Annotated in this window: 60 protein-coding genes (2 of these 60 running past the window's edge); 24 read left to right on the top strand and 36 right to left on the bottom strand. The window is 51.8% G+C overall.

From position 1 onward, the window contains the following. The 11 genes from traN to GSVR_RS00595 form a co-directional block, all read left to right on the top strand. Positions 1 to 955, top strand: partial view of a conjugal transfer protein TraN gene (gene traN, locus GSVR_RS00545; protein ID WP_173201752.1) — the 3' portion only. It extends 2,420 nt beyond the left edge of the window; only the last 955 of its 3,375 coding nucleotides appear in the window; the start codon falls outside the window, past its left edge; the stop codon is at positions 953 to 955. Then, positions 952 to 1,608, top strand: coding sequence for a hypothetical protein (locus tag GSVR_RS00550; protein ID WP_173201751.1), 657 nt, complete (start codon positions 952 to 954; stop codon positions 1,606 to 1,608). The genes traN and GSVR_RS00550 overlap by 4 nt, the downstream gene beginning before the upstream one ends. Beyond that, positions 1,605 to 2,075, top strand: a complete 471-nt coding sequence (locus GSVR_RS00555) for a hypothetical protein (protein ID WP_173201750.1) — start codon at positions 1,605 to 1,607, stop codon at positions 2,073 to 2,075. Before GSVR_RS00550 ends, GSVR_RS00555 begins: the two co-directional genes overlap by 4 nt. Next, entirely contained in the window at positions 2,059 to 3,081 is a 1,023-nt protein-coding gene (locus GSVR_RS00560) for a TraU family protein (protein ID WP_173201749.1), read from the top strand. Before GSVR_RS00555 ends, GSVR_RS00560 begins: the two co-directional genes overlap by 17 nt. A 224-nt stretch (positions 3,082 to 3,305) precedes the next feature. Next, entirely contained in the window at positions 3,306 to 4,043 is a 738-nt protein-coding gene (locus GSVR_RS00565) for a type-F conjugative transfer system pilin assembly protein TrbC (RefSeq protein ID WP_239077420.1), read from the top strand. 23 nt (positions 4,044 to 4,066) lie between these two features. Further along, entirely contained in the window at positions 4,067 to 4,459 is a 393-nt protein-coding gene (locus GSVR_RS00570; RefSeq protein ID WP_173201747.1) for a hypothetical protein, read from the top strand. Further along, positions 4,437 to 4,931 carry a S26 family signal peptidase gene (locus tag GSVR_RS00575; protein WP_173201746.1) on the top strand — a complete coding sequence of 165 codons (495 nt, stop codon included), beginning with the start codon at positions 4,437 to 4,439 and terminating at the stop codon, positions 4,929 to 4,931. Before GSVR_RS00570 ends, GSVR_RS00575 begins: the two co-directional genes overlap by 23 nt. A gap of 10 nt (positions 4,932 to 4,941) precedes the next feature. Further along, positions 4,942 to 5,193: a hypothetical protein gene (locus GSVR_RS00580; protein ID WP_012468392.1), complete on the top strand. Its 252-nt coding sequence runs from the start codon at positions 4,942 to 4,944 to the stop codon at positions 5,191 to 5,193. Between the two features lie 8 nt (positions 5,194 to 5,201). After that, a complete protein-coding gene (locus GSVR_RS00585; protein WP_173201745.1) occupies positions 5,202 to 5,942 on the top strand; it encodes a hypothetical protein in 741 nt (246 codons plus the stop codon). Beyond that, the gene (locus GSVR_RS00590; protein WP_173201744.1) at positions 5,920 to 9,528 is read left to right on the top strand and encodes a conjugal transfer protein TraG N-terminal domain-containing protein; all 3,609 of its coding nucleotides are present in this window, start codon (positions 5,920 to 5,922) and stop codon (positions 9,526 to 9,528) included. The genes GSVR_RS00585 and GSVR_RS00590 overlap by 23 nt, the downstream gene beginning before the upstream one ends. A gap of 3 nt (positions 9,529 to 9,531) precedes the next feature. Beyond that, positions 9,532 to 9,846, top strand: a complete 315-nt coding sequence (locus tag GSVR_RS00595) for a hypothetical protein (RefSeq protein WP_173201743.1) — start codon at positions 9,532 to 9,534, stop codon at positions 9,844 to 9,846. Here the strand turns inward: GSVR_RS00595 and GSVR_RS00600 are convergent. Next, positions 9,837 to 10,202 (bottom strand): hypothetical protein, encoded by a 366-nt coding sequence (locus GSVR_RS00600; protein ID WP_173201742.1) that lies wholly within the window; start codon positions 10,200 to 10,202, stop codon positions 9,837 to 9,839. The genes GSVR_RS00595 and GSVR_RS00600 overlap by 10 nt on opposite strands. Positions 10,203 to 10,454: 252 nt before the next feature. Between GSVR_RS00600 and GSVR_RS21980 the strand changes: the two genes are divergently transcribed. From GSVR_RS21980 to GSVR_RS00615, 3 genes are read left to right on the top strand one after another with little or no spacing between them, the layout of a single operon-like run. After that, entirely contained in the window at positions 10,455 to 13,922 is a 3,468-nt protein-coding gene (locus GSVR_RS21980) for a class I SAM-dependent DNA methyltransferase (protein WP_173201741.1), read from the top strand. Positions 13,923 to 13,955: 33 nt separating this feature from the next. Further along, positions 13,956 to 14,897, top strand: a complete 942-nt coding sequence (locus tag GSVR_RS00610) for a toll/interleukin-1 receptor domain-containing protein (RefSeq protein ID WP_173201740.1) — start codon at positions 13,956 to 13,958, stop codon at positions 14,895 to 14,897. Positions 14,898 to 14,915: 18 nt separating this feature from the next. Next, complete coding sequence (locus tag GSVR_RS00615) at positions 14,916 to 15,770, top strand: restriction endonuclease (RefSeq protein WP_173201739.1); 855 nt, start codon at positions 14,916 to 14,918, stop codon at positions 15,768 to 15,770. A 132-nt stretch (positions 15,771 to 15,902) separates the two neighbouring features. Here GSVR_RS00615 and GSVR_RS00620 read toward each other — a convergent pair whose 3' ends face one another. The 4 genes from GSVR_RS00620 to GSVR_RS00635 are packed head-to-tail and all read right to left on the bottom strand — an operon-like array spanning position 15,903 to position 20,585. Continuing rightward, complete coding sequence (locus GSVR_RS00620) at positions 15,903 to 16,613, bottom strand: TatD family hydrolase (RefSeq protein ID WP_173201738.1); 711 nt, start codon at positions 16,611 to 16,613, stop codon at positions 15,903 to 15,905. Positions 16,614 to 16,618: 5 nt separating this feature from the next. Further along, positions 16,619 to 17,944: a Qat anti-phage system QueC-like protein QatC gene (qatC, locus tag GSVR_RS00625; RefSeq protein WP_173201737.1), complete on the bottom strand. Its 1,326-nt coding sequence runs from the start codon at positions 17,942 to 17,944 to the stop codon at positions 16,619 to 16,621. Then, on the bottom strand, positions 17,941 to 18,729 hold the full coding sequence (locus tag GSVR_RS00630; RefSeq protein WP_173201736.1) for a hypothetical protein: 789 nt from the start codon (positions 18,727 to 18,729) through the stop codon (positions 17,941 to 17,943). Before GSVR_RS00630 ends, qatC begins: the two co-directional genes overlap by 4 nt. Next, a complete protein-coding gene (locus GSVR_RS00635; protein ID WP_173201735.1) occupies positions 18,729 to 20,585 on the bottom strand; it encodes a P-loop NTPase fold protein in 1,857 nt (618 codons plus the stop codon). The genes GSVR_RS00630 and GSVR_RS00635 overlap by 1 nt, the downstream gene beginning before the upstream one ends. A 255-nt stretch (positions 20,586 to 20,840) precedes the next feature. Between GSVR_RS00635 and GSVR_RS00640 the strand changes: the two genes are divergently transcribed. The 3 genes from GSVR_RS00640 to GSVR_RS00650 all read left to right on the top strand — a co-directional run bounded on the left by GSVR_RS00640 (position 20,841) and on the right by GSVR_RS00650 (position 23,210). Continuing rightward, entirely contained in the window at positions 20,841 to 21,104 is a 264-nt protein-coding gene (locus tag GSVR_RS00640) for a WGR domain-containing protein (RefSeq protein ID WP_173201734.1), read from the top strand. Between the two features lie 538 nt (positions 21,105 to 21,642). Continuing rightward, positions 21,643 to 22,731, top strand: a complete 1,089-nt coding sequence (locus tag GSVR_RS00645) for a tyrosine-type recombinase/integrase (protein WP_173201733.1) — start codon at positions 21,643 to 21,645, stop codon at positions 22,729 to 22,731. After that, on the top strand, positions 22,728 to 23,210 hold the full coding sequence (locus GSVR_RS00650) for a hypothetical protein (RefSeq protein ID WP_173201732.1): 483 nt from the start codon (positions 22,728 to 22,730) through the stop codon (positions 23,208 to 23,210). The genes GSVR_RS00645 and GSVR_RS00650 overlap by 4 nt, the downstream gene beginning before the upstream one ends. Positions 23,211 to 23,358: 148 nt before the next feature. Here the strand turns inward: GSVR_RS00650 and GSVR_RS00655 are convergent, their stop codons facing one another. Then, complete coding sequence (locus tag GSVR_RS00655) at positions 23,359 to 24,918, bottom strand: hypothetical protein (RefSeq protein WP_173201731.1); 1,560 nt, start codon at positions 24,916 to 24,918, stop codon at positions 23,359 to 23,361. Between the two features lie 383 nt (positions 24,919 to 25,301). Further along, complete coding sequence (locus tag GSVR_RS00660; protein WP_173201730.1) at positions 25,302 to 25,646, bottom strand: helix-turn-helix domain-containing protein; 345 nt, start codon at positions 25,644 to 25,646, stop codon at positions 25,302 to 25,304. A 135-nt stretch (positions 25,647 to 25,781) separates the two neighbouring features. On the opposite strand from GSVR_RS00660, the gene GSVR_RS00665 reads away from it, so the two are divergent. From GSVR_RS00665 to GSVR_RS00675, 3 genes are all read left to right on the top strand, one after another. Next, positions 25,782 to 26,285, top strand: a complete 504-nt coding sequence (locus GSVR_RS00665) for a hypothetical protein (protein WP_173201729.1) — start codon at positions 25,782 to 25,784, stop codon at positions 26,283 to 26,285. Positions 26,286 to 26,721: 436 nt separating this feature from the next. Further along, entirely contained in the window at positions 26,722 to 27,243 is a 522-nt protein-coding gene (locus tag GSVR_RS00670) for a hypothetical protein (RefSeq protein ID WP_173201728.1), read from the top strand. Between the two features lie 4 nt (positions 27,244 to 27,247). Next, entirely contained in the window at positions 27,248 to 28,621 is a 1,374-nt protein-coding gene (locus GSVR_RS00675) for a hypothetical protein (protein ID WP_173201727.1), read from the top strand. Positions 28,622 to 28,670: 49 nt separating this feature from the next. Here GSVR_RS00675 and GSVR_RS00680 read toward each other — a convergent pair whose 3' ends face one another. The 29 genes from GSVR_RS00680 to GSVR_RS00820 all read right to left on the bottom strand — a co-directional run bounded on the left by GSVR_RS00680 (position 28,671) and on the right by GSVR_RS00820 (position 53,800). Beyond that, positions 28,671 to 30,200, bottom strand: coding sequence for a Fic family protein (locus GSVR_RS00680; RefSeq protein ID WP_173201788.1), 1,530 nt, complete (start codon positions 30,198 to 30,200; stop codon positions 28,671 to 28,673). Between the two features lie 451 nt (positions 30,201 to 30,651). Beyond that, complete coding sequence (gene radC, locus GSVR_RS00685) at positions 30,652 to 31,143, bottom strand: DNA repair protein RadC (protein ID WP_173201726.1); 492 nt, start codon at positions 31,141 to 31,143, stop codon at positions 30,652 to 30,654. 81 nt (positions 31,144 to 31,224) lie between these two features. Further along, entirely contained in the window at positions 31,225 to 31,737 is a 513-nt protein-coding gene (locus GSVR_RS00690) for a CHC2 zinc finger domain-containing protein (RefSeq protein WP_173201725.1), read from the bottom strand. Between the two features lie 35 nt (positions 31,738 to 31,772). Continuing rightward, positions 31,773 to 32,228 (bottom strand): hypothetical protein, encoded by a 456-nt coding sequence (locus GSVR_RS00695; protein WP_173201724.1) that lies wholly within the window; start codon positions 32,226 to 32,228, stop codon positions 31,773 to 31,775. Between the two features lie 85 nt (positions 32,229 to 32,313). Next, a complete protein-coding gene (locus tag GSVR_RS00700) occupies positions 32,314 to 32,835 on the bottom strand; it encodes a hypothetical protein (RefSeq protein WP_173201723.1) in 522 nt (173 codons plus the stop codon). Between the two features lies 1 nt (position 32,836). Next, a complete protein-coding gene (locus GSVR_RS00705; RefSeq protein WP_173201722.1) occupies positions 32,837 to 33,535 on the bottom strand; it encodes a hypothetical protein in 699 nt (232 codons plus the stop codon). An 84-nt stretch (positions 33,536 to 33,619) separates the two neighbouring features. Beyond that, positions 33,620 to 33,832: a hypothetical protein gene (locus tag GSVR_RS00710; protein ID WP_173201721.1), complete on the bottom strand. Its 213-nt coding sequence runs from the start codon at positions 33,830 to 33,832 to the stop codon at positions 33,620 to 33,622. After that, positions 33,829 to 34,263, bottom strand: coding sequence for a hypothetical protein (locus tag GSVR_RS00715; RefSeq protein WP_173201720.1), 435 nt, complete (start codon positions 34,261 to 34,263; stop codon positions 33,829 to 33,831). The genes GSVR_RS00710 and GSVR_RS00715 overlap by 4 nt, the downstream gene beginning before the upstream one ends. 76 nt (positions 34,264 to 34,339) lie before the next feature. Continuing rightward, positions 34,340 to 37,792 carry a DUF6094 domain-containing protein gene (locus GSVR_RS00720; RefSeq protein ID WP_370552069.1) on the bottom strand — a complete coding sequence of 1,151 codons (3,453 nt, stop codon included), beginning with the start codon at positions 37,790 to 37,792 and terminating at the stop codon, positions 34,340 to 34,342. Positions 37,793 to 37,804: 12 nt separating this feature from the next. Then, the gene (locus tag GSVR_RS22160) at positions 37,805 to 37,936 is read right to left on the bottom strand and encodes a hypothetical protein (RefSeq protein ID WP_255569640.1); all 132 of its coding nucleotides are present in this window, start codon (positions 37,934 to 37,936) and stop codon (positions 37,805 to 37,807) included. A gap of 130 nt (positions 37,937 to 38,066) precedes the next feature. Next, positions 38,067 to 38,621 (bottom strand): hypothetical protein, encoded by a 555-nt coding sequence (locus tag GSVR_RS00730; RefSeq protein WP_173201718.1) that lies wholly within the window; start codon positions 38,619 to 38,621, stop codon positions 38,067 to 38,069. 85 nt (positions 38,622 to 38,706) lie between these two features. Then, the gene (locus tag GSVR_RS00735) at positions 38,707 to 40,425 is read right to left on the bottom strand and encodes a VWA domain-containing protein (protein WP_173201717.1); all 1,719 of its coding nucleotides are present in this window, start codon (positions 40,423 to 40,425) and stop codon (positions 38,707 to 38,709) included. A 9-nt stretch (positions 40,426 to 40,434) separates the two neighbouring features. Continuing rightward, complete coding sequence (locus tag GSVR_RS00740; protein ID WP_173201716.1) at positions 40,435 to 41,319, bottom strand: DUF3150 domain-containing protein; 885 nt, start codon at positions 41,317 to 41,319, stop codon at positions 40,435 to 40,437. A 77-nt stretch (positions 41,320 to 41,396) separates the two neighbouring features. After that, the gene (locus GSVR_RS00745; RefSeq protein ID WP_173201715.1) at positions 41,397 to 41,729 is read right to left on the bottom strand and encodes a WGR domain-containing protein; all 333 of its coding nucleotides are present in this window, start codon (positions 41,727 to 41,729) and stop codon (positions 41,397 to 41,399) included. A gap of 10 nt (positions 41,730 to 41,739) precedes the next feature. Continuing rightward, a complete protein-coding gene (locus GSVR_RS00750; protein ID WP_012468348.1) occupies positions 41,740 to 42,663 on the bottom strand; it encodes a CbbQ/NirQ/NorQ/GpvN family protein in 924 nt (307 codons plus the stop codon). Continuing rightward, positions 42,653 to 43,066 carry a TSCPD domain-containing protein gene (locus GSVR_RS00755; RefSeq protein WP_173201714.1) on the bottom strand — a complete coding sequence of 138 codons (414 nt, stop codon included), beginning with the start codon at positions 43,064 to 43,066 and terminating at the stop codon, positions 42,653 to 42,655. Before GSVR_RS00755 ends, GSVR_RS00750 begins: the two co-directional genes overlap by 11 nt. Positions 43,067 to 43,165: 99 nt before the next feature. Continuing rightward, positions 43,166 to 43,435, bottom strand: coding sequence for a hypothetical protein (locus GSVR_RS00760; protein ID WP_173201713.1), 270 nt, complete (start codon positions 43,433 to 43,435; stop codon positions 43,166 to 43,168). Beyond that, positions 43,432 to 43,632 (bottom strand): hypothetical protein, encoded by a 201-nt coding sequence (locus tag GSVR_RS00765; RefSeq protein ID WP_173201712.1) that lies wholly within the window; start codon positions 43,630 to 43,632, stop codon positions 43,432 to 43,434. Before GSVR_RS00765 ends, GSVR_RS00760 begins: the two co-directional genes overlap by 4 nt. 84 nt (positions 43,633 to 43,716) lie before the next feature. Beyond that, positions 43,717 to 44,691 carry a PD-(D/E)XK nuclease family protein gene (locus GSVR_RS00770; protein WP_173201711.1) on the bottom strand — a complete coding sequence of 325 codons (975 nt, stop codon included), beginning with the start codon at positions 44,689 to 44,691 and terminating at the stop codon, positions 43,717 to 43,719. A 12-nt stretch (positions 44,692 to 44,703) separates the two neighbouring features. Beyond that, positions 44,704 to 44,868 carry a hypothetical protein gene (locus GSVR_RS00775; protein WP_173201710.1) on the bottom strand — a complete coding sequence of 55 codons (165 nt, stop codon included), beginning with the start codon at positions 44,866 to 44,868 and terminating at the stop codon, positions 44,704 to 44,706. Between the two features lie 124 nt (positions 44,869 to 44,992). Beyond that, positions 44,993 to 45,949: a hypothetical protein gene (locus tag GSVR_RS00780; RefSeq protein ID WP_173201709.1), complete on the bottom strand. Its 957-nt coding sequence runs from the start codon at positions 45,947 to 45,949 to the stop codon at positions 44,993 to 44,995. 113 nt (positions 45,950 to 46,062) lie between these two features. Next, the gene (locus tag GSVR_RS00785; RefSeq protein ID WP_173201708.1) at positions 46,063 to 46,482 is read right to left on the bottom strand and encodes a single-stranded DNA-binding protein; all 420 of its coding nucleotides are present in this window, start codon (positions 46,480 to 46,482) and stop codon (positions 46,063 to 46,065) included. Positions 46,483 to 47,001: 519 nt separating this feature from the next. Beyond that, positions 47,002 to 47,403 carry a hypothetical protein gene (locus tag GSVR_RS00790; protein ID WP_173201707.1) on the bottom strand — a complete coding sequence of 134 codons (402 nt, stop codon included), beginning with the start codon at positions 47,401 to 47,403 and terminating at the stop codon, positions 47,002 to 47,004. A gap of 21 nt (positions 47,404 to 47,424) precedes the next feature. Further along, entirely contained in the window at positions 47,425 to 48,909 is a 1,485-nt protein-coding gene (locus GSVR_RS00795) for a conjugal transfer protein TraH (protein ID WP_173201706.1), read from the bottom strand. A 40-nt stretch (positions 48,910 to 48,949) separates the two neighbouring features. Continuing rightward, complete coding sequence (locus tag GSVR_RS00800) at positions 48,950 to 49,789, bottom strand: conjugal transfer protein TraF (protein ID WP_173201705.1); 840 nt, start codon at positions 49,787 to 49,789, stop codon at positions 48,950 to 48,952. Next, positions 49,786 to 51,252, bottom strand: coding sequence for an HD domain-containing protein (locus GSVR_RS00805; RefSeq protein WP_173201704.1), 1,467 nt, complete (start codon positions 51,250 to 51,252; stop codon positions 49,786 to 49,788). The genes GSVR_RS00800 and GSVR_RS00805 overlap by 4 nt, the downstream gene beginning before the upstream one ends. Next, positions 51,249 to 52,622 (bottom strand): type IV secretory system conjugative DNA transfer family protein, encoded by a 1,374-nt coding sequence (locus GSVR_RS00810; protein WP_173201703.1) that lies wholly within the window; start codon positions 52,620 to 52,622, stop codon positions 51,249 to 51,251. The genes GSVR_RS00805 and GSVR_RS00810 overlap by 4 nt, the downstream gene beginning before the upstream one ends. After that, the gene (locus GSVR_RS00815; protein WP_173201702.1) at positions 52,597 to 53,307 is read right to left on the bottom strand and encodes a hypothetical protein; all 711 of its coding nucleotides are present in this window, start codon (positions 53,305 to 53,307) and stop codon (positions 52,597 to 52,599) included. The genes GSVR_RS00810 and GSVR_RS00815 overlap by 26 nt, the downstream gene beginning before the upstream one ends. Next, positions 53,294 to 53,800, bottom strand: a complete 507-nt coding sequence (locus GSVR_RS00820) for a lytic transglycosylase domain-containing protein (RefSeq protein ID WP_173201701.1) — start codon at positions 53,798 to 53,800, stop codon at positions 53,294 to 53,296. Before GSVR_RS00820 ends, GSVR_RS00815 begins: the two co-directional genes overlap by 14 nt. Positions 53,801 to 53,911: 111 nt before the next feature. Between GSVR_RS00820 and lexA the strand changes: the two genes are divergently transcribed. The 4 genes in view from lexA to GSVR_RS00840 are tightly spaced (at most 3 nt apart) and all read left to right on the top strand, a layout consistent with a single transcriptional unit that may run on beyond the window. Beyond that, a complete protein-coding gene (gene lexA, locus GSVR_RS00825) occupies positions 53,912 to 54,514 on the top strand; it encodes a transcriptional repressor LexA (RefSeq protein ID WP_173201700.1) in 603 nt (200 codons plus the stop codon). 3 nt (positions 54,515 to 54,517) lie between these two features. After that, positions 54,518 to 54,763 (top strand): hypothetical protein, encoded by a 246-nt coding sequence (locus GSVR_RS00830; protein WP_173201699.1) that lies wholly within the window; start codon positions 54,518 to 54,520, stop codon positions 54,761 to 54,763. Beyond that, on the top strand, positions 54,763 to 55,995 hold the full coding sequence (gene dinB / locus GSVR_RS00835; protein WP_173201698.1) for a DNA polymerase IV: 1,233 nt from the start codon (positions 54,763 to 54,765) through the stop codon (positions 55,993 to 55,995). The genes GSVR_RS00830 and dinB overlap by 1 nt, the downstream gene beginning before the upstream one ends. 3 nt (positions 55,996 to 55,998) lie before the next feature. Beyond that, a protein-coding gene (locus GSVR_RS00840; RefSeq protein WP_239077422.1) for an SOS response-associated peptidase crosses the window boundary here: on the top strand, positions 55,999 to 56,583 show its 5' portion. The gene runs 3 nt beyond the window's last position; only the first 585 of its 588 coding nucleotides appear in the window; the start codon lies at positions 55,999 to 56,001; its stop codon lies off the right edge, out of view.

Raw genomic sequence — 56,583 nt, forward strand, 5'->3', positions numbered from 1 at the left:
GAACCCCTGTTTCAATCCCGGAGCGCCCGGATCTGAGGTAACGACCACTCTTGACGAGTCCATGCTTCAGAATGACGGGCCGAAAGATGCGAACGGCAACTGCCTCGGCCAAATCTACATTTTCAACGGCAAGGCGTCGCGTTGCCGCCCCCCCGGCTTGACGGTCGGGTACCTCAACAACTGCTGCGAGAGCGACAAGGTGGCTTCGGAGGATACCGGCACCAGCATCTCGACAGCGGTTCAGGGTATCCAGATGGCCTATGAAATCGGTCAGGTAGCCTATTACGGCAACGCACTGGTGACCGGTGCTGCACAGATTTCGGCGATATCTACCACCGCTACCGGTGCAGTCACCTCCATGACAGTTGTTTCCGCTGCCGGAACTACGACAACACTTTCGGGAGCGGCGGCAACTGGAGCTTATGCAACCATGGCCAGTGGTGCTACAGGAGCATCGGCCATCGGCGCCGGATTACAGGCATATGCCGCTGCATTATTAAACCCGGCTACCATCATCATCGCGGTAGTCGTCCTGGTAGTGATGAAGGTGCTGATGGGGAGCGGATGCGATCAGGGTGACATTCAGACCGGGATGCAGAATGCCGCCAAGGATTGTCATTACGTGGGGGACTATTGTTACAAAAAATGGCCGCTGGTGGGATGTGTGCAGAAGGCTAAAAGCTTCTGCTGCTTCAACTCGAAAATGGCGAGGATCATACATGAACAGGGGAGACCGCAACTTCAATCGTTTCAGCCGAACGGCGGCTGGGGTGTACCCGAAGCACCCAACTGCCGCGGCTTTACTCCAGACGAATTTCAGGCACTGGACTTTTCGAGGATCGATCTTTCGGAATACTTTGAAGACGTACAGAAGGATCTTGCTACCAAGATTGATGGTTCACAGCAGACCATCATGCAAAACATCCAGAACAAGTACCAGGCGACGCCGAAATGATCAGGCGCACAGGATTGGCAGTGATAGCCCTGGTGCTTGGTGTTACGTCGGTGCAAGCCAAGGTGATTGGCACTTTCGGCACCACATACCGAATCACGGAACGGGATGCCCTGGCCGAGATCGAGGAGCGTGCCCGGCAGGTGGACTGGAACAAGGTGCTGGACAAACGCAAGGTCGAGAACTACCAGGGACCGCCGGACAAGGCGAGCCTGCCGCGAGCGAAGCGGAACCGGAACTTCCCGGTTGACATGACCTATACCACCGAGATCGATGTGCCTGACGGCAAGGGGGGGATTCTTTACCCCAAGGGTTACACCTTTAACCCGCTCGACTACGTGACCTACCCGAAAACGCTGGTGGTCATCGACGGCACCGACCCGGAGCAGGTGAAGTGGTTTGCCGCCTCCGAGTATGACAAGCGGCTCGATGTGACGCTTCTGCTTACGGAGGGGAATTTCGGAACCGTGTCGAAGCGGATCAGCCGTCCGTTGTTCTATGCCGACAGTAAGATGATCGAACGCCTCAAGCTGAAGGCCGTACCATCGGTCATCAAGCAGAAGGGTCGGTTGATGGAGGTAACTGAAGTGGCGCTGCCGGTTGGCAAGGCAAAAGCTGCGTCCAGATCTTTACAAGACAAGAAAGGAGCCCAATGAATTCACTTATTACTCAATCACTCTGCATGGCTGGCCTCCTGGCGCTTTGCGCCGGCTGCTCACACGAATCCTGGACAAACGTCGAAGAAACTACTCGGCTACCATCCATGGCAGCACCCATTCTGGCACCGGTTAACTGGGTGACCAAAGCAGGGAGGGCTGTCACCAGCAAGTCCTCGGAATCGTCAGATTCAGATAGAGGCAAGCAGTTTGTCCTGTCGCGCAGAGTTATGGATGACTTCAGCAGCGACGGTAAATTCATGGAAGAGGTGCTGGCAGTACAGAGCCGATTCCGTGCCCACGACTGGGGTTCTGTTACGCCAGAGCAACTACAGGCCAACAGCAGTTCCAATCGTGGCAAAGGATCTGTCGGTCGATATCCAACCGGAAGCAAGGGAGCGGCCATCATCATCACGGACGAAGGGTCCGAATTCAAGGTGCGGTATGAGGATGAACCTGAGCAATAACATAACTATCATCGCATTGGTCACGCTCTTTCTAACAGTACCGGTTGCCTACGGAGCCGGCGGTGCCTGCAAGGGTAAGGTGCTCAACCCAGTGACCGATATCTGCTGGCAGTGCATGTTCCCGGTGAAGATGGGGAGCGTCTCTTACGGCAATGGCGCCGAGCCGGCTCCAGGCAACATTACCTCGCCGGTCTGTGCCTGTCCGGACAGCAAAGGGATACTGATCCTTGGCGTGTCAACCGCGTTTTGGGAGCATGCCCGTCTGATCGAGACGGTCAAGGACCCGTTCTGTTTCCCGGTCATGGGCACTGGCATGACCAACCCGAAACCCGGCTTCTCTTCAGGCGAGATTCGTAGCAAGGAGTATGGCGATTCGGACTTTGCCTTCCAGCAGGCTCATTACTTCTACTTCCCGGCCTGGTCAATCCTGAAACTGTTCATGGATTTCCCCTGCGCCGAGAACCGGGCGTTCGACCTGGCCTACATGACGGAAGTGGACCCGATGTGGAACGATGACAGTCTGTCGTTCATCATCAACCCGGAGGCACTCCTGTTCGGCAATCCGGTGTCGCAGTTGGCGTGCGTTGCCGACAGCGTGGGAGCAACCATGTCGTACCCAATCGATCCCCTGTTCTGGTGCATGGGTAGCTGGGGATCGTTCTACCCCCTTTCGGGGAGCATGATCGAGAACAACCCCTTCAATGTGAATGCGGGCTTGGCGGCCCGGATGCTGTTCAAGCTCGGGCGAGAGACGCTCCTCTATGATACCGGCATCAACCAGTGCGCCAGTGCCGGGGTCGTGACACCGATTCTCGTTAAAAGCAATTACCGGCTCCAGATTGCAAGGCCGGTGCGTGGTAACGACTGCATCCCCATCGGCAGGCCGTCTCTCATCTGGGGGACGGCAAAGAACCCACCCTTTGGTACAACCAACACGTCTCCTGACAATTTTCTCTGGTCACTGACACGAAGGAGGGTCTGTTGCGTCGGCTATGCACTCAATTAATGTCCTGTTTATTTATCGCTGCGCCCTGGGTGGTATCTGCTTCCGGTAATCCTGGATACATCACTACCCCTGATACCTGCTGCATCGTCGACAAGATTGTCGAGGATACGGTGTATCTCAGTAAAGTGGGCACTTGTAGCGGCAAACCCGGCAGAGCCTTCATCCAGACAAAGCTTAAAAAGGTGAAGGTCGTTGTGAATGGAACCGTGTGGAAGGAGACTGATGTGGAAGGACTGAGTGTACCGGATCTTGCCAATACCCTGACCAAGGCCGACCATCTCGCAGAGCGATTGACAGTTCCCAAAAACCGCAATGACCGCGAAATGTCTGATTTGGCCGGAACGCTTGATTCCTACTACCACTCTGATGAATTTCAGTTGCGCGTATTGAGTGAGACAGAACGAATCAAGAAAGAAGTCTTTGGGGATAAGGTCACCGGCTACTACGCAGATAAGGCCAAAAAAGAAAGCAAAGGGAAACTCACCAACTCCGAGCGCATCTATGTTTTCGTTTCCTCAGCCATGCCGCTCCTGACGATCAGGAACTATGCCGCTTCTGTGTCCCGCCTGGGAGACCCGAACGTCACCCTGGTCATGCGCGGGTTCGTAGATGGGATGACGAAAATCCAGCCGACCATCAGCTTCATCGCCTCAGTACTGCAGCGTGACCAGTCGTGCCGCCCACAGGAAGGAGAATGCGAGATGATACCGGCAAGCCTTGCAGTAGATCCCCTGTTGTTCCGGCGGTACCAGATCGACCGGGTTCCCGCCGTGGTCTATGCCAGGGGGCTCAAAGCTGAGGATGCCGGCTTGAGTGAGGGAGATGCCAAGAACGCCACTATTGCGGATTACCATACGGCATACGGTGATGCCCGCCTGGAGTACCTGCTTGATCAGATCCAGAGGGAAACTGGATCGCAGTCCCTGGCCGCTTTGCTTTCCACTCCGGCAAACAAAAACTGAAAAAGGAAAGAGGAAACATTCGCATGAATGATGAAACCAGCATGGAGTCTAACATCTCTCAGGAATCGGAAAACAACAAGGATGCCGTTTCGGTACCCAAAGAGTATCCCAAAAAGCATCCCAAACAGCATCCAAGCCTTGTTTCCATGATAGCGATCTGTGTGGCGGTGTCTATTGGAGCATCTTTGGCAACCATAGTTGGCTATGACCGCTGGTTCGCCCAGAAGGTAGTTGCAGTCGATATCAAGGGGTACATCTCCCAGCAGCGGGACAACTATCTGGCCGGCAAACTGAATGATGACGAGTTGAAAAAGAGTTTCGACCGACTGGAAACCGTCATCACGGCAATTCCAAAGAACCGGGTGATCATCATGGGTGACGCGGTGGTGCGCAATGCCGAAACCGTTAAACCTTGATTTCCATAACTGGCGGCTCTGGATGGCTATCACCTGCCTGCTCGTTGCGGGAACTCTGATCCCTTACAAGTTCAGTGTTACTCTCACGCCTTCGCTCAAGCACAGGATCTACTGGCTCACGCGTAATCCGGACAAGGTGGTGAGAGGTGATTACGTCCTGTTTCACCATAAGGAACTTGCGGCCAAGGTTGGTATGAAAAAGTCGGAGGAGATGCTGAAGGTCATCGGCTGCAACGAAGGGGATCAGCTCACCGTCGATGCGGAGAAGAAGTTCTACTGCAACGGCGAGTATATGGTCCGGGCCAAAGACATCTCGCTGAAGGGGGAACCGCTGCAGCACTTCGTCTTCAATGGTCAAATCCCCAAGGGAGTCATGTTCGTCATGGGACAGCACAAAGACAGCTACGACTCCCGCTATTTCGGTTTCGTGGACAAGAACCGCATCCTGGCGAAAGCCTACCCGATCTATTGAGAGGAATTCCGTGCCCATTGAGAAACTCAATCCCCTGCATTACATGGGGCAGGCTGCATATACCGGCTTCTGGCAGAAACTCTTCGCGACACTGCTCTACGGTTTCTGGGGGCGTTTCTTCTTCGTTGCCCTCGTGGTCTCGGCCTTCTGGGTTGGAGTCCGACAGCGGAATCCGACCTTGGCTGCCATCTGCCTGCTGCTGGCGGCAATCGTCGCCTATGGCGGCGGGATCATGAACCTGATCAGATCGTTCACGGGATAGGAGAGAACGTGTCGAAGGATAGTAACAGCACACCGGATATCATGCCGGTACCGCCAAGCAATGAGATCCACCCGCGAGGACTCCTGGAGGCAATCTCGTACATCGATCAGAACTTCGCCAACGAACTGGGAGGCTGCATGATCAAGTCCCGCTTCCTGACCACCAAGCAGCGACTTGAATTCATGGAGGTGGGGTTCAGGAGCTCATTTGCTTCGGGGATAGTTTCGGCATTCCTGACTCCTGTTGCCATAGGGGTGATCGAACAGTACATCCCCATGTTCGGTGACCCGTCGCCGACCTTCTTCGACAAGTTCAGCGCCTTCCTGTTGGCGCTGGGGTTCTCCTTGGGCTACGCCATCTTCATGGCCAAGGCCTCCACGTGTTTCATCGGCGAGTACACACGTGCCATGGTGCTAAACCTCCTGGGCGGAATGATCTTCGGTGCCATTGTCAAGGCAGTTGTGGCCTTCATTGCCTTCCATTTTCTCTATTTCAAAATCTTCACAGACCATAACGTGGTGTGGGCAGTGACCAAGCTCTACTACACCAAGACATCTCAAGGCACCGTTAACTCGATATATAACTGGGTCCAGGGATTCAAAGGGATCTTCCTCATTTCCGCCTACTTTGTCCTGATTTCCACGGCGGTGTTCATCATCATTCCCATTATCGCCATGCTGGTCGCATGGAGGCGCAACCGTAAATTGATCGATGCAGGAGTAGTACATGTCGATACGGACAGTATCTAGGCTCATTCTTACGGCACTCTTGGTGCTCATCCCAACCATGGCTTTGGCTCTGGACATGGAGTTCTATGTCTGGGGTGGCCATGACGCCGTGGTGAATGCCTTCGGCAAGCTGGCGCTGATCTTCGGCGACAATGCTTACAAATCGCTCTATTTCGTGGTCATCACCGCCGGGCTCTTCTTTGGCGGGGTGACGGTCTTTGCCAAGTCGCTTGGAACTGCCAACGGCTCAGTCATGACCTGGATCGTGCCGACCCTGATCGGCGTCATGGTCTATCTTGCTCTGGTCGTCCCCAAGGGGACAATTCACGTGTACGATCCGGTCTTCAACAAGAACCAAGCGGTGGGCGGGATACCGGACGGTGTTGTGGCAGTGGCCGGTATCCTGAACAAGATCGAGCGGGGACTGGTGGATATCGTCACTACTGCCGGAGATCCCCTGAATTACCAGACGCAGGCCGGTGGAAAAGGATTCCTGGGTCTTGCCCAACTCACCAGCATTCCCCTGTCAGCAGTGGACAGCAATCTGGACGCTTCTATGCGGAGATACGTCAAGGATTGCGTTTCCTACGCACTGATGAATCCCAATGCCAACCTTACGGTGGATGAACTGAGGAAGACCACCACCAACTTTGTTGGCTCCCTGGATAAGGCGGTCAACCCGGCCATCTGGACGGTCTACTTCAATGCTGCCAACCCGCAGGGCCAAGCGCTTACCTGTACTGATTCCTGGACCAACATAAAGGCTGCTCTCACCCCGGCCAACCTGGGGAAGAATATCGAATCGGTTTGCGCCAATCTTGGTTACGACGTTACTGATGCCGCCGCTTTGACCCAGTGCAAGACGGTTTTGAATAACGTCAATGCTGGAACCGGCCTCGGAGCTGCGAGCATAGATGACTTTCTGAAGCAGGCCTACGTCTCCCAGCGGCTGGAGGAGATTTTCCGCAGCGGCAATGCTGCCGGTGCCACCAATTACCAATTCCTGCTTAGCGCTTCCGGTGCCATGAAGTCAGCCAACGAGTGGTTGCCGATTATGAAGGCGGCGCTTACAGCCATTGCAGTTGGTCTGCTGCCGTTCCTGGCGCTCTTCATACCCACGCCGCTGATCGGCAAGGCTGTGGGAATCATTGCCGGCTTTTTCATCTGGCTCACTGCCTGGGGTGTCACCGATGCTATCGTGCATCAGTTTGCCGTCGACTACGCCAATCAGGCATACGAGATGGTACGGCAGAACAAGCTCGGTATGGATGCGCTCTACTTCTTCCCCGATCAGACCGTAAAGATCCTCGGGATGTTCGGCACACTCCGGATGAGCGGGATGATGCTGGCTACAGTTATTACCGGGATGTTGATCCGGTTCGGCGGGCACGCCATGGCGATGATGGCCGGGGGAATGGTCAACCAGGTGCAATCGGCTGGCAGCCGGGCGGCACATGAGGTGGAAGATCCAGCCGGCAGGGCTTCAGCCATGCAACGCAATGTCACCGCTATGCCAACTCAAGCATGGAGCAACGAGCACAGCTTCCAGGCCAGACAGGCGCAATCGCTGGTCGGGATGTCGGCCAAGACCACGGCGTCGAGCGATATGATCCGGGACTTTGGGATGGAGTTTTCGAGCAGGATCTCTGCCGACAGCGAGATTGGCAGATCAATCGGTTTCGGTGGTAGCGGCAGGGCCATGCGTGAGGGGGGTCTGTCATCAGCCTACGAGTTGAAATCATTCGATGGCCGGCTGGGACTCGACAAGTCTGCTGCAACCAGGGATGTTGTTTCAGGCAGCTACGGAGGCGACACTCTGGCATTTGCCAAGATGGGAGTTGCCAATGACCGGGCCTTGGCAAATGTCTTTGGCTCCGGTGAAAACTACTCTGACTTCCTGACTGCCAACATGGACAAGAGTGTCGGGCAACTGCAGGGGGAGATGGGTGCTTATGCCGCAGCCAGGTCATTGGGTTTCTCCGGGAATTGGCGAGATTTCCATGCCATGCGTTCTGAGGTTTCGGCCCTTGGGGATTTTGCCAATGCCGATGCGGTGAACAGGATTGCCGATAACTACGGGATCTCTTCCGGGCAGCTCATGCAGATGAATGCACAGTTCCAGCAGAGCAAGCATGCTTCAGAGGTAACCGGGCTCTCGAATCAGCTTGGCGGCCCAATTGCAGCCGGTACGGAAGCTGGTCATGTCGTGGCAACGGAAACTGGTGGCAAGATCCAGGGAATTTATGCAGGTGGAGGTTACGATAATTACCAGCAGCTCACCAGCAATGATGTTTCAGGGAGGATTGCTCGCAACCAGCTTGTTCATGCTGCAGCAGACCAGATGGTTGGCCGGATTGCTCCTCAACTCAAGAACAATTCGGAGATGTACCAGAACGGTCACCTGACCGAACGGGGCTTTGCCGAGATGCAGAAGGCAATGGAGGGGCAGAACATCAACTTCACGACATCTGACGGCAAGAGCGCTGTCAATGTCGGCATGGATGGCGGGATTGTCAACTCGTCTGATTCCGGCACCGTTGCCAAAGGGGACAGGAATCAGGCGCTCGAACTGCAGAAGCAACTTCGTGCTTCAGGCTTCCAGAGTGCTGCCGTCCATGTCGCCAAGTTGTCTGGCCAGGCCTTCGACTACAAGGCAGATTACGACCGGAACGGCAATCTTGCGTCGTTTGCTATTGATCAGGGTGGCCGGGTACAGAAGTTCGATCTCGGTCAGAGCAAGACCGGAACTGATATCGAACGTCTGGACCGGAACGTGTCGACCACAGACAAGGGACTTCGTAAGACAGTTGGTGATTTTATCAAAACCGGATACGAGAACCAGTCACTGAATGTCTCCCGGAAGTCCGGCAGCTACATGATCCAGGCAGGAGGCAAGCAGATGATGGTCAATGGCGACTGGTATTACGCCAAGAATGAGAAAACCGGCAATATGGAGGTAGTCGGCGGTTCATTCTCCAATGGCCTTGACGGAAATGTTCTTATGTACGCCAAGGACAAGGATGGCAACCTTCATTACTCCCAGGTTCAGGGGAAGATGGACAAAAGCGGGAATCTCATAGCCGGACAGCGCTCCGAGATCACTGAGGATCAGTTTGTTCAGTCGTCACAGCAGGGGGCGGCTGTTGTCAGTACCAGATCAGGTGGTGGAATTACCGGGAGTGTGCGTGCTGATGGCGGGGTCAAGGCGGATTATTCGAGTTCGCAGGTGGTTGGAACGAGGGTTGAATCCAAGCAGAATCTGGCAGGCAGTGCGGCTTCGCAGGAGTTCAGGGATGGCCGTTCAATTGATGCAGGTACAGCCGCTACTACGATTGCCGTTGGTCAGGGTGCTCTACACGAGACAGCTGGACTAGTTGGGGATGTCGCGAAGACTGTTGGCCCTTATAAAGCTGCAGTTACAAAGCGAGAGGAAGCAGCTAACGCTGCTGCAAGAACTGCTGAGCGTGAGATAATACATACCGCTGAGCAGCAAGCTCGAAATGTTCAACAGCAGGTACAAAGAACCAGCAAAATACTACAGCACCAGAGCAAAACCTCATCACTCCCTAGAGGTGGTGGCCCACAGCCACGAGGCACAAGGAGGTAATGTGTGATTGAAAAGATACTATTCGTTTCTGATGGGATCATTGCAATTATGGGAAATGGGTACGTGCCGGCGGAACCAATGAATAACGTGGTTTTTGATCTAACAGAGTACGGTGTTGAACTTCGTGTTTCAGGTGTTCAAATACCGATACCAGCTGAGGCACTTGAACACCTTGAGCAAACTGAAGGAACAAATGTTCACTTTTTTGAATCAGACTCGTATGCTCTTGTTGCACCTTATCGTGGATATATTGAAATTAGCCGAGACGAAATCCTCAAATTGAAAGGAGCTTGGGAATATATTCGGTCTCACCAGTGATGAAAGGAGGAAGAATCGTTTCTTCTCCGACGATCTCGGAACAGTCGAAACGGCGTGCTATAGATTATCCAATTCATATACCACTCATATTCCGCAGCCGACATTGTTGGTCTCAATTCAGGGGCCGCATACCCATATTTGAGAAGCTGCCAAGTTGAAAGACCTTTCAACGATCCGATATATAGACGTAGGTGAACACGATCAAGGATTATATAACATAAAGCCAATACAGCAATACCAAGTGTCCAATACCAAAATGATGACATAAAGAACAAACCAACTATCGCCCCCACAAGAATACTGGGAAGAACTGTTCCAACAGCCGAAATAACAATTGCTTCGAATTTTCTTGCCATCACATCCTCCCTCCTTTCTCGACGGTCTGATCACGATAAGATTTCAATGGTAGTTTGACCAGCTTCATTTTGAATGTCAACGCTATTTTGCAAACATAAGGCAATTATATCAGTGCTTTGCAACACTCAGTCCGAGTTGAACAGAGTGCATGATCTTATATCATTTTCATAAGGTGAAAAGAAGACTGCAACCGCTAAATACGATACGTGAGCTTCTCGACATAATAGCAAGTTTGTTGTATTGTCCGGTTCATGCAACCTTCCGACGTCATTCAATCATTTATACAACGCTGGGAAGCCTCCGGCGCCGCCGAACGTGCCAATTACCAGCTGTTCCTCTCAGAGCTGTGCGAACTCCTTAATGTCATGCGACCAGAGCCGACACGCCCAGACGACCGGGATAACTCCTATGTCTTCGAGCGCAGCGTCACCTTTCGTCACGGAGATGGTACCACCAGCGCCGGCCGAATCGACCTGTACAAACAAGGGCACTTCGTCTGCGAGGCTAAGCAGGGAAGTGATCAACCTAGTGAGAAGTCGACTCTGGCTGTCAACGAGGAGGGTGTGCGATGGCAAACAACCAAGCGAGGCACCGCCGTACGCGGCACCAAGGGGTGGGATCTGGCAATGGTCAAGGCCAAGGGACAGGCCGAACAATACGCCCGCGCCCTACCGTTGGAAGAAGGCTGGCCACCCTTTCTGGTTGTAGTGGACGTTGGCCACGCCATCGAAATCTACAGTGAATTTTCCTGCACCGGTAAATCCTACCTTCCTTTTCCTGATCCCCGTTCACACCGCATTTTGCTCGCAGACCTGGAGAGCCCCGAAATACGCGAGCGATTGCGCCTGGTCTGGAACGATCCGCACTCACTTGACCCAGCCAAGCACAGTGCCAAGGTCACAAGGCAGGTGGCCGACCGTCTTGCTCTTCTGGCGAAGTCACTTGAACAGTCTGGACATTCCGCCGAGAAGGTCGGTAACTTCCTCAAACGCTGTCTGTTTACCATGTTTGCTGAAGACGTTGGACTGATCCCACACAAGAGCTTTACCGAACTGTTGGAGAGCCTGCGCGGCAAGTCCGAGACCTTCGCCCCCATGGCAGAGTCGCTCTGGAGCACCATGAAAACAGGCGGTTTCTCCCCGGTTCTGCGTGAAAAACTATTGCGCTTTAACGGCGGCCTGTTCGAGGATGCCGAAGCGCTACCTGTCGGAGAGGAGCAACTTGTATTACTGATTGCAGCCAGCAAGGCCGATTGGCGTGATGTTGAACCAGCCATCTTCGGTACTCTGCTGGAACGAGCCCTTGATCCGCACGAGCGCCACAACCTGGGAGCGCACTACACCCCCCGAGAGTACGTCGAACGCCTGGTACTCCCCACCGTGATCGAACCGTTACGAGCCGAGTGGGATTCTATCCTGGCCGCCTCCGTTACTCTGGACACACAAGGCGACAATCCCGGAGCCATCGCCCTAGTTAAGGGATTCCATCGCAAGCTGTGTCAGCTTAGAATTCTGGACCCGGCCTGCGGCAGCGGCAACTTCCTATACGTTACCTTTGAACACCTCAAACGCTTGGAGGGTGAGGTGTTGAACGCTCTGGAAGGTTTTGGTGACAAACAAGCTGATCTGGAGCTGGCCGGATTAACTGTTGACCCTCACCAGCTTCTGGGGATCGAAGTCAACCCTCGTGCCGCGGCTATCACGGATATGGTGTTATGGATAGGCTACCTTCAATGGCACTTTCGTACACGGGGCGAGGTTATGCCGCCGGAGCCGGTCATCAAGAAGTTCAGCAACGTTGAGTGCCGGGACGCCGTGCTTTCTTATGATGGTACAGAACCGGTTCGTGATGCCGACGGCAAACCGGTCACCAACTGGGACGGTCGCACGTTCAAGCCCCACCCGGTTACAGGAGAGCAGGTGCCCGACGAGGCTGCTCAGGAACCGGTATTGCGTTATCTCAACCCACGTCAGGCTGAGTGGCCGGAAGCCGATTATGTGGTGGGTAATCCGCCGTTCATTGGAGCATCCACAATGCGCCGTGCCTTGGGTGACGGCTACGTGGACGCCCTGCGCAAAGCCTGGAAGGATGTGCCTGACTCGACCGACTTCGTTATGTTCTGGTGGCAACATGCCGCTGAGTTAACTCGCAAAGGCAAACTGCTTCGCTTTGGTTTCATAACCACGAACAGTTTGCGTCAGGCGTTCAACCGACGAATTCTGCAACAGCAGCTGACAGCCAAACCAGCCCTGTCGCTATCCTTTGCCATTCCCGATCACCCTTGGGTGGACTCGGCGGATGGTGCTGCTGTCAGGATTGCTATGACCGTGGGTAAGCCCGCTATAGAAGGCGATGAAGGGACGCAAGCCACTGTTGTCGAAGAGCGAGAAGGGGCCGGCGAAGGACTTTCTGTGGAGCTGTTGACGCGGAAAGGTTTGCTACACGCTGACCTGTCGGTCGGGGCAAATGTAGCCGGGACCGCGCCACTGCTGGCTAACAGTGAACTTGCAAACCGGGGAGTCAGTCTGTTTGGTGCCGGTTTCATCGTTACAATAGATGAAGCTAGTAAATTGGGACTGGGGCGTGTAACTGGCTTGGAGAATCATTTTCGCCACTATCGCAATGGTCGCGATTTGACTGCCACTCCGCGTGGAGTAATGGTTATCGACCTGTTTGGTCTTACTGTCGACGAGGTTCGCAGCCGATTTCCCGAGGTCTACCAGTGGGTGCGCGAGCGGGTCAAGCCTGAACGGGACCAGAATAACCGTGAATCAAGAAGAAAGAACTGGTGGCTCTTTGGCGAACCAAATCCGAAACTGCGTAACCAACTTTTTGGATTACCCCGCTTTGTTGCGACTGTGGAGACCGCCAAGCATCGTATTTTCGTATTCCTCGACCAGACAATCTTGCCGGACAACAAGCTGGTGGCCATTGCAAGTGACGATGCCTTTGTGCTGGGGATACTCTCCAGCAGGCTGCATATGGCTTGGGCACTGGCAGCTGGCGGATGGCTGGGAGTTGGCAATGATCCGGTCTATGCTAAGACTCGCTGTTTCGAAACGTTCCCCTTTCCCACCGTAGTCGATGACAAAAAACAAAGGATTCGTAGCATCGCCGAAGAACTGGACTGCCACCGCAAGCGGCAACAGGAACTGCATCCCGGTCTGGGGCTGACCGACATGTACAACGTTCTGGCCAAGCTGCGCACCGGTGAGCCGCTGACTGCCAAGGAGAAGGCCATTCACGAGCAGGGACTGGTGTCTGTTCTGCGTCAACTGCATGACGATCTGGATGCCGCTGTGGCTGATGCTTACGGCTGGCCTGACAATCTGACTGACGAGGAAATCCTGGAGCGGATGGTTTCCTTGAATGCCGAACGAGCAAGGGAAGAGGCCCAAGGTTTGGTGCGGTGGCTGCGTCCCGAATACCAGAAACCCCAAGGGGAACAGCCTGCTGTTCAGACCGGTATGGAACTTGGAGAAGAGGAATCGGCGACGCTAGTCACCTCTTCCAAGGCCAAGACACCATGGCCGAAGACCCTGCCGGAACAAGTGCAGGGCGTCCGTGCAGCTCTGGCAGCAGCAGCAGGACCGGTGACCGCCGAAGCTCTAGCTCGAACCTTTCTGCGTGCCCGCACCGACAAGGTGGGGGAACTGCTGGCCACCCTTGCTGCAATAGGGCAGGCCCGAGAGGTCGATCCGGGCACTTACACAGCCTAAGCAAAAACAAGCACTGTTTGACAAGGAGTACCAATGAATCCAAAAGTCTTCATCAGCCATGCAAGCGAAGATAAAGAGAGGTTTGTTCTTGGATTTTCTCAGAAGCTTCGAGAAAAGGGAGTGGATGCTTGGCTAGATAGATGGGAGATGCTGCCTGGTGACAGCCTTGTAGACAAAATCTTTGAGGAAGGCATCAAGAACGCAAAGGCCGTCATTGTGGTACTCTCCAGCAACAGTGTCAGCAAAAAATGGGTACGAGAAGAACTCGATGCTGCAATGGTAAAGCGAGTCAACAAGGGTAGTTTGCTTATTCCTATTGTACTGGATGACTGCGAGATACCGGAATGCCTCCACTCGACTATTTGGCAGAAGGTCACGGATCTGGATAACTACGACGAACCCTTCAGCAGAGTTATAAACGCCATATTTGAACATCGAGAAAAACCTGCATTGGGGGAAGTGCCCGAGTTTGCAAAGACTACAATTAGTCTGGTCCCGGGACACACCAAAACAGACAGCATTGTTCTCAAGCTTGCCTGCGAGAAGGGGTTCGCACAGGATTCTATGTTTGCTGTAGACACACCATATATAATCGAAGAAACACAGAAGATAGACATCTCCGAAGAAACAACCTGGGAATCTATCGAAGTGCTGAATCAAGACGGTTTGGTGGAGCTCCAAAGGGTTTTGGGAGGACCTCCGCCATACATGAAAATAACGCCACTTGGGCTGGAGAGCTTTGCTAATGCGTATATTGCAGACTATGAGGAAATGAAATCCCAAATCGTTTCGTGCATTGTCAATAATGATATGGATGAGGCTTCATCTATTTCCGCAAAACTTGGAAAGCCGGTTTCTTTGGTGGAGCATGTATTCTTTTTGCTAGAATCAAATGGCTATGTAAAAATTATCCAAGAAATGGGTAGTCGTCAGCAGATATATAATGTTTCACCAAAGCTGAAGCGCCTACTTTAATCATAGAGAGGTTTTGCCATGGCACGTAAGAAATCCAGCCCAGTCGAAGACCTAGTCATTGTCATAAGCAAGCTCCCGTGGTGGATAGGAGTCGCCCTGGCCCTTGTGTCCTACGTGGTGCTGCACTCGATGGCCTCTCGCCCCATGCTACCGACCGCAGCAACCCCCGGACAGATGGGAGACGCTGCGGTGAGAAGCATCACGACTACGCTGGCGATGTTTGGCCAATACGTACTGCCGTTCGCCTTTGGCCTGGGTGCAGTTCTTTCGGCAGTCGCCGCTGCACGCCAGAAGAAGCTGTATGACACAACAGCGTCACGCCCTGGTGTCGGTGCCCTGAACGACATGAGCTGGCAGGAGTTCGAGATGCTAGTGAGCGAACACTACCGCCGCAAGGGTTTCCAGGTCATAAGGGAAGGTGGCAACGGTCCAGACGGAGGCATAGACTTGGTGCTGAGGCAGAAGGACGAGATCTACCTCGTGCAGTGCAAGCAGTGGAAGGCTTACAAGGTAGGAGTCCAGCCGGTGCGTGAGTTCTACGGAGTGATGGCCTCCCGTGGTGCAGCCGGTGGCTATTTCGTTACATCGGGAGAGTACACGGCAGATGCCAAGTCATTCGCACAAGGATGCAACGTCGAACTGATCGATGGACAAAAGCTCAGGTTGATGATCAACGCTGCCAGAACGAAAAGCGCAATTGCACCCCAGTCGATAACACCACCCCAAGCAGCGAGCACGCCAGCTTGTCCTAAGTGTGGCAAGGAAATGGTACGCCGAGTGGCACGACAAGGGAGCAATGCAGGCAAAGAGTTCTGGGGATGTAGTTCGTTCCCGAAATGTAAGGCCGTATTCCCGCTAGAAGGAACTCATTAGCCAACTAAGCCAACGTCAACGTCTGCCACGACTCCAAGGCAAATTTGGTCATATAAAGTAAAACTTCGTAACAGCCATAATTTATTTAGACACTTCTGCTGAAGAATATCTCACAATCAACTCGCAATATGCTCACAAATTTGTACGACATTTACTGAAATTGTCGGTTAGAAGTTTATCAACGTCGATTTTGTCAATCCGCCAGATGTTGCTCAACTCGTTATATACTTGGTTTATCATTGACCAAGGTTGCTTGGTCAGGAAGGGTCCATCAGACTCAACAAGAATACGATCGCGGGGTACAGCATCAATTAAGTTTCTGTGCTTGTTCTTTAACATAAGATGGTTTATTGAGAAATAATGTCCTTTAACCACCAACTTTTCGGCTTCTTGTGGACCACCGATGAAGTAGTGAAAACAAACAGGACCGATCTTAAAATAATCGAGGATATTTGATAATTCCGTATGAGCATTTCTGCTGTGAACAGTTACGAATTTGCCTTTTCCAATTGCGGGCAAAATACTCCGTAAAATCTCTACTTGCAGCTCCTTTGTACTATGCCCCTCGGCAGAAAGGTCTAAGCCTATCTCGCCGATATACTCCGCTGAAAGAGCGAGTGTTTTAAACATACTAATCTCTTTCTTGCCCTCGTTAGCTCGAAGCGGATGCATGCCCAGAGCTGGTCGAATTTCTTTGAATGGTTTCAAATGAGATAAAGCAACTTGATAGTGACTCGGCAACATTGTTGCCATGACGCATCCCATATGTGCATTTTCGTAAGCATGAGCTGTTGCGATCGGATCGTTAAACATGTCGATGTGGCAGTGTGAATCTATACGCATATAATTTAGATAATTCCCATATTTTGTGCCCAGGCACTCACTTCGCTACGAAGCCGTACTATCAATGAAGTGTATTGACCTTTTAACGAGGCATCTAAGCACCCGTTTGATCTAAGTACCCGCCAAACGGTATCGTCGTCATCGCCCCGTTTAATAAAATCGACAATTGATGAGAGATCGTGATTAGGGTGAGAAAGAATATTTTGTAACGAAGCTTGAGTTGCGAGACCATAGCCGTATTGTTCCATTGGAAAGCCAACAGAATGAACAGCCGCACGTCGGTAAATGCAAGGCACACAGGCCCCGCACTGACGAGTAAATTTATCTTCCCAATGCTCTTTGTGGCCGCGTTTTCCACACGATGCCGAGTTTGCATAGGACGATTGGAGCAGGGCAGAATTTCTACATTCTTGCATCATCTCGCCCTTTGTCTTCAGCATATACGGATTTACTAACGGGTAGTTAAATCCGAGTGAACCCAAAATGCTACCCAACTTTTCGATATAATTAGGGTGGACAGTCCGTGTACTTAGCGAACCCTTTCGTGCAGGAGTTAGCGGGTAGTTAAGGGCTATTGCACCGTTTTCAGGGATATAAATCGGAGTGCCGTCACCAAGGAAGCTAGCAGCCAAGATAGCGTTGCCAATAAAAGCCAACGACCGACTTCTGAAATTCGTATCTTCGCCACCGCTACACAGTCCTGTGCGTGCCACATAACGCTGTATTCGACCAGCATATGTGGCTCTTAGAGGTAACAGCAGGCGGTCTTGGTCTGATTTTGAGCTTTCAGCTTGTGCATCATAGGTTGATGCAAGAACAATCCTCTGTTCAGGGTTGTCCTCTAGCCAATTAATGACACCTATCAGGGAATCGAGTCCTCCAGAAAAAAGAGAAACGGCGGTCCCACGAATACGTGTGCATTTGCGAAAGTGTCTTCGTGCGGTTTTAAACTCTCGCCCGAATAATGGAACCGGTGTTGGAAGAAAATTCAAATGCCAGATGTCACCCGTAAGAAACTCAATTGCGGATTCAATTTGGCTTGATATTGTGTTCCATTTATCTGAATCTGCAACAGGAATTTGCACGGCAAACTCCCTAGTCCAGCGGTCACCATCAATACTCTCCCGGTTTATCGCCCTATCACAGGCGTATATCACTGAGGCAAAGTAAGCAAACTCAGCCGCTTTTTCGTTAATAGTGCCTTGAACCCGCACGTAATCCTCAATATTAAAACTCACTTGTAGCAGTCTGCCATCGTCAATAGCTAGAAAGACAGCTGCACCTGATTTGTAGGGGTTTCCTGCTCGAAGTTGTACCGTTATCTGATTCATGGGATCAATATATCCAATACGTCACGGTTGATTGCATCAGCAATAAGCTGACCATCTGCACTGTTCCAATCTATAGTTGCTAAATCTCTTTCCGCTGACAGTTCATCTCGCACTATCGACCGGATTATTTCACGTGCATGAGCAAAGAAGTCGTTAGTATTCTCACGCGAAACTTTTTCCCGAACCACGCTGTACTCTTTTTGCTCGAAGTTGGCCGCAAGGATATTGGCGAAGTAAACTTGAAGCACCTCTTCTATATTGATATTCCCGCTTGAAAGTAATATGTCGAGTGCCTCAACTGAATCCACAGTTTTGGCAAGTTCATTTATTGTTTCAGCCATAGCAAGGTTGAGTGCGTTATCGTCAAGCAGACCGCCATCAACGGAAAGACGCTCAGCAACCAGTTCAAGAAATTCATCGAGCGGCTTATCGCGTAAATCAGCTAAGTTAAATTCTCGAAGCGCTGTATCAAGACCCGACTTTCCGGCGATGCTGATAAAATGAGCGAGACTTGCGCCACTGGCAGCTGAGCGTGCTCTTGCTGCACCACCGCTGCCTCCACCCCGGGTTCCGCCGCCTGATGATCTCTGACCTGTTCCTGTGACGCTTCCACTACTCCCCGAAGTTCTTGTGCCCGATTTAAGATAGGTTTTGTAAGCACCGGCAAACGCGCCAACGGCAGCTGACACCTCCTGAATAGTTGGGTTTTCAGAAGATGCTGCATCACCAACCGCACGATTCACGCCTGGCCATTTTGGACTTTCATATACCTTTGAAGTACCCATTATTGTTTTCTCTTATTTAGTAATGCTCGCCCCACGTTAGTTTCTGACTTGGCGAGTTTGTCGCGAACTTGCCCCACCAACTCAGATGCACGATTTCCTGTCTCTGCTTTGAAAGCTCGCAGGGTGATGCCAAAACCGGGACTGAGCTTGGCTGCACCGATGCGATCAATGCATCTTGAAAATGCTTCTGCCCCGTTTAAATGATTATTCGCTGCAAGATCCAATAAAGATCGAAGGGCCGTATCATCCATTACATCCTGCATTGCATGCCGCATGACAACGCCCAAAACTCCGACTTGTTCATCTTCGGTGAGTGAATTGAACAGTGAAACACCACTACGTCTTTCGGGCTCTACCTTTGAAAGCAACTCCCCTGCACATGCTTTCATGGCCTGCGTCATAAGTCTCACGCCTGAAAGTGTGTCTGATAATGCACTTCTGGCAACCCAGAAATAGTCGCGTAGATCTTCGGATGCCAGTCTAGGCTCAGCCTTAATCCATCTCCATAAACGCGGCGTTCCCCAGTTTGCATATTTCTCTGGAATGTCCTCGGAACTTTCAGCATTCTCAAGTTCTAACAGCGGTTGTGCTGTACCATCATCAGATGTACGGTGCCATTGATACAGATCATCGAAGCGTTCGTTACTTATGTACTCCACAACCATCATTTTGATAAGAATATGATCTTTCAGATGAGGGATATGAGCAACACGTGCCAATTCCCTACGCAGCCAAAACGCATTCAGGAATCGCTTGATCTGTCGTGGATTACCTTTTAACCCATCTGTAATAGCTTCAGAACAGGCCTCTACTAAACGCATGCTTTCGGAAACTACGATACGTGTTGCTTCGTCCTCAATAGACGCGAGTTCGTTTCCCAGTTGGAAAGCTGCATAACGTTCAGTTGTCAGGAATGTCACGTATTTTTTTAAAACTTCTTGAAACACTTCCTCTTGCAAGTACTTTTTCAGGAACAGCATGCACAGATATGAACGGACTTCGTGAGGAGCAAGTTTTGGCAGGGTGTACGGAACTTGAATCAATTTCTCCAAGTAATCTGTAACGAGCGAATCACCGGTAGTTGCACCCTTCTCACCTGTAAAAAGTTCGGAATATCTGAGACGAATGGCGTTCTCGACTATTCTACGATCTGTAGCAACAATAAACGCGGTATGCTCAACGTTAAGAAAGAGTTTAATCGCCTCCAGATTTTGAATCAGGCGTTCCGGTGAACATCGGTCCAAATCGTCAATCAGTATAACAACTGACTTGAGTTTCGTCTTATTGATCAGTTTCTGAAAATCCGAACGAAAAGAACGTACGTTTTCGATTGAGTCTTGAGAAGCCTTCAGCAAATCAGATAGTTTATTTGGCGTGCTTTCTTCTGAGTCTGTAGCACCTTCATCATTTTTCTCAGTCTTGTCCGCGGATAGAGCCACGCTGGACATGAGGAGGGGGAGTGGATTACCAGTAAAATAGGCCATACCAGCCGAGGCGCCAAGTTTTAGAAGATCCATCACTTTAACACGCTTTAGCAGGGCTTTAGTCTCGTCGCCGATTATATTCTTGAGGTTTCGGTGATCCCGAAGCTCGTTAAGTAAAGTGGTCAGAATTGCGCTTTTTGCATCCTCATACCCTTCAAACACCCAACTATTGAAGTAAATAACGGCAACGTTCTCATCTTGCTCAAGTTCACGTTGAAGTATCTTGAGAATGCTTGATTTTCCGCCACCCCAGTCTCCGAAGAGGCCAACTGTAACAGGTAGCATCTTGGGGTCTGTAATGATTGAACGCAATAGTTCAGCATGTATAGAGAATCCGAGAAGGTCTTGATCGGTTTCGTTATCAGTCCACATGTTCTAATTCCCTCTTTTGTTTTATATCTAAACCCAGATCTATGTTCCCACTTATATACCACAAGATCATATATAAAATATTATTTTGGAGCCGGAAACGGAGCTCTAAGCCGCGACCTTCAGCTTTGGAAAGTTGTCACGGTTCGTCTGCAATTCAATCAGTCCCAGTTATTTCAAGAAAAAACCTGCCTCACCTTCCCCCCTGATAGATATACATAATAGAAGCATAAATTTCCCACTGCCATTGAGAATATAATGTCGGCCACTTCTAGGTTCACCAGTTACTGCCGGTGTCAGCTCGTCCTGATCAACCCGGCACTGAACCGACGACGGATTTACTTCCTAGAGATTTGCCAGGGACTCTTTCATGTCGTGCTGTTCAGAGCATGGGGAAGGATCGGGTATCGGGTGCGCTGTAAAGAGGAATGGTACCCCAAGATTGAGGATGCCGTTAAGGAAGCCAATCGCCTTTATCGCGAGAAGACACGCAAAGGATACCGAGAGACGAGCCACTACTGAGGAGCCTATATTTTGTGCATTTTGTTGAAGCCAGTGGAACCTCGGCAAGATGTTCCAGTCTCTCCACAGAATCATAGGAGGTTCTCAACGGGACCTGTGGAAAACCTTTGCTCGTTTATTGTCCTCCTTCGACAAACATCGGAGATCAGGAGAGCAACAGAAGATAACTATACATTTCCCCAATTATGTATAGGTATTCCGCCCAGAAAAACGACCAACTGACTGGCCGGAATTACGTCACACTTCGACAGGAAATTACAAGGGGGGGTCAGGTTGTCAAAGATCACGGAACGCGCTCTCAGCAAAGCGTGTATTTCAGCAAACAACAATCAGCTCAAATCCTGGGACTCGGGTCTGAAGGTTGAACGAACCGGGACCGGGTTCACCGTTAACCGTCTTTATCGACGCCCACGGCCAGACCGGGTGCCGAGTGTATCGCTCTACCATGGCCCCCCTCGGGAAGTCATGGCATTCATCAACGGTTTTGTCAGCGCCGTAGTGCACACATCACTGACCAGCATCGAATCGGAGCATCCGCATGAATAATAATATCATCCCGACCGGTGGCCCTCATTCGGCACTGATCTCCAGCCAGATTCCGGACAACCTGCCAGCGGATCTTGAAGCCGCAGTGCGCAACTGGCTGGAACGTGAAGTTGCCCTGGGTGATCCACGTGAAGACACGATCAAAACCTACACGTCCCACCTCAACCATTGGCTCCGCTGGTGTGACGCCCGCAGCATCACTCCGGCTGCAGTGACCCAGGCCGATGTGGAGAGCTTTCGCCACGAACTCATCCAGGCCGGCATGAAAGCATCGTCAATCGCGGTAAAGCTGACTGTGATCAGACGATTTTACCAGGTCGCCATGAACCGGGGGTTGATCGCCATTAATCCGGCGGCCAATGTTCGCCCCCCTGTCGCACGGGAAGCTAAATCTGAGCAAAAGCATCTTACTGCCGGACAGGCGGAACTGCTGATCATGCACCTTCCCGTACTTGGCAGCATCAAGGGGTTGCGCGACCGGGCCATCATAGCCCTTATGCTGCTCGAAGGGCTCCGTCGTGTCGAAATCAAACGGGCCAACGTCGAAGACATCGAAGACGTCGAGGGCGGTGTGCGCATTCTGGTCCACGGCAAGCGCAAAGATGGTTATATCTACCCTCGGGAAGATACAGTGGCCGCCATCCGGGCCTACCTTGCGGCCAGGGGTGAGGTTGCCGTCGAGGAAACCACGATCCATCACCGGCAAGCGTTCGTTACGCCAATGTTTCTCAGCGTGCGCAAGAATGGCCGAGGCAGGGGCCGGATATCGCGCATCGGCCTCAATAGTGTCATTGATGGTTACCTGAGCAAAGCCGGTCTGAAACGGAAACGGGTTTCCTGCCATGCTCTGCGGCACACCTGCGGGACAATGCTATACGATGTCACCAAGGATATCCGGGCCGTCCAGGATACGTTACGCCATGAGGACATCAGCACCAGCGCCATCTATGCCGCCAGTGGCCGGGAACATAAACGCTTCACCAGAAAAATTCCTTTGGCAATCACTACGGCGCCGACACCGCCGGTTGGTGATTCAAACATACCATCCGCTCCTGACCAGGAGACAGAGGAGTCGCCATGATTCTCTGGGACCACGAAGGCAAACCCGTAGTCTGTGATCATAAGGATCTCACCCCTGGGGTGCTGACCATGATTTCCGGAATAAGCGACCGCTTCGATCGCGGAGTCTGCCCTTTTTGTAACAGAAGCTATTCACAGGAATTGTCATGCCATCACCTGCGCAACATCCTGATTGTCGAAGGAGACGCCTATTGGCACCGCACCTTCATCAACATATCAGGCACTCGGTTCCTGTCAGCCAGCAATGATGACGGACTCGATGGGCCGGCGGTTCAACATTGTGAAACCTGCGCGTCGCTCCGACAGAAGGTCGACATGATTCATGTGAGGTTCACCGAAGAAGACGATCCGCGCATTCGGGTTGTATCATATTGCTCCGATACCTGTGCTGCCATTCAATGGCAGAGCAACCTGAAAGTTTATCGGCAGAGGCAAAACTTACAGAAATGGCTACGGGATTCAGATTCTTATACAGGCTGATTATTTTAATACCTACAGATGTGCCTTCGTATCAAAAATGATGGATTTAGAGCGTATTGAGAAAGCTGCACGATGTGTGTATGGGAAAATTGCAGGCAATATTGTGATGGATTCTATAAGATTTACGTTTCTATGACCCAGTTGCGTTTTACTGTTTTAATAACCATTCAAATACGGGAGAAGCCAGTCGCCCATAAGTTAATGATGTCACTGAGTACTGTTTAAGCAATTCAATAATGAAATTATAAAACACCTCATTATATTTTATCGCCCGTATAAAGATATTGCCTTGTTCAATATCTGTTGCATCAAATATTAATTCAAAGACAGGTTCATTTTCGAGTAAGCACTGAGATCTCCATACGAACCTTGGCAAATTTTCAGTGACAATTTCCATTCTATGCGATGGTTCGATGTTAACATTTTCATGCATGCTACATTTAAAGCTGTTAACATCAGATAGGAAAATATCCCACAATATTTCCTTACCAAGAAAATGAAGGGTGATCGGACCAATCAAGCTGTTAAAATCAACAATAACATCATGTATCAGCTCAAATGGAATCCTTATCTTATTATACAGAGGAACGATTACTGCTCTTGGTACTGCCCGTACATTTCCAATGGTATTTTTTTTATCAAGCCATGAAGTCGAGATGGATGGCTCTGTTTTGGTTTCGCCTCCCACAATATAATTTATGGGAACACCATCAAATTCCATTCTTGCAAACGGGCCAACCTGATCATCATGAGCATAAATTTTATTTATCGTGGATGCTCGCAATAGGAAATTTGTTTCCAAAAATGGCGATGGCATTATTTCTTCAACACAATAGCCTGTTACTGTAACTCCATGCCATCCGAGAAATTCATATTGCCCCTCAGATAGTTCTGCAAGTTCAACCACCAATATAACTGGCACCTTACCTCGTAGATATGAGTAAATTGTGCTTTTTAAAAAATATTGGCTTTCGATGTTGATTGAGAACGGCTCAAGTCCTACCGCTCGAATAGCTTGGGCCATTTGTTCGATCGTCAATCCCTTGTTGGGGAGATTTCTCTTTTCTGCGAGAAAATTGTTTGTGGCAGCCTTGGTTATCTCAATAGGGGTAGGGATTGTGTGGTGGAATAATACTCCAGTGCCGTGGAATGCCGACCAGAGAGCACTTGTTGCACAGGCGGCTACGACCTGATCCTGTTCTTGAAATGCTAGAGATTTAACAGAAAGTTTGATGCCATAGAGATTTACATCATATTTACGGGTTACCGGGAAATCTCTTTTCCCATCGGTGGGGTAAGTTTTTAGGCATGTTCTGCCAAGGATGGTTTTTGGGAGTGGTTTTACAACAATGAAGCCAAGATACGAATCACGCAACCGATCGACAAATTCTCTGTTGTTACCAGACAATGCACCAAAAAAATCATCTTCAGTGAAGACAATGTCGAAAAAATGTATCCTAGTGCATTTACGGTTGTAGTCGTGAAAGCATTTGACGTAATAGCTGGCATAGTCATCGAGATAGTCTCTGTCGATGTAGCTATACTCAACTATTATGGTGTAGGCTTGTATTTCTTTTAGGTAGGTCTCAAAATATATTGCGTGTAATTTGGCCTCAACAGTGCCAAATTTGGGGGTATATGTTTCTGATATTATATCTCTTAGCACTTCAATGTCATACTGAACAACCTTGAACGACGTCTGATCCATGTTATTCCAATTAAAGATTTAAGGGTTTACGAAGAATGTGTGGGTCAAGTATCCGCTCTCTTGCTAATTGCGACGTTGCTTCTTCAGCATGCTGTTTTGCCGTCTCAACGACCTTACGGCCCTCTCCTGATGCTACCCACTCTCCAGCCTTTCGTGCTAACTCTCGAACCTCATCAACGGAACAAGCACGCCAGTCAACCATCATAAACCTCCCCATTGGATTTTGTATACAGTATACAAAAAAAGACACAATACCTTAATCTAAAAGAACACCCCTGTCAATAGGGCAGAAAAAAGAAAACCACCGTCACATAAAGGAAACGGTGGAACAATCGAATTACGTTGTTTAGGAAATTATTGACAAATTGATACCGCTCTCTAAATCAAGTTTTCTTGAGGAGCTCTATCATTTCAAAAATGCGACTCTGGTCTTTTGCTGTCAATGAAGAAAAGCTACTAATGAGTTCCTTAGCTTTCCCGTAGCGAATTACATCTAGAAAGTCAGCTTCTGGCGTTTTCCCAAGCAAGTAATCAACAGAAACGCCAAGCGCATTCGCCAGTTTAACAAGAACTACGCTACTGGCCGTTCGCTCTTTACTAAGAATTTGGCTCAGTGCTGCGGGGCTAATACCTGCCATTTTAGACAGCTGGGTTTGGTTAATATCCAGTGACGTCATCTTTTCACGGATTTTATCTGAAAGAATGTCTTGATCAATTACATCGTGCATACAGACTTCTTACCAGAGTTTTTACAAAACCGCAAGAAAATATTCACAGGCGTGAAATTGTCCTTGACACCCATAGCAGGGGTGTTTATATTCACAACTGTGAAGTTAAATTTAACAGATGTAACGGAGCACGCCATGAAAAAAATCGAGTTGTTTATCCAGGGTGAAGGAATCAAGGGCATCGTACTTATCGAGGTGCTTCCAAGGAACACAATCAGTGAACTCCTGAAAAGAGTAAAGGATGATGGAATTATCAACAACGATTTTGAAAAGTTGATGGTTTACCTGGAAGACGAAGAGCAGCATATCGATTCAGGTATGTGTCTTGAAGAAGCTGGGGTTCACCACAGGAAACATGTTCATATTCACCGTTGCCAGCATATCGAGGTTACCGTGAATTTTAACGGTCAGGAAAAAACTATCTCGTTCGCACCATCCGCAACGATTAAACGTATATGGAAATGGTCAACAGGCCCACATTGCTTTGATCTTGCGGAAGTAGATGCCTCTGAGCACACACTTCAAATCTGTGGCACTAACAACCGACCCGATGAAGATACTCACGTTGGATCTCTTGTTACATGTCCGGATTGCGCTATCTGCTTTGACCTGGTTCCCAAAAAACGCGTGGAGGGGTGAATCATGCCAAATGAAGCGAACTTAGCGGAAAGCGTATTTCGTACGCATCTCTCCAATGGTCCTTTCCAGAATGGCGTCGCACGGAATCGCTGGCGGCTTTACGACGATTCCACCTGGCCAATCGTAATTATAGCAGTTACTGCATCTCGGCGAGAGAAGAGTCCCGACGAATTTCTCATCCGGTTCGATCTTACAAACTATCCCCAAGATGCCCCCACTGCAGACCTGTGGGATATTGAAAAAAACATGAAGCTTGATGCCTCAAAGAGACCACAAGGAGAGCGTAGAGTTGCCCTCGCCTTTAGAGCGGACAGGAACAGCTTATACCTTCCATGTGATCGACAGGAAATTCTTGGGCATCCGGATTGGCGAAACCTACACCCATCAATGCTATGGTCTCCTGATGGAGATATTACTCAGTATTTAAGGATTGTCTATGACCTTCTCAATTGCAGCGATTATACGGGAGTTGCTAGCTCCTAAGCACATACTATGCTGCTCAAGCAAACTGTGGACTACAGGATTACAGGAGTTAAAGAGACGCGGTAAAGGTTCACGTGAAAGTGGTGCATTTGTTCTTGGAACTGAACAAAATGGCCGCAGGAGAATTAGCCGATTCGTTTATTACGATGATCTTGAGCCTGACTGCCTTAATACCGGCGTGGTCGTAATGACTGGTGAAGGTTACGGATCATTGTGGCGACTCTGCAAGGAAACTGGCTTAAAAGTTGTTGCAGATATTCACACGCATCCTGGAGTGGCGCGTCAAAGTTATCTCGACAAAACAAACCCGATGGTTGCCACGCAGGGGCATATCGCTATTATCGTCCCAAACTTTGCAAACACGCCAGAGAATACTGGTTTGCTTGGGATGTACGAATATCTTGGTTCTCATAATTGGCATGATTTCAGCGGTAAAATGGTAAAGCAAAAATTCTACATCGGGATCTGGGGGTAGCTCTATGAGAGAGGAAAATGATTCTGAAAAGCTTCATCGTACAGCTAAGCTTTTTATGGATTCTGGAGATGCCACATCAGAAGAAGAGGCTGTCCGCAAACTTGAGGGCTTCATATTGTCAATAGAAGTTGGCCCAGACATCGCAACATCCCCAACTCGTCAGGCTATTTTGTTAACAACGGTGAACACGGCCAGACGCTGTTTTCTCGGTGGAGTTTACGTGTACGGAACTACTGATGTTGAATTGCTTGTGCCCTGGAAAAATTTTAAATCTCTTCAGGATGCCGTGATTGATCTCAGAGGCAAAATTGACGCTGCGGCAAAAATAACTTCACCCCAAATAATTATTGGTAATGTTCCCGAATCGAGAATTGAATCTGGGTTTTCTATTCGAGCAACTTTTGATGGCTGGTGTGGTGGAGTTACTCCTTCTGCAACAAAGCAACGTCTTTCGGAATATAAAGAGTTCACTCCATCAGGAGTACTTGCTGGGGGGTTGGCAGTGTCAGAAGCATTCCAACATGTTTGCGGTTATGTAATGGCCGGTCGACGCGATGTTGGGATGTCACTGTGGAATCCAAACTCCAACACTTCATGGATGAGCCAAAATACCGGCCCTGAGCTCAATTCTTTACCCGCCAACCTCTGGATAATTGGCCTTGGACATCTTGGCCAGGCATTCTTGTGGACTCTCGGACTGTTACCATACAAGACGCCTGATGAGTTACATCTTGTTATGCATGATCATGACATTATTGACTCTGCTAACGACAGCACCTCACCATTGACATTCCCTGAACTAATCGGAAAGAAAAAAACACGTGCAATGGCTGACTGGTGCGAGGAAAGAGGATTTAAGACAACACTGATAGAAAGACGATTTGATCAACACTATCGTCTTGGGGACGACGATCCGCGAGTTGCACTGTGCGGCGTCGATAATGCACAGGCTAGGTCAGTGTTAGAAAAAATCGGATTCCGGTATATTGTCGAAGCCGGACTAGGTAAAGGAATACGTGAATTCATGTCATTCCAGGTACACTCTTTTCCGAGTCAGCAAAAAGCGGATGCTGTATGGAAAGAATATGCGCCAAAGAATAATGATGATGAATTGGTTGCACAACCCGCATACTCTAACCTTGCAAAAAAAGGTGTGGATTCTTGTGGCATTGCTATGCTGGCGGGTCGAACTGTAGGCGCATCTTTTGTAGGCTCAACAGTAGCCAGTCTGGTTGTTTGTGACATATTGAGGATGATTCACGGTGGCGACCGATATGCATTGATTGACGGGACATTGTCCTCTCTTGCCAATCGAACAGCCATATACAATACTTCGGCAAATGTGCCATTCAATCCGGGTATTACGAAACCAAAATAAAAAAAGGCGACCGCTGGGGCCGCCTCTCAATCCTGCACAGACTCATACTTCATTGTGACAACATCGAATTGGCAATGAATTCCGCAAAATGCTTTATCTCACCCCGCGAACTCGCTGCTTCCAGAGCAGCCATGTAATCACTTCGTTGCTCAATGCGGATTACTGTCCACGGATACCCACCAGACGCCAGCATGGTATTCATCAGGAACCGGCCCAATCTACCATTGCCATCAAAATACGGATGGATGTACACGAAAAGAAAATGTCCAAGAACGGCACGTACGGCTGCGTTGGGCTCCGCCTCCAGCAAGTCGCACAGTTCCGGCATCATGTCACGGACCGCTTCCTGGGAAGGCGGGACATGGGATGCGTTCCGGATAAATACCTTGTCTGCCCGATAACCGGCTAGATCCGCCGGCTTGAGAAAGCCGGCATCGACGTTTGGCGTGAAAAGCTTGCGATACCATGAGCCGTGATCCAGGCGGAATGCAGCGCCCGGGTTTGCACCTGCAAGAATGCCTCTGATCGTTGCCTTAACCTCATTATGCGCAAGCCAGTACCCATGAGCAGCCATGGCATTTTTTGCTTCTGCGTCAGAAGCATTATCTTCGGGATTCCAGTTTCCGGTAGCAACCTTCTGAATAAGCTCGGCAGTTACACGGTACCCCTCAATCGACAGAGAGTGATAGGCATCGGTCTGGTAGGTTTCCTCAACAACCTCCATATATTTATCAATATCTGCTGGAGTGCCAGGTTCGAGTGGGAAACAGGCAATTACTGTTTCCCTCATAGCTTGCCACATCAAGCGCATACGAAGAACGTACGGTGATTGTGCTCTTGTGAATTGCAGGCTTGGTGGTGCAACGTTAAATGGATTTGTTTCGTTCACCACAAACCCTGCAGCCCGCATGGTTGCTAACACATCATCCGCCAATTCTTTACGGCCAGATGCCCGCAATGCACCGGCAAGACGCCCGGCAATTGTACTATGGCCCCCTTCAAGCAGTTCGCGATTGAGTTCTGATGCATCACGAAGTTGATGCAGGGCAATTTGTGCATCCTGTGCAAATGTGACGAAAAATGCTTCGGGCACACGGATGAGTGCTAAAGGCAGGATTAGAGCTCTGACTCCATCAACGGCTTGTATTTTTGCTGATGACGGGAAATCCTTGGCCTTATAATCAAGGATTGAACAATCGTCCGGTAGCTGCAACAGGCCGTTTTTCCCAAGCGGCGAGTGAATCACAACCTGCCGTGGCGAGATTGTTGTGCCGGCGTGTAAAAGCAATGAGTATTCTGCCGATACATGCCATTTATCGCCAAATCTCTCATCGCAGTAGCCATGAATAAAGTCACGCATTGCCGCATACCAGGGAGTGCTGTCACCGGTGTCCTCTCCCGGGCGTGATGGCATATACCATCCTTTGACAATCAGTCGCAGGAATCCGTTGCTGACAAGACTTTCCCGCTGTAATCGAGTCAGGTCACTCGATTTTACTGCAGTCTTCCCACCATCCTGCAGTTTTTTCAGGACATCGAGTGCATCTGCAAGTCTGCGTTGTGCTGGCGTTGTTGCCATATCCATACCTCTGTCTCGGCTAGGTTATTTTGTCTCATACTAGCTAGATTATTGTGAGTTGTCAACGCTAGACTATTGAGCATTGTTACGGGAAGACTATTATGTTCATCAACGAATAAAAGGCGACCACTAGGGCCGCCTCTATCCAGACCGGACGGGTATCCGGACTGAAGATGCTAGTAGGGTTTCACCCCCGAAAGAATGGCAAGAACCTCGAATTCGCCTCCTGCAAGATTGTTTCTCTGCAGAGCCTTCTCAAACTCCTCCCAACTCAGTGTGAACTCCCTACCGTTAATGCGTGCTCGAACTGACATGACTCTATCCCCCTTATCGTTGTGATGGTGGCCCAAAAGGGCTCCCTACAACCACCGCTGGAACGGTGGCTCTAAGGAACCCTTTTGGGCTGGGGGAAGAGCCGAGGGAGGGCGTTTGAGCGCCGCTCCCTCATTATTTACAAGAGTCCCCTTTCAACAAAACTCAGGAACTCGTCATCACCGACTATGATGTGATCAAGCACCTTGATGCCGAGGATTTCGCCACTTTCCTTGAGACGTCTGGTGATGGCGATATCTTCCTGGCTGGGTGTCGGGTCACCTGTAGGATGATTATGCACGAGGAGCACGGCCGCCGCATTCGAGAGGCATGCCGTTTTGAAGACCTCGCGGCTATGGACAATGGCCTGGTTGAGCGATCCAATCGATACTCGATCAAAGCAGACGATCCGGTTTTTGCCGTCCAGATGCAGAACTATGAAGTGCTCCTTCGTCTCCAGACGGAGATCCCGGAACATCTCGAATACCTGCTGGGGTTGCGTAAACCGCATTGATACCCACTGTGGGGCGTCGTCTCTGACAACCTCGTTGCGATAACGGGCTTCGATTGCTTTTATGAAGATTCTTTTTGTTGTCGGTGCTGCTGGTTCTCCGAAGAGATCGAGATTCATGTCCGCCTCCTAAAATGTTGAGGGCGGACTCCCCCAAGGGGCAGTGTCCGCCCCCATAGGGTTGATTGTTATTGATTCAGGTTACTGGAGCGCCAGTACAGCCTCCCGGAAGTTCACACCATCAAGTTCCATCGTGGCGCTGATCGAATCCCATGACCGGTTGCAGACAAAGCAATGGACATGGTTATCGTAAAGCGCCATGGACGGATTGCGGTCCTTGTGAAACGGACAGCATCGATACCGCCCTTTGGAAAATTCGATGATGCTGGTGATGGGATACTGACGGGCTTGGTCGATCATCTCCGGGGTTATTCCGCCGGGTGCCTGCACCGTCTCCTTGCCATTGACATGGTTGAGAAGCGCTGTTGCCTCCCGTTTCAGGGGGCGCAGCTCCTTTTCCTGGTCTCTGATGAAGGATTCAGTCAGGGCTTTGACCAGCGGATCAGAACTTCGCTCGATCCGCCGTTGGGCTCCCCAGATTTCACGTTCCAGATGTTTGATTTGCGGTTGCAGGAATGAAAGTCGGCGCATGATCGCATAGCGTTCCGGTACGCCGAATTCCTTCGCTGCAGAGATGACGGTTTTCACAGTCATTCTTCTCGTACATCCTGTAGTGTAATGCCCTATGTTCATGCTGTGCCTCCAACGATCCTGACCGAACGGAACGGAGTCCCCCAGACGGCTTCGCCTCCGGAACTGCTCCGGGATTTGATCTCCAGGTGACATGGAATCCACCCGGTTGACCGACCGACGATAAAACGTCGGCGATCCCCATAGCAGTCGATGACCTCCACGCGCTTTCCTTCCAGGCCGATCAGATCGGCTGTCAGGTCAACACGCGAGCGCCATCCAGTTGAGATATTCTTCTGGCGGGCTTTATCAACCAGGGCAGCGTACTTGCGATAGGCTGCCATGGTGCCGCGTTCGTTTGGAACAGGGGAATTTTCAGGAGAGTTCAGTTCAGTTGCCAAGGCTCCCGCCTTCTTCAAGACGACATCGAAGCCCAGGCAGGTATAGAACTCGCCGTGATCGAGAACATAAACACCGCCGGCATAGCCGGGGTTGAGAGTGATTTTTGTGGGCATGGTCTATCTCCTTTGCAATATGCCGGGGAGACAGACTTCCTCCTCGGGGAGTTGTCTCCCCGCAGGTTGAAATATAGTTGTTGGGTCAGTCGCGCAGTCGTTCGTCCCAGCAGCACGCGCCGATAAAATGGGCGTAGTCGTCGTGCTGATAGAAGATGCGTGCTGACGATTGCAGAATCATGTTGCCGCAGCCGATGCACTTCACGGCCCGTTCAATGGGGCTGTCTGCTACCGTCAGTTCCCGGATGAAGGTTTCATCGCAGTTCTGACATTCAAATATCTCCCGGTCGATACCCAACAGGGTGTCGGTTCGTGAGACTTCCAGAAAACAGCCGCATACCAGGCAACCGAAATGATCCGGTATACCGGTTTCCGCATTTCTCTCATATTCGTAATTGTTGCGGGCGACGCGTAAATTCTCCTCAAAGTTAATCTCCATCCGCTTACAGAAGTGCATCAGGTCCGTGAGCATGTCTTTGACGTCATCTTCGTCGCCATCGAAATCCCGTCCTTCGAGTGTCAGGCAGTAGGCCTGCATAACCGTGTCGATTCGGTCGGCACGCTCCTCGTTGGTCGGTTCGTCTGTCGTTCGCTCAAGAGGGCTCATGTCACCACCCCCTTACTTTCATTTGATTGAGAACCATTCCCAGATTGATTCCAGACTCGGTAATCTTCTCGATGTGTCCAACAGCACGAGCGATTTCGCCGCTGCTCTGGGGTACATTGAGGAGACATTCTTCCTCGAACCCCTCGACATCGTAGTCGAGAATAATCACGTCCATTTCCGGGAGCTGCTCCGGTGCGTTGCTGACAATGCTCTGCACCAGACCGCCTTCGAGGACGAAGCCGACAATCGGTTTGGACGGAGGTGGATCTTCCGTCCGGGGGCCGATATCGCCGGTTTCTGTTTCGCTGATCCGCTGTTCCAGCCATTGGCCGGTAAAGCTGTACTGAATGTCATCAGCGGTGATGAAGACTGCTCCGCCGCCGAAGCCATCCGGTCTCATCCGCGAACAGGTATAGGCGCTTTCCTTGGAGATCCAGGGAAGTTCACCGTTGGAGCGGCGAATAATCTCTTGGAACCTGCTGAAAAGATCGTCCTCACTGAGTTCGATCTCTTCTCCGCCGGGCTCCTCCGGATCGAGGTAGCCATTACAGCACCACTCCTCCGCGTAGAGGTAGAACTTGTCCTCGCCGTCGGATTCAAAGGTGATGCTGAACGCCTCGATAATGCGTCGGTCCTCGGCGTTGATCAGGTGTTTGGGAATGGAAGGTTGGAATACTGATTGATTCATGTAGTCTGCCATGGTCTGTCTCCTTTGATTGATGGTGCGGGGAGACAGAAACCCCGAAGGGAGACGTATCTCCCCGATGGGGTTGGCGGTTAATTGTCAGGAAACTCTTCTGATAGAGCCGCCCTTGTCGGTGTACCACCCGGGAGGAACCGTGAAACCGTCGCTGAGAACGAACAGCATCTCCGGTTTGTGCTTGTTCCGTACCAAGTAGTAACCACGGCCTTTTGCATCAAAGGCTTCATAGGCGGTCATGCCATTGGGGTCATTGACGGGTTGCCACTCAAGAGAACTCAGATCTTTCCCTCTCATGGTGATTCACCTTGACCGGTCACATCTGTGCAAGTTTCCCGTTCATCATGGATGCCTGGCTCGTCGAGTACTACAAGGAGCACCGTGTCGGTTTCCCACCGAACATCAGTATGTTTGTAGTAGCCAGACCAGAAGAAATCACTGTCGGTGACGTTCAGAGTATTACACTCCATCCGTCCCTCGAATTCCTTCAGGGCTACCTTGCCGTTGTCCGGTTCGGCATCCCAGTCAGCCGCCATGAAATCACAGGCATGGTTGAATTCGCTGATTTTGTAGGCTTTCATCTGCCTTACAACCACCGCAAGTTTCTTGATCCGCTCGATGTGCGTGGCATCAAGATCGATGACGGCGTAGTCAGCGTTGTCAGAGAAGAACTCGCTGTTGTCGTGAACGGGAATGATGATGCGTTTTCCTGTGATTGTGTCTGTCATTACAGTCTCCTTGTTGTATGCGGAGACCGATCACCCCGGCGGGGAATCGATCCCCGCGAGGGTAGTGATGTATGTTCTAAGCGCGTTTCCGCAGTGGTGGGGGTGAACGCAGATAGACACCGAACAGGGTGAACTCCAGGGCTCCAGAATCCAGCAAGGTCTGGTACATGCCGAATGGCAAGTCCCGAGAGACCTCTCTGCCGCCTTCACAATGGATGACGGAAATGGATGGTGGAGTTGGAGCAGGTTCCGGTCTGGTGACCGGCAGTTGGATGATGTTATTCTTGATCGGTGTCATTGCTTTGTTGTCCCCCCTGACTCGGGCATTCTCGTGCTGGGTCATCTTCTTTAACAGGGACGACGGGTCCGTGTAGTTAAAGTTCCCCTCCTTGAGCGCTTTTGTCATCAGGGATGAAAACGACTGGCTGCTGCTGCATTCAGCCGGGTCGATGTCCGGTGTTTCCCCTTCCGCGAGCTTGGCGACCATCCTCTTCTCCAGGGTGTAGGCAAGCTGCAGTGCCTGGACTTCCGAAGAGGTGAGATACCAGTAACGAACGGGACGAACTTCCCCGAACTGGGCCCGGTGGATGTCAGCGGTATTGACACGACGGATTCTACCGTCTCCCTGTTCTGCCAGTCTGGTGTTGGACGTGTAGTCGTACCAGACGAGGTTATTGAACTGGGATAGGTTGAGACCCGTGGCGACGCGGTGGAACGAGACAACAACGACCTGAGCCGTTACCTGCTCGAACCAGCCGACCAGCTTTTCTGGAGCAACCGAGTCGGGCAGGATCTCAATGCTGGCGCCCTGCACGTTATCCCGAAGGATGCGTTTCAAGACGGGGCGCATGTCGATCTTCTGCGTATTGCCTGTATAAACCAACAGACGCTCTCCCCTGTCGATCACCCCCTGGGCGATACCGATCAGTTTTTCTTCTTTTTCCAGCAGCAGCTCCCCGTCGGGAAGCGACAGCCGGTGCAGCGTGCCAAGCGGAATATCCCGCAGTTTCAGTTCGTCGTTGTAATGCCGGAACGTATCGCTTACGCGCAGTAACGCGGCATTGCGGACGGCTGCAGCTGCCAGGAGGTCTTCCGGCGGCAGGTCTGCCTTGTCGATGATGTTTTCGATGCTCCGGTGGCAGGTTTCCACCAGGGCGTGTGATTGACACTTGATGACTTCCCGTTCCACAGGAGGCAGGTCGTCGAAGTCGTCACTGTCCACATTGACGAAATTGGGAATCGTAAAGATAAGGGCTGCCGGTGATATACCAGCCGTGTCGTAGGTAGTGACACGCTCCGATTCACGGTGACGGTTTTTCTCATCGGTTTTCCTGACGGTCTTGAACGCTCCGTATTTCGTCTGGAAATCAGTGGCCGACTTCATCTCCCAGCCGGCACTCCGCATTTGCATTGGATTCAAGCCCCACAGGATGTTGTAGATGGATTTTGCCATGCCGTTGGTCACGGTGGCGGTGAGGGCGAGAACCTTTTTGGAGGTTGCCGCAAGCCGGATGAACGCGGTCCCCTGGTTACTCATCAGGTTGGCAGCGTTATGGGCTTCGTCGAAGATGGCGAGGTCGAACGGTATTCTCTTCAAGAGCCGGATGTACGGAAGCTGCTTGTTGTGCGTCCGGGCTTCCGTGGCGGTGCCGTTGTTCTCGATCTCGCTGATCCAGCGACGATAGGTCATGACAGGTCGGTCATTTTCCGGGATATAGGTAAAGAGTGGTTCGCCGCAGTACGAGCACTTGGGTTTGTCACCCTTGCGGATCTTCTCTGACAGAGGCGAACGGCATGATGGGCAGACTTCCGTGTATTCCACGGAACTGTGGCCATCCTTCTTGACGATGGTTTTGCGACTCTTGATGCAAAGCCGGTATTTCGGGTGCATGCGGAGCCGCGTGTAGGCGATCAGGTAGAGACCATGCGGCCTGGTTGCAGAAAGTTCCTTCAGGGCTTCCCAGGAGTCGATGACATGCACATTGAACCCTTCGTTGGCGTACTCCTTTGCCAACTGGGGGATGAGCTGTGGCTCCGATACCATCACCGTGCGTTTGGCCTCAGTGAGGTACTTCACCGCTTTTGCCATCCATGTTTTCCCGGTGCCGGTGTTGGCACGAATGCCAATGCCCCGGCGGCCTGAGCGATACGCCTTGATGACCGCCTTGACCGCTTCCCGTTGTGGGGGGAGCAGACCGATCCCCTTCAGTTCATCAACCAGGTATGTTTCATCCTGGCCGATTTCATGGAGGGGTTGGTAGAGCCGTGAGAGTTTCTGCAGAAGCACCGATGAGAGACGGCTGTTGAGTTCGTAGTAGTCGAACCCGTGTTCCCGGGCCGGTTTCACGTACCCGTGACGGTCCATCAGAAAGGCTTCGACGGTGGGCTTGCAGACCATCGTCTCGCAGTTGTTCTCCGGGTCTTTGAAGGTCTCGGTTTTGGTGATGACCATGAATTTTGCCAGGAAGAAGTCGCCGTTGATGGTGACGGATTCTATCTGACTGTTCATGGCAGCAAGTTGTACGGCATGCGCCGTTCGCAGAGTTGAGATGGGCTGGATGCTGGTGTCGTAGGACGACGGATACTGCCGATCAAGCACCATGACTGCCGCCTTGTCGAGCCGGTCCTCGCAGTCCCGGTAGAACTCCGTGAGGTCGCGGGCCGTCATGAGCGGGCGGTTGCTGCCATTACTGCCGCCAAGAGAAAGAGTCTGGCTTTTGCTCTGCACGGTATACTTCCCCCGGACAGCTCCTTCTCCCAGATTGGTAGCGGGCCAACTCTGAAAACGTGAATATTGATGATAAAGATCGCTGCTGTTGTCCTGGTTCTTTGCCAGAAACACGACCACCTGCTTGAAGCGGGCGTATTCCTCGCTCTGGAAAGCGTAGGCAAACGGAAACGTCCCCTGGATGATGTCCAGCAGTCTCCCTTTCAGCTCATACTCGGGAATGATGAGAACCATCACTCCTTCGTACGCCAGCAGAGGTGCTGTCTTTTCCAACCAGGTGACGAGTTCGTTGCCGGCGGCCTTGTTGTAGGGAGGATTCAGTAGGATCAGGTTGAACTTGCCGGAAAGCTCTACGTCGAAGAACGACGAGTTGAGCTTCTGGGTTGTTCCGTGAATCCTGGCGAACCTGCCGGCGTCAAGTTCAACGGCATAGGAGAGGATTTCGTGAGGTGAACCGTTGGAGGCGGCATAGCGTCGCTTGAGCCAGCGGGTCACTGTGGTCAGGAATTCGCCTTCACCCGCGCAGGGGTCAAGGACGGAGATGGTTTTCAGGGCATTGTAGCGCCGGCTTTTCCAACCGAATGACGGTTCCAGAATGCGGAGAACCGTCTGAACGTCGGATGGAAAGGTCGGGTAGTATCCCTTGTTCAGTTCATTCCCCCGGGTGCGGGAAAACGAACTGTTGATGGTAGTGGTAAGTTCCATGCCTGTCTCCTTGATAAAAGGGGGCAGGCGGAGATAACACCCTCGCCGTTCAGGGAGGAGGTTAAAACCGCCTACCCGCAGAGGGATAGAAATTATTGTTTCTTCGTCTCAGTGATCCCAATAGCGCCGGTCATACCAGCGGCCATTGATCTTGATCCGGTTGTCGGCATCGATGGGAACAGTACGGTCATAGCTGCCGCCTTCCTTAAGGACGGTGCAGCGTCCCGTACCGCCTTCCACCGTGGGTCCGAAGCCGGAAATGTAAAACTGCCACTCGCCATGAGTACCGTTATGTTAGACTTCACGGTGTTGAACGTAGCCGTTTTTGATGATCCGGCGTTCCCAGTTATCCGATACCCGTTCAATTGGATTACGCATGGTGTTCCTCCTTCTCGATGGTGAAGTGCGCTGTTGCTGGAGGCATCTTGAGCCCGCCGTACTTGAGCCGGTTGACTATCTCCGACTTGAGTTCATGGACCCGGAATTTCCAGCACCGCTTGTTTCCCACAAGAGGTTCTATTTCCGTGGACACCTCGTTGAACAGTGCCTCGTACCAATCGCGATGAACAAACTCCCGCTGATCGAGAATCCTGGTAAAGACCTGGCAGCAATCCGCCTTAGAGGTGCCGATCAGAAACGACGAGTCAGACGAAGGCGTAATGTATGCCCCCGAATACCCTTCGCCCATCTTCGGGATGACCCGCAGGGGATGGTTGCTCCAGATGTTGATTGAGCTGTCTTCTTTACCGTGACATTCAAGTGACCCCTTCATGGCAAGAATCTGGGCGAAAGCCCGAATCTCCTGAGTGGGTCCGTAGGCGGTGAGATAGAAAAGATTGCGGGCGCCGGGCACAGAATCGTCCAGGAACATATCCCGGCAGATGATTGTTGCCGACGCCTTGTCGTTTGAGATGGTTATTTTCATGGGTTCTCCTCGTGTAATACCGACGGAGAACGCACATCTCCCTGTGGGGAATGGCATTCCCCGTCGGGGTGTGATCATGAAATGATTACTTTGTGAGTTTATCCTGAAGCATACCGAAAAGCGCAGGTGGTAGTTCCTCGACGCTATATACAACGCCGTAAGTCGGAAATATCGTACGTACCGACTCCTCGCAGATACCAAGCCCCATGGGCTCGATACCTTGCTCCAACAACCACCGGATTGCTCTTTTGGTGGTTCGCAGGTCATCAGGCTCGCCATCAGTTACACTGAGCAGAATTTTCCTGGGTTCCTCCCTTTTGAGCAATTCCACCCCAGCCCAGTACAGTGCCTGAGCCAGAGGTGTGCCACCGCCTGCCGACATCCCGAATTTGGACGAGCAGGGACGCTCTCCAAACCGCACCAAAGGTGCTACCCCATCGCTGTTGCCGACTGGAAACGCGGCAACGGCAGCAAAACATCCAGGGATTGAATCAAGGGCCTCTGCCACAACATATGCAGTTTTAGAGGCAACCTCGATTTTCTGGTGTTGCATGCTCCCACTCCTGTCCACGAGGATCATGATGGCGGTATTGACCTCAGTTTTCTCCTCTTGGTGCAGAAACAGCCTGGTGTCGTTTAATGCAAGACGATGCATCACCCGGTTATCTATCTTGCTACCGGTGCGGCGTGCATGACGTCTCCTCAGTCGGCTTGCCTGGATTAATCCGCTAAGCCGGGCTCTGAGCAGCGCCGTATGTCTTCTGGTTTCATGGATATCGATGGGAAAGGTGCGCAGAGAGGCCTCCGGTGGAAGCAGAACGCCACCCCGATTGCCGACTGTTTCACCCTCAGTTATCAGTTCATGTTTGAGAATTTCACCGACATCGCCAAACCCGCCAGGATCACAATCTAGCATTTCCTGAAGAGCCTCGGGATTACCACCCAATTCCCCACCGGAACCACTCTCTGGAACAGAAGGCGATGGATTGGCTGCAGCTTGGGACTGAGAGTCTTTGCATGCTGCAGTACCGGTGCTATCACCATCGAGTGATGAATCATCGGTATCCTGTTTCGGTTTTCCTGACTGTTGGTCAGTGCCGGATGTCTGATTGTCTTCTTCCTGATCATTGGAACTGCCATCAGGTTTTGACCCATCAGAGCTGCAGGTGGTTTTCGTCTTCTGGTCTTGCTGACGTTTCCGTTCCTGCTCCTGTTGCTGTTTTTTATCACGGATCAACCGCAGTATCTCTTCCGCCATGGATTGTGAGTCCCTGGTGGAGACGAGATTCGGAATTCTCTCGGTCAGGTCCAGCAACTTTTTGTATCCGGTGCCGAGAAACCCGTTGACCGTACTGCTGGTCATGGCAAGGATGTCACTGAAGTCCTGATTCAAGGTTAGCCGCCCCCTGGCGCATAGCCATGCCAGTAGGGTCTGTGGTGGGTCTTGAAGTGACGGTGTGAAACTCCCCTGTTGCTTCAGGTGCTCGGCCAGATCTTTCAAATTCGACCGGCACCCGGGATACTTCGCTCCCATCATCTTCTCGATACGGATGTCTTCAAGAATGTTTGTCAGGCACTTGAGCATGGAGGTACTACTTTTAACGCTGAAATCCGTGAACCGGATGTGGGCGCTCTCGTGGTCGATATAGCCACGGGCAAGCAGTGCCGCCTCTTTGCTGTCCGGCAGGGACGGAAGATTGATAATCCGACCGTTGGTGTACGCCTGGTCGCCGGAGATCTGTACCTGAATGTCGTATTTCTCCCCGAGTGCCTTGGCAACCAGGGGCAGTGTGGTGTGTTTCATGGCGGCCTCCTAGAAAAACCATTCGCTGGGCAAACTTACCGGCTCAGCGGGTCTGGTTTCGATAAGGATGGTTTCGGCGACCTCGTCTTCTTCCTCTGCCGGGACTTCATCCAGCGGTAAATCGCCGAGGACATGCAATATCCCGATAAGTGAGGTGAGATTCCGTCCTTCAATGGGGCCACTCTTTGGCAATGTGGCCAGGACTTCTTCAACCTGGACAGCCAGAGTGAGCAGATAGGGAGAGAGGAACTCAAGACCGCGCAGTTTTTCGAGCATGGACTTGATCGGGCGTAGCGCTTTCCGGGTTACGGAAGGGCGTCCCTTGTACGACTCCTCCCAGGCTTGCCTGGCTTGTTGATTGATTTCATAGATCAGCCGTTCTGACAGGGTACTGGCATGTTCGTTCAGCCCCTTGTCCAGTCCGTCGATGTTCTTGACCTTGAACGCCTGGACTGCGAAGCCCAGACGGCGTGCCGCTGTTGACGCTGGTTCTACTCCCTTTTCGATGATGGCTGCCCATTCGGGGTTCGCATCAATCCATTCCCTCAGACTGCGGTCGTACTCCGACAGAAATTCCTGTTTCTCCTTCTCAAACTCATCCCGGACACCGTCGAGGATCTTCATCACCTCGTCGGCCTTATCCTCTGGTATGGCATAGCCACCGAGGAATCTGACACCTACCGCTTCACACTGCCGTTCGGCACGACGCTTCAGGGCGCTGAATACAGCAAGTTTCTCCGGGTCGCAGATCTTCTTGCTGCCGAGAGTGGCCAGTTTTTCGGGAGGGAGTTTGGAAAAGTCGAGCCCAAGGTCTTCCGGTGAGAGCTTCTTCCGGCCAGTCCAGAGTGAAATGGACAGGGACACAACTACCAGCTTTGAAAGTATTTCGTTCATGTTCATTCTCCTTTGATCAGTATGATGGTGTGATCAAGGGAGGCCCCTAACAGGGAGAAGGCCTCCCCTGAAGGGCGTTAGAAGAACCAGTCCTTGGTGTTTGCACCGGACATAAGATCCTTCATGATTGTTTTGTCTGTCTGTTTCCGGGGTGTTGGCAGGACAGGTTCACGAGGCGGCGATGAAGCAACTTCGTAGTACCCTTTGGCCAGCTTTTCCTTCTTCTTCTTGGAAACGAACGTGAAAGCCTCGGACATTGAGTTGACGTCATAAGACTTCGTCTGCCCCTGGCTTCGCGTTGGCCCCCAATTGACCGCAATCCGCGGCGGATCGTCATGAATCTGGGCGATCCAGAACTTGCCGCCAGACGCAGTGCTGCACTGGAGATGGAGATGCTGTCGTAATGCCATGAAGCACCCCCTATCCGCCGAAGACGCGTTGCGCCAATTCGTGCAACGCCTCGCGGCTTTCCGGCTCTGCTCGGTACCCGAGAGCACGATCGAGAGCATGGATGATCGGGTTTTTCCCTTCGGCAGACGCTGGGCGGAAGAGATACACAAGCTTGGCCCATCTGACGAGGGTTCTGGTGGAGAAGGTAACTTCTATTTCCCCTTTGATGAAGAGTTTGCGGATTTCGTTGGCATACGATACCAGCGCTTCCCTGACCGTATCAGCCAGGCTAGGCATGGCTTTGGCCAGAATCTGTCTTTCCTGGACTTCGTCAGGGTAGTCGACTTCAACCATCCAGAAGCGATCCAGAAATGCGCCGTTCTGCCGTAAGGTCCCTTGATAGAGACCTGAGCGATCACCGCTGCCGGCGGTGTTGGCTGTCGCAATGAAGCGAAAGCCCGGTGCCGGCTTGATGACTTCACCACCCTTTTCCGGAATGGTGAGGGGTCTTCCTTCTACGATGCCGTTCAAACCTGCTGCAGTGGCGGGATCGAGCAAGTCGATCTCGTCCAGCAGGAACCAGTGACCTTCCTTCATGGCCATGGCGAGCGGTCCGTAGACGTACTCCATCGAGTTGTTGACGATTACGTGATGCCCCACAAGTTCCGGGGTTTCGAGTCTGCTGTGCCCTGTGACGACCATGACCGGAATATTGAGCCGAGCCGCGGTCTGCAAAACAATCGAAGACTTGCCGCTGCCAGTAGGACCGGTCAGGTACAGGCCGTCGTTGGCGCCCATCATGTACCAGGAAAGTACATCCGACAGGATTTCCTTCCTGAACACATAGTCGCTGTCAACTTCAGGGATAAAGGGGTTGTCGGACTGAGGCCGACCTTCCACGCAGAGACTCTCTTTGACGGGAATATTGAAGATGTCCTTGATGCTATATTTCATGGTGATCAGCTCCTTGTCCGATTTGGTTAAGTGCCGCGAAGTCAGCTTCCTCGATGAGGTCGTTGAGATCGCGCCCTGTTTTCAGATGCTCCAAAACGATGCCTATGGATTCGGCAACGCAATTGAGGCAGGTATTGGCCCCGAGATGACAACCTATGCCGGTGAGAGCCTTGAACGCATCGGTTGGCTCCAGTCCCGAACGGAGACCGTAGGAGACCAGTCGAGCGATACCATCGGCCATGGCAGAACCACAACCTCCGGCCTTGCCGAAGCGGATGAAGACTTCCATTGGTGCAGCTGTTGTCGGGGACAGGGTGACGGTAGTGTAAATTTTCCCGCAGGCAGACCGGCGTTCGATGGTGAAGCCGGGAACAGCCTTGGGTCGTGGGATTTTAGGACTCATTGATGCCTCCTTGTAATGACGGCGGGGCACCTCTCCTTTGCGGAGATGACATGCATCCCGCCAAGGGTGATGGTTAATTTCGCTGTCCTATTAAGACATCTACGAGGGGGGAAGTAGGCGCCAGGCGGTGATGATTCTTGGCGAACCATTTACCAGGCGGGCCACGACGAAAACCCCCTTGTACCTGAATTTGAGTGGTTTCGTGTTGAGGAGAGGCAGAAGATGACGAACACCTTCGAGAGCTTCCAGAGGGATGTCACGTTCCAGAACCCGGTTGGCTCCGTGCAACGAGAAGTTGACATCATTCACAGCAGCATCAGACGGGCCAGTCTCCTCTTCCGTATAAATGGCAATGGTTGGCTCCGTCATCCTCGCACCTCCTCCCACCCCACAGGACGAACCTGAGGTTCAGGCGCTGCTGCGGCAATCATGAACATGAAAAGCATGGCCGCGATCAGCAACAGTGAGGCGATGGCATGCAGGGCCTCTTTCAGGTCTTCATGCCTTTTCTCACTTGAGAAGGATTTAAGGTCGGGGGGCAACGTGCCGGTACGATAGATTTTCATCAGGAATCTCCTTTCAATGGGGGCGCACGCCTCCAAGAATGGAGATTTCCCATGGGGAGCGTAACGCCCCCTTGTGGGGTTGGATCAGGCCGCCTGTGCTGCGAGCGGCATGAATGGTTTGATTTCAAGCTTCAGAAAGCCAGATTTCGGTTTCGTGACTTGATCATAGATATCCGGATACGAGTTCTTCAGCTTCTTGCCGTCGACGATTACCGAGTCTGACACTGATGTGACATTAACAAGGATACCGTCCGAAGCCCCTTTATACGCACCATTCACAAAAGTGAGGATGTCGTTTTTCAGAACTTCCAGACGAGTGTCGAGAGCTTTTTTCTGCTCGTTCAATTCCAGGTATGCTTTGCTGGCTTGATGGATTTCCGGAGGAAGTTCCATATCAGCCACATGCGAAGGGCAATCCTGGCGAAACGAGCAATAACCGCAGAGAATGCCTGGTTCCGTTTTAGGTGCACACTCGCCTCGCGTTGCCGAAAGGATGTGCTGAGCTTTTTCCATAAGCTGATTAAACACCAGCTTGTTGGGTGCATAGTTATTGAATTCCCGGTATGTTCCAGCATTGAGGTCAACCACTAGAATTGATCCGCCGATTTGCACTTCCGGATCGAGGGTGAGTTGCAGCAGGCCCATCTGGACATGCAGCTGATCCACCCAGGATGCGTAAGGTTCATCGGGGATGCCATCGGTCGACTTCATCTCCACGATGTGCAGCCTTTTAGTCTGCCGGTTCGCATAGAACAGAAAGTCAATGTGACACCTGATTTCAGGGATGTCCGGGTGACGTACTTCGACTTCTTCCTCGAAGAGGGCGCCGCCAGTCTTGAAAAACTCGGCATACATGGCTTGCGCAGCATGGCCACGGGAAAAGCGCAGGAGTGTCGAGATGTCGTGACTGGACGGGCATTGTTTGCCGAGAGCCGCTTTACGTGGGCAGCCGGCAATGTCGGAGGCTCCGACGTATCCGGTACGGTCACCAAGATGTGATGATTGTTTCTGCTGATGGGTCGGAATAGCACGTCCCAGAAATGCAGCGAGTTTGCTCATGGCTGTCTCCTTTCAAATCAGAAACGGCAGGGTCCCGACTGCGGTGAGCAGGGAACCGAAAATAACACCGGCAATGATTCTGGTGACATCGATGCTGATCTGTCGCTCCTTAATGGGCGCATAGACCGGTATCTGACAGCCTTTGATTGTTACGTGTTTGATGATGTGGGTAGTCATGATCTTGTCTCCTTGTCTGTGGGTTGTACCCGGCAGAGGAGACAAGACACCCCCGGTAGGGAGAAAGTCGTTGTCTCCCTGCTGAGGTAGGTTGTGAGTGAGGTTCAGTCTGTAACGTCAGGTGCTACCGGTACTGCCAGCATTTGCCCTTGCCGTCCCATTTGAAACCGTGGTCTTTCAGCCATTGGCGGGCTGAGGTGTCGTTGAAGTCCGGGAAGGCGGAGATCTCCGATTCATCTGAGGAGAGTTCCATTCTGATTCCCTTAGCCGTCAGATACCCGATGATCTCGGAAGTCGAAACTGGTTCGGCTCCGTGGGATGATGGGGTGCTGTCCGGTTTGTGACCCTGCGAAGTCCCGGAGGTAGTGCTGGTAGTGCCGGCACTGTTTCCCCCGTTGTGTTCCGTCTGTCCATAAAGGTCAGGATCTTCCTCGATGTCCTGGGTGAATATGTCCGAGGCTGCGGTTGAGGTAAGTACTGCATCCACCAAGCCGCGTTTCTTGGCCATCTTGAGACACGTGTTATAAAAATCTGCGGGATTATCGTGCTCCACCTTTTCTCCCTGGCGAGCGATCTTCCAGTTGCCGCTGTCATCCTTTTTTGCGCTGAAGCCGCGTCCACCAATGATCTCCTGAGCCAATGCCGGGTTCTCCTTGCGAAGATCCCAGTACTCCCTCGGTACCGGCTTATTTGTCAGTTCAACTGGCCCGACACGGAAACGATACTTGCTTTCCATGGTCGAACATGAACCGACACCTGTACCGAGACGCTGGCCTGCCGGTGAGTAGAGCGTCACCTTGATGCGATACTCACGATGGCCGAGATGCAGGTCGATGGTTTCCACTTCCACGTCGTTTGCCAGCCTGAAGGTAAGCATGAGCTTTTCGGCACCCGGTTTGAGAAGAACTGCTTTGTCTCCGCAGCCGGGAATGGTGCCGTAGTGCTCGCCTGATTTCATGACGTCACGCATGACGTATTGAATCAGGTTTACCTGGGCCTTCAGTTCACTGATGTTGACGGCGTGGTGAGTGAGGGATGAAGCGGTGGGACTGATGGGAATGATTTGAGCTGGTGCATGCATCTGTCTGTCTCCTTGTCTGTGGGTTGTGTCCGACAGAGAAGACAGACCAATCCCTTGGGGGATTTGGTAATGTCTCCCCGTAGGACTGTTGCGTTGTGGTTGCTGGTTGTTACCTAGAACGGATCGGTGTCATCGTGCGGAATGTCCTCATGTGCCTGGCTGCTTGATGGCTGGTCGTCACTCCCGTCAGGAATGCTGCCAGTCTTGCTACCCAGCATAAGAAGCTTGTCGCCGATGATCTCAGTTGTGTAGCGATCCTTACCGTCCCGATCTTGCCATTTGCGGGTCTTGAGTTTGCCGTCGAGGTAGACACTCTTTCCTTTCGACAGGTACTCGCCAGCTACTTCTGCGAGACGTGCATAGAGAACGATGTTGTGCCACTCGGTCCGGATCTCCCAATCGCCGTTTTTGTTCTTTACCTTCTCACTGGTCGCGAGTGAAAAACTTGCGACAGCGGTGCCTCCTGGTGTGTACCTGATTTCAGGATCACGACCCAGGTTGCCGATGAGTTCCACGCGGTTCAGACTTGCCATACTGCCTCCTTGTTGGTTTTCCCGAAACAAAGAGACAGATGTCTGTCCCGGAGGGAGAGAACAAAAAGTCTCCCGGTCGGGATGTGGTGAGAATATCCGCCGCTTACAAGGCTTGTCGCGGATTTTGAACAACAAAAAACCCACTCCGGCCATTGCCAGAACAGGTCACTGTTCTTCGTGATTATTGGTTGTCAGAGGCACGCGCTACATTGATGGGCGCACCTACAGGTTGGATTCAAGTCGTATTTCCCATACGACTGATCGAGGAAGACATAAGTCATTCCTGATGTCATCCGGAAAGGGGCAACTGCGGCCTTGTCTTTCCAGGTAGTTCATCCCTGCCGGGGGCATTTCTTCTTCGGGCTATCCGAAAAAGTCTATCCGGGGCTCAAAGGCCACACGGAGTCTCTTGAAAGAGTCTATAATACTGAAACGCTATCGATATTCCTCTTACAAGTCAAGAGGATTCACCCGGGACGACCCATTTGGCATCGTCCCGGTTCGACTGAAACAGAGTAATCATTTCTTGCCGGTTTCTACCCCAGGGACTGCCTGCTTCTCCTGCTTTTTGAAGGGGTGATCGAAGCCCCGGGGCGGCTTGTACGTGTAGTCGAGCAACTGGCACATTTCGGCATTCATGAGGTTGAGTTCTTCCTTGATCCGCCGGCTCCGGTCGATGTAGCTCTTCACTACCTCAAATGTCAGGGAATCCCTCCTCCCCATGTTCATCCGCATCTGGTAGACGAGATTATCGTTTGAGTTGAGAATGTTGATAAAGTCGCCGGTATCACGAGCGCGACAGAAAACAACACTTGTATCGTCCCGTTTCGCATTCTCCAGCTTTCTCGCCTGCCAGTCGACTTTCTTGGAAGCAGGAGGGGTGCTGTTACCCTTATCCGCCTTGGTATTCTTGTCTGCCATAATTCCTCCCTTTCATTGTTGTTAGATTCTGCCGGTCGCCCTCATGGCGATTCCTTTGCCGAACCGGTCTGATAATTCCGAAAACACTGTGTCGTCGAATTTCTTCATATTCTGGACGATCATTTCCACCGCATTGATCTCAGAAGCTGCATTGGCGTAACTCTGCTGGGCAACGCTCAGAAGTTGCAGCGTCTTTTCCTCAAGCGTCTGGATATGCTGCATACCTTCGCCGAGGAGTGCCAACTGGCAGGTCTCCGGCGAAGCCCCGGCTTTATTACCCTTCTGGGTAGACATGATGTTGCGGGCCATCTCCTGCAACTGGACTGCACGCCCAAACAGGTCGAGCAGCATGTAGTAGCCGTAGGCCCGGGCGGTCAGTTCTGCCAGTTTGCCGATGACCTCACCCTCGGTATTGGTGGCAGTGGCATTCTTGAGGATCAGCCCGACCGACAGCGGCGTACTCTTGAGGAACGCCTCCTCGTCGGCGGTAAGGGCGGTTTTCGATTTGATCTTGGTGGCGATGGACTGCATCTTGCCGGCCACGTAGACCATCAGGTTCTTGTTGGCATCGGTGATGTCAGCACAGGCCCCGGCAGTATCCCGTCCCTGGGCGGAGCCACTGATGAAGGAATCGAAGCTGTTGTTCTTGTCGCACGGAGGAATGTACTGGGCCTGGTAGGTGGTACCGGTCGTTGCCGGGTTCTGGATGACCACATCGCCGATGAAGCCACGCACCAGTTTGACGTACTCGCTGCTCATCCCTTTCTTGCCGGCCAGATTCTCCAGAACCGATCCATCTCCGAAGACCTGCAGAACTTCGGTCGGGCAGCCGGCAGTGGCACTGGTGGCCGAGGTCTGGGTCGTACCGGGAACGCCAGGCTTGTTGCCAGCATTGGTCTTCTGTTCACTCTCGAAAAGCTTGCTTACATCCTGATAGAGATCCTTGGCGCCACTCGACACCATGAAGTCGGTCTGGGCTGTTTTCATCTCTGCCTTCAGACTGTCGGACATGACCGACGAAAACGGACTGGCAGCAGTTGCCACCAATGCCTTGGCCGCCTTGCAATCGTTCAACTGCAGCGAGTTAAGCCGGTCGGTGATCGCTTCGAGGGTTTTGATGGTATCGGCAACCTGGGGCGCCAGGGTCTTCAGGGCGATGTCGAAGGCAGCCGCCGGAGCTGCCGACAGGATATTCTGGAGCTTCTGGACCAAGTAATCCACGTTCAGAAACGAGAAGCCGCCGAGAAACATGTCGATTCCGCCGCAACCGGACTTCAACTTGGGCAGTGAGGCCGTGAACAGATGGTCATCGGTGTTTGCCCACCGTGCAGAGAAACTGCCGCCAGTGTAGTAGCCACGCTTTGATCCTTCATAATAGCTGGGCGAAGTTGAGCTTTTCTGCTGCACCCAGTCATCGACCCAGCCAGACCAGGAAAGTGCCGGGTTCAAGGCAATGGTTGCCGCCAGGCAGGCAGCGATGGTTCGGGTCATAACGGTTCGTTTCACACTGACACCTCTTTTCTCTGTTGCTGTAGGACCAGTAGACTCATGGCCGCTCCGTTTCCTGAAGACGACGTTTCTTCACATCGAAACTGCCTCCCTTCTGAAATTCGTAGAGCGAATATTCCTCCGGAGAGATATCCCCCTTCAGGAGCCGTACGGCCCGGTATGCCTTGTCTTCGATCTCGTCGGCGGAAATGACGCCTGCCGAGACCGGCAGATAATCCTGATTTCCCTTCTGGATCAGGATCAGGGTCGGCGTGATCTCCACGCTGAATTTGGCGGCGAGTCCCGGGTTCTCAGCGATATTGACCTTCTTCACGGTCCAGCCAGTCTCGTTGGTGAACCAATCAAGGATGCGGGATTGCTCATCGCAGTAGCTGCAGTCAGAGCGCTGGAAGTAGATCAGGGCAAAGTCATCCCGGCTGTCCCGCAAGATACGCTGCCGCTCCTCATTGATCTGGGAGATCCGGGCCAGGTTGCCGGGGGTGGTGATCGGGTAATCCTTTTTCGTGGTCAACTCCGGGTACTTCTGCCAGACGAACTGTGCCACGTTGGAAAAAGCCAGCGCCTTCTTGCGGGCGATTTCCTGGACCTCGAAGTACTCCTTCACATTTTCTTCGCTCGGCTTCTGGACAGCCTTCTTCTTCAACGCCTCGGCGAACTCCTGGAACTGGTCTGGATGCATCTCCCAAACCTGCTCATAAGAATAATCCTTGAGCGATGGCGTACTCTTGGGCGGCTTTTTCTTCTTTTCCTGCTTTTCCACCTGCTTCTCAGGTTCTTTTTGGTACCACCACCAGCCCTTGGCCGAGTCGGCATAGTAGCCGGCAGAAGCGGTGGTCACGGAGAGTTGGAGAATAGAGGCCAGTATCAGTCTCCTCATTCTTTGCCCTCCGCCTGCTTTGGTCTGATGTCCTTGACTATTTTTCTCAAGACCGGGGGTTTGGTGCTTTCCAGTTCAGAGGTGAGCACACCAAAAGCATCGACCCGGAACGGGATCAGGAGTTTGTTGAATGACTTATCGTTATTCGACACGATGGAAGCATTCGTTGTGTAGTAAGCATTGGTCATGAGCTCCGTGGCAATGGCATCTCTGGAGGCACTCAGTTCCCAGACGACAGTATGGAGAAGATTACGTTTGGTTTCTTCATCAGCATCAGCCACCAGAACCATGGGATCGTTATCGCTTACCTGATGGATCACCTGCCAAAGCGCTTCTGGCTTCACATAGACCAACCCGTTCGGCAGAGAAACCGCCTGCCATTTGACCCCGGACGACGTTTTCTCCACCTGATTGATCAATCCGTGGATGCCACCAAGGATCGCATCGGCATTGAACCATGCAGGAAGCTTTATCTTCTGGGGAACGTACTTTCCCGATTCTGGAGACCCGAGCGGGTGATCCCATTCCTGCGAAATTTTTTCTGTAGCGACAGACACATCAGGTTGTGGCAGTGACTCAGCTATTGGCAGCGAACTTTCTTCGGAAGCCTTCACCTGCGCCATCTGCCCAAGAAAAGCCCCCATCTCATCATTACGAGACTCCTGGTCACACCGTTTCAAACAGGCCGTGAGAGGGTTGTTCGGCGTTATCTGGTGATGGTTGCGGATGATGCTGTCGAGTTCATCCCTGTTTGACAGCGCAACGTATTCCGGAATGCTCGCAAGTATGATGAGCGCTATTTGCGGATGATCTGCAGTCGAATAATACTGGCTGTGGAAAGAGGGAATTTTCCCGATGTCATGCGCCAGTGACACGATGAGGATCGTAGGTAGCATGATTCTTTCAGAGTTCTTTTCTACAAACTTGCGGGCAACCCCCAGGGAATGCCGATAGAGCGGTACGGTAGCCAATTGGGCAAGAGCTGCTGCCCCGTACGCCGAATCCGGATCAGATATCTGCTTGCCGACAGCTGCATATTTCTTGATTCCGACAACCGATGGGCATGTACCTTCCGAGTCGAGGATCTTAAGCAGATAGACGATCACAGTCTTGCGTTTCCCATTGATAAGCGTTTCCGGTTCCACAATGTCCCTGTAGAACTCTTCAATCTCCGAATGCCGAAATGTCGGTCGTGGAAATGCGGCTTCTTCCTCCTGTTTTGGAGTAGGTTCTCGCCAGAGTCGAGACAGATCAGTGAAGTGAACAACACGGCCTGTCCATACTGAAGATACCGTGGCGAGGTCGGTGCATGGCAGGTCATCATCCGGTTCCAGTTCCGAAATTGACAGTGGAACCCACGGTTCTTGCTCTACTTCAGCCGGACGCCTGGTTAAAATTCGCCACAGGTTGTAAGTGACCATCAGGAAACCGATAACGCCACAGCAGTAGAGCAGGATTATCATGCGGCCCCTCTGCTCATGGTTATGGAAGATGGTGCCGACGGGAAGACTATCTTCAACTGCGGGTCTCTGGCATCACGAGTCACACCCTTGTACCTACCGGAGTAGGTCAGCATGTAGAATTCCCTTGGTTGCAGCCCCAGAATATCCTGCACTTTCAAAATGTCCTGTTCCACTTCACGGGTAGTGACCTGGTTGGACCCGAAAATGCCGGTCAGCACGTTGCGCACGCCGAAATGCCGTACGACGTACTCGGATGTTTCAGCATCAGAACAGCGCATGAAGATCTTGGTGTTGGTGTTGTCAAGGATCGATTTACCGTATTCCTCGCCAATAGCGGCATATATTTGGTTCACGGACTGGGCGAAGGCATGCACCATCACGTCTGCTGACCCAGCCTTTGCGAAAAGGTCCTCAATGCCTTGGTAAAACAGGCTCTGGGCCTCATCTATGTAGATGGACAGCGGAGGGAATACTTTCTGCTTGTCAGAGAGATAGACCCTGCCGATGAAAGACTGGATCATCGACAGGAGGACTTTGCCAAGTGTTGTGGCTGCCTCCCTGGTAATCATGGTGCCGGTGTGCACGACCATGATTACCCCTTTCTTTCGTTCAAGTCGGCTGATGAAGCGGTTGCTGTCGGCCTGGCCGATAATCTTGCCGATGTTCCCGGAGGAAAGCTCCATCAAGCAGGTGCGTAATGTTGAAGACACCTTCGAGTAATACTCCTGGGGAGATTCAAGGATGTCCTGGATCATGCCGGCGTTTAGCAGCGCCTCGGGTGTCTTGATTTCCTGCAGTAGCCCCATTGTGCTGCTCAATGATGAACGGCGAATGCTTTGTCTGATAGCATCCATATTTTGCCTGGGAAGACGTTTTTCCCAATCGGCGATGATGATGTTGGCTGAGATGATGGCAGTTGTGATTTCCTTTGCAATGTTGCGGTAGAATGGCTCACGTCCGCCCTGGATGCCTGAAACGATATGGCCGACGAGTTCGTCCGGCATGAAGTAATAGGCCATAGGATCGATGACCGCTGAGTATTCCGGAAAAATCGGCGTTACCAGCATCAAATCCTTGAGCCTCTCCGCCTTGCGGGCAACCTCGAAGATCTTGGTGAAGATCTGCTGGTCACCTTTGGGGTCGAAGTAGACCACGCTGTTGCCTTTCATGATGTCCTGCTCAATTAGGTTCTCGCAGAGTCGCGTTTTGCCGACCCCAGTAGTGCCAAATACGAACATATGACGTTTTCGGTATTCATCAGGGATCGAAATCGGAACGATCCGTGTCGGTCGTTCCATCTGAACTCCGTTGCCGATGGAGGTCATGAATTCCGGGTTGGTGGTTTTATGGGGCGATGAGGATCTGAACATGTTCCCTCAACTCCTTTCCGACTTTATTGATAGAGGTCTTCGGTATCCGAACCGGCGTAACAACTTCACTGAATCCTCCTGCAATACGCCGTCGGCATTTGATCCCGGTAATGCCGGTCAGATCCTGAAGCAGCAGAGCCGGCAAAACACGAGATGTCCGGTTCAGGATGAGTCGAACTTTTGCAATGTCTCCTCCCACCATGACGGGGCGCACACTTGTCACCAGGAAGCTGCGCTGCTCACCTATGCGATAACGGGAACGTTCATGTGGCGGCTGATAGCGTAATGGGCATTCTCCGAACAGGATCAGCGGCTTAAGTAAGTCATCAATTTCCAGAGTTACGTGTAATGTCCCCCGGGAACCGATACGTCCCACGGCCCCACAAAAAACCCTCCCCTGAAGTTCCTGCAGTTTTTTTGCTTCCAGCAGGATCTGGCGTTTTTGCAGTTCCGCTTCGACACTGTGAATGATATGCCGGCGGAGCTTCTTGGGAATGTCCTTCAACTGCATTTCGACCGGGTGTCCCAGCTTGGGATAGGCAATTATTTCCAGTTCACCCTCTGCCCGGACAGTAACCGTCCTCTGAAAAGCTGCCATCAGTGTCCTTGCCACAGCGCATTCAACAGCATCGACTATCTCGTCCTCCGGCAATCCGTATTTGTGGAGAAGATCAGCGGACAGCATTGCCGAATACCTCATCCCATGGTGATTCGATCCTGGGCGTGCTGATAGCTGCGATGAGCGTCGTCGCCTGTGGTTTCGTATGCTCAGCGAGGATGCGATACACTTTTCCGGCGTAACGGTCCCCCTTCGACGGGGTGCGCGAGTTGTAACAACCGACAGCCCGCCAGGTGTAGCCATAATCATGGACACATTGGGCCAGTACCCAGGCTCCCACCTTTACATTCGTGCATGGCTCCCCCAGTTCATTCCATGTTTTGCCAAGCCTTTTTGCCCAACTGGAATTTATCTGCATCAGACCGTAATCGTAGGTCCCGTTACTGTTGCGATTGATCGCACGGGGGTTGAAGTTGCTCTCCGTCTTGGCAATGCTCCAAAGCAGTTGTGGCGATATGCCGTATTGACTCCCGGCCTCCTCGAAGCAGAAAGCTTTGGCCTGAATCGGCACGCAGGCAAGACTGATCATGAGCAGGCAGATGCCTGGTAATCGACACATTCGTTCCTCCTGACTGATAATCTTGTAGGGGGGAAGGTGGCACCGTCTTGACAAGAAGATAAGATCGAGAGTATATAGTGAACAGGTGTGCACTATTACAAGGAGAACACAGTGATCGCCCTTACTGAACGGCAACAAAAGGTTTTGGACTTCATTACCCGTTTTACGCAGACGCATGGATACTCACCGACAGTGCGTGACATCGCGGCTCACCTTGGTGTCAGCAGTCCTTCCGGGGTGAATCGACATCTCGAAGCTCTCGAAAAAAAAGGATGGCTCAAGAAAACAGGGGCATCCCGCGGGATAGTACTTACTTCACACGGAGGACAGTCTGTTCCCCTACCGATCGTTGGCACGGTTCGCGCCGGCCACTTACAACCGGCTATCGAAGATATCCAGGGATTCTTTACTGTGGATCAGCGGCAGGTTAAAGGGGATGGATGCTTTTTCTTGCGGGTGAAGGGTGACTCAATGATAGGTGCAGGGATTTTTGATGGTGATCTGGCACTGGTTCGTCCTCAACCGGTGGCTGAGAACCGCGACACCGTAGTTGTCATGGTGGATGGGGAGGCGACCCTCAAATGGTTTCACCGCGAACCGAATCGCATCCGCTTGCAACCAGCCAACCCCAATATGGAACCGATTTATGTGGGACCGGATAAAAATGTTTCTATTGTTGGCAAAGTAGTCGGAATTTATCGTCAGTTGGAGTAGTCCGTGGAGAGAATCAAGGAACAAATACGCATAGCCACGATCTTTACACCTGGCAGATTGATCAAACCGGTCTGGTTCGACTGGCACAACCGGAAGCATACTATCCTGGAGACAACCTACCACTGGAAGGAGCAGACTGGCGCCGCAACACTCCTGCATTTTTCTGTTACCGACGGTGAGGCCCTCTACGATCTGGTCTATAACACGCTCGACCAAAGCTGGCTATTGAACGGAATCGAGGTTAAGTAATGGACAACCGAGTTGTCATGCATCTCGATATGAATAGCTTTTTTGCATCCGTTGAACAGTCATACAACCCCGACCTCAAAGGAAAGCCAATTGTGGTCACAGGTTCGCAGCAGCGAACAGTAATCCTCACGGCCAGCTATGAGGCCAGGAAATTCGGGGTCAAGACCGGCATGATGCTGCACGAGGCCAAACGACTCTGCCCGGAAGTTATCATGGTACCGGCTGACAACCGGAAATATACCCACACCTCTGCTCAAATCATGAAGATGATGCTGGACTACACTCCCTTGGTAGAAGTATTCAGCATCGACGAAGCATTCTTGGACGTGACCCATTCTCTGTCGATATTCAACAGTGCTGAAAACATCTCCTATCTGCTCAAGGCACGGATCAAGCACCAGTTCGATATTACCTGTTCAATTGGCATTGCTCCGAACAAGCTGCTGGCAAAGCTTGCCTCGGAAATGATGAAACCTGACGGGCTTACCATCATCACGCCTGATAAAGTCAGTTCTACTCTGGAACATATGCCGATTAAGGAGCTGTGCGGCATCGGTAAAAAAATGGAGCGACATCTCAATATGATGGGCATCTATACCTGCGGGGATCTGGGGCGTTGTGATGAGGGTCGGTTGAAGAGAAAATTCGGCATCATCGGTAGCCGTTTGAAGCAGATGGGACAGGGAATTGACGATTCCCCGGTAATCCCGGCAGAAGATGCCGAGGAGGTCAAGTCCATCGGGCATTCTATGACTCTCAAAAGGGATATCAGCAGCCGAAACGAGATCCTGTGCTACCTGCTACAGCTCTCGGAAATGGTCGGTCGTCGGGCTCGGCGCTACGGGGTGGCCGGCAAGACGGTTCATCTGACCATTCGTTATGCCGACTTCAGCACCTTCGGAAAACAGGAAACCCTTTCCTGCCATGTCAACCAGAGTGATGATATTTACCAGGGCGCCATTAAGATCCTGGATAGCATTGAACTGGAACAGCCCGTTCGCCTGCTGGGGGTTAGAATCACCAATCTCTGTTACCAGCGCGAACAGTTGCCCCTGTTTGAGGAGGAACGCCGTAAAGCCTTCATGATCAACGCCATGGATACGGTGAATGATCGTTTCGGCGATTTTACCGTGACGTATGGCAGCCTTTTGGGCAAAAATGAGGAGAAGGGTTCACACGTGATCTCGCCGGCCTGGAAGCCGGAGGGGATCAGAAATGTGCAGGTGAGGTAAGCCATGTGCGGACGTCTGGTAATCGATCTGTCGCCGGAAATGATCACCGAGATCTACGGGATCATCAGGAAAATCGATCGGGAGCTTAATCCCAGATACAATGTGACTCCATCCCAGACAATACCAATTGTCAGGGAGGATGTGGAAGGTGGCCGGGAGCTTGCCTTTGTCCGATGGGGGCTCATCCCCTCCTGGGCAAAAGACATCTCCATCGGCAATAGCCTTATCAACGCCCGTTCGGAGACCGCTGCGGAGAAACCGTCATTCCGGTCAGCATTCAAGCGCCGTCGCTGTGTCATTCCAGCAGGAGGGTTTTACGAATGGCAGCGGCAGGATGGGAAAAGAAAACAGCCATGGTATTTTCGGATGGCTGATGGAAGTCCAGTGTCGATTGCAGGGTTGTGGGAACATTGGCAAGGAAGCGATTGCCAGGTAATAGAGTCCTGTTCCATCCTGAAAACCAGCGCGAATGAGCTGATGGCACCTATCCATGACAGGATGCCGGTTATTCTGAGCCATGAAGACCATGCGACGTGGCTCAATCCCAAACTGACAGATGGCGTCCTGCTGCAGGAGCTTTGTCGACCT

Source organism: Geobacter sp. SVR (assembly GCF_016865365.1).
GTDB lineage: Bacteria > Desulfobacterota > Desulfuromonadia > Geobacterales > Pseudopelobacteraceae > Pelotalea.

Bases quoted from the DNA above. Each gene is read 5' to 3' on its own strand.
- GSVR_RS00805 (WP_173201704.1), bottom strand. From the start codon at position 51,252: ATGATAATCCTGCTCTACTGCTGTGGCGTTATCGGTTTCCTGATGGTC.
- GSVR_RS00680 (WP_173201788.1), bottom strand. From the start codon at position 30,200: ATGGCAACAACGCCAGCACAACGCAGACTTGCAGATGCACTCGATGTC.
- GSVR_RS00640 (WP_173201734.1), top strand. From the start codon at position 20,841: ATGTCGGCCACTTCTAGGTTCACCAGTTACTGCCGGTGTCAGCTCGTC.
- GSVR_RS00700 (WP_173201723.1), bottom strand. From the start codon at position 32,835: ATGAGCCCTCTTGAGCGAACGACAGACGAACCGACCAACGAGGAGCGT.
- GSVR_RS00800 (WP_173201705.1), bottom strand. From the start codon at position 49,789: ATGAGGAGACTGATACTGGCCTCTATTCTCCAACTCTCCGTGACCACC.
- GSVR_RS00775 (WP_173201710.1), bottom strand. From the start codon at position 44,868: ATGACTACCCACATCATCAAACACGTAACAATCAAAGGCTGTCAGATA.
- GSVR_RS00695 (WP_173201724.1), bottom strand. From the start codon at position 32,228: ATGCCCACAAAAATCACTCTCAACCCCGGCTATGCCGGCGGTGTTTAT.
- GSVR_RS00760 (WP_173201713.1), bottom strand. From the start codon at position 43,435: ATGACGGAGCCAACCATTGCCATTTATACGGAAGAGGAGACTGGCCCG.
- GSVR_RS00655 (WP_173201731.1), bottom strand. From the start codon at position 24,918: ATGGATCAGACGTCGTTCAAGGTTGTTCAGTATGACATTGAAGTGCTA.
- GSVR_RS00675 (WP_173201727.1), top strand. From the start codon at position 27,248: ATGAGAGAGGAAAATGATTCTGAAAAGCTTCATCGTACAGCTAAGCTT.
- GSVR_RS00765 (WP_173201712.1), bottom strand. From the start codon at position 43,632: ATGAAAATCTATCGTACCGGCACGTTGCCCCCCGACCTTAAATCCTTC.
- GSVR_RS00630 (WP_173201736.1), bottom strand. From the start codon at position 18,729: ATGGGTACTTCAAAGGTATATGAAAGTCCAAAATGGCCAGGCGTGAAT.
- GSVR_RS00550 (WP_173201751.1), top strand. From the start codon at position 952: ATGATCAGGCGCACAGGATTGGCAGTGATAGCCCTGGTGCTTGGTGTT.
- GSVR_RS00620 (WP_173201738.1), bottom strand. From the start codon at position 16,613: ATGCGTATAGATTCACACTGCCACATCGACATGTTTAACGATCCGATC.
- GSVR_RS00560 (WP_173201749.1), top strand. From the start codon at position 2,059: ATGAACCTGAGCAATAACATAACTATCATCGCATTGGTCACGCTCTTT.
- GSVR_RS00645 (WP_173201733.1), top strand. From the start codon at position 21,643: ATGAATAATAATATCATCCCGACCGGTGGCCCTCATTCGGCACTGATC.
- GSVR_RS00780 (WP_173201709.1), bottom strand. From the start codon at position 45,949: ATGCATGCACCAGCTCAAATCATTCCCATCAGTCCCACCGCTTCATCC.
- GSVR_RS00730 (WP_173201718.1), bottom strand. From the start codon at position 38,621: ATGAAAATAACCATCTCAAACGACAAGGCGTCGGCAACAATCATCTGC.
- GSVR_RS00735 (WP_173201717.1), bottom strand. From the start codon at position 40,425: ATGAAACACACCACACTGCCCCTGGTTGCCAAGGCACTCGGGGAGAAA.
- GSVR_RS00665 (WP_173201729.1), top strand. From the start codon at position 25,782: ATGAAAAAAATCGAGTTGTTTATCCAGGGTGAAGGAATCAAGGGCATC.
- GSVR_RS00755 (WP_173201714.1), bottom strand. From the start codon at position 43,066: ATGAGTCCTAAAATCCCACGACCCAAGGCTGTTCCCGGCTTCACCATC.
- GSVR_RS00810 (WP_173201703.1), bottom strand. From the start codon at position 52,622: ATGTTCAGATCCTCATCGCCCCATAAAACCACCAACCCGGAATTCATG.
- GSVR_RS00710 (WP_173201721.1), bottom strand. From the start codon at position 33,832: ATGAGAGGGAAAGATCTGAGTTCTCTTGAGTGGCAACCCGTCAATGAC.
- GSVR_RS00575 (WP_173201746.1), top strand. From the start codon at position 4,437: ATGCCGAAACCGTTAAACCTTGATTTCCATAACTGGCGGCTCTGGATG.
- GSVR_RS00750 (WP_012468348.1), bottom strand. From the start codon at position 42,663: ATGAAATATAGCATCAAGGACATCTTCAATATTCCCGTCAAAGAGAGT.
- GSVR_RS00745 (WP_173201715.1), bottom strand. From the start codon at position 41,729: ATGGCATTACGACAGCATCTCCATCTCCAGTGCAGCACTGCGTCTGGC.
- GSVR_RS00650 (WP_173201732.1), top strand. From the start codon at position 22,728: ATGATTCTCTGGGACCACGAAGGCAAACCCGTAGTCTGTGATCATAAG.
- GSVR_RS21980 (WP_173201741.1), top strand. From the start codon at position 10,455: ATGCAACCTTCCGACGTCATTCAATCATTTATACAACGCTGGGAAGCC.
- GSVR_RS00785 (WP_173201708.1), bottom strand. From the start codon at position 46,482: ATGGCAAGTCTGAACCGCGTGGAACTCATCGGCAACCTGGGTCGTGAT.
- GSVR_RS00670 (WP_173201728.1), top strand. From the start codon at position 26,722: ATGACCTTCTCAATTGCAGCGATTATACGGGAGTTGCTAGCTCCTAAG.
- GSVR_RS00820 (WP_173201701.1), bottom strand. From the start codon at position 53,800: ATGTGTCGATTACCAGGCATCTGCCTGCTCATGATCAGTCTTGCCTGC.
- GSVR_RS00705 (WP_173201722.1), bottom strand. From the start codon at position 33,535: ATGGCAGACTACATGAATCAATCAGTATTCCAACCTTCCATTCCCAAA.
- radC (WP_173201726.1), bottom strand. From the start codon at position 31,143: ATGAATCTCGATCTCTTCGGAGAACCAGCAGCACCGACAACAAAAAGA.
- GSVR_RS00770 (WP_173201711.1), bottom strand. From the start codon at position 44,691: ATGAGCAAACTCGCTGCATTTCTGGGACGTGCTATTCCGACCCATCAG.
- GSVR_RS00610 (WP_173201740.1), top strand. From the start codon at position 13,956: ATGAATCCAAAAGTCTTCATCAGCCATGCAAGCGAAGATAAAGAGAGG.
- dinB (WP_173201698.1), top strand. From the start codon at position 54,763: ATGGACAACCGAGTTGTCATGCATCTCGATATGAATAGCTTTTTTGCA.
- GSVR_RS00690 (WP_173201725.1), bottom strand. From the start codon at position 31,737: ATGACTGTGAAAACCGTCATCTCTGCAGCGAAGGAATTCGGCGTACCG.
- GSVR_RS00715 (WP_173201720.1), bottom strand. From the start codon at position 34,263: ATGACAGACACAATCACAGGAAAACGCATCATCATTCCCGTTCACGAC.
- GSVR_RS00740 (WP_173201716.1), bottom strand. From the start codon at position 41,319: ATGAACGAAATACTTTCAAAGCTGGTAGTTGTGTCCCTGTCCATTTCA.
- GSVR_RS00815 (WP_173201702.1), bottom strand. From the start codon at position 53,307: ATGCTGTCCGCTGATCTTCTCCACAAATACGGATTGCCGGAGGACGAG.
- GSVR_RS00660 (WP_173201730.1), bottom strand. From the start codon at position 25,646: ATGCACGATGTAATTGATCAAGACATTCTTTCAGATAAAATCCGTGAA.
- qatC (WP_173201737.1), bottom strand. From the start codon at position 17,944: ATGAATCAGATAACGGTACAACTTCGAGCAGGAAACCCCTACAAATCA.
- GSVR_RS00790 (WP_173201707.1), bottom strand. From the start codon at position 47,403: ATGGCAGACAAGAATACCAAGGCGGATAAGGGTAACAGCACCCCTCCT.
- GSVR_RS00615 (WP_173201739.1), top strand. From the start codon at position 14,916: ATGGCACGTAAGAAATCCAGCCCAGTCGAAGACCTAGTCATTGTCATA.
- GSVR_RS00570 (WP_173201747.1), top strand. From the start codon at position 4,067: ATGAATGATGAAACCAGCATGGAGTCTAACATCTCTCAGGAATCGGAA.
- GSVR_RS00635 (WP_173201735.1), bottom strand. From the start codon at position 20,585: ATGTGGACTGATAACGAAACCGATCAAGACCTTCTCGGATTCTCTATA.
- GSVR_RS00600 (WP_173201742.1), bottom strand. From the start codon at position 10,202: ATGGCAAGAAAATTCGAAGCAATTGTTATTTCGGCTGTTGGAACAGTT.
- GSVR_RS00590 (WP_173201744.1), top strand. From the start codon at position 5,920: ATGTCGATACGGACAGTATCTAGGCTCATTCTTACGGCACTCTTGGTG.
- GSVR_RS00555 (WP_173201750.1), top strand. From the start codon at position 1,605: ATGAATTCACTTATTACTCAATCACTCTGCATGGCTGGCCTCCTGGCG.